Source organism: Nocardioides carbamazepini (genome assembly GCF_024614185.1).
In the GTDB taxonomy this organism is placed as follows: domain Bacteria; phylum Actinomycetota; class Actinomycetes; order Propionibacteriales; family Nocardioidaceae; genus Nocardioides; species Nocardioides carbamazepini.
Window position 1 is genome coordinate 416,533 of record NZ_JAHTLF010000013.1, and the last position, 57,671, is coordinate 474,203.

General features: G+C 71.5%; 51 protein-coding genes. 18 read left to right on the top strand and 33 right to left on the bottom strand.

From position 1 onward, the window contains the following. Positions 1-30 precede the first annotated feature (30 nt). Genes KVF89_RS08905 through ligA form a run of 3 tightly spaced genes read right to left on the bottom strand, consistent with a single transcriptional unit; the run spans position 31 to position 3,012 of the window. Positions 31-441, bottom strand: a complete 411-nt coding sequence (locus tag KVF89_RS08905) for a VOC family protein (protein WP_257424982.1) — start codon at positions 439-441, stop codon at positions 31-33. 9 nt (positions 442-450) lie between these two features. Continuing rightward, positions 451-894: a helix-turn-helix domain-containing protein gene (locus KVF89_RS08910; RefSeq protein WP_257424983.1), complete on the bottom strand. Its 444-nt coding sequence runs from the start codon at positions 892-894 to the stop codon at positions 451-453. Between the two features lie 6 nt (positions 895-900). Further along, on the bottom strand, positions 901-3,012 hold the full coding sequence (ligA, locus tag KVF89_RS08915; RefSeq protein WP_257424984.1) for an NAD-dependent DNA ligase LigA: 2,112 nt from the start codon (positions 3,010-3,012) through the stop codon (positions 901-903). 216 nt (positions 3,013-3,228) lie between these two features. On the opposite strand from ligA, the gene KVF89_RS08920 reads away from it, so the two are divergent. The 4 genes from KVF89_RS08920 (at position 3,229) to KVF89_RS08935 (ending at position 7,836) form a co-directional block, all read left to right on the top strand. Beyond that, positions 3,229-3,834, top strand: a complete 606-nt coding sequence (locus KVF89_RS08920; RefSeq protein ID WP_257424985.1) for a TetR/AcrR family transcriptional regulator — start codon at positions 3,229-3,231, stop codon at positions 3,832-3,834. Positions 3,835-3,874: 40 nt separating this feature from the next. Beyond that, a complete protein-coding gene (locus KVF89_RS08925) occupies positions 3,875-5,527 on the top strand; it encodes an MFS transporter (RefSeq protein WP_257424989.1) in 1,653 nt (550 codons plus the stop codon). A gap of 114 nt (positions 5,528-5,641) precedes the next feature. Beyond that, positions 5,642-6,244: a TetR/AcrR family transcriptional regulator gene (locus tag KVF89_RS08930; protein ID WP_257424996.1), complete on the top strand. Its 603-nt coding sequence runs from the start codon at positions 5,642-5,644 to the stop codon at positions 6,242-6,244. Between the two features lie 35 nt (positions 6,245-6,279). Continuing rightward, positions 6,280-7,836 carry an MFS transporter gene (locus tag KVF89_RS08935; RefSeq protein WP_257424997.1) on the top strand — a complete coding sequence of 519 codons (1,557 nt, stop codon included), beginning with the start codon at positions 6,280-6,282 and terminating at the stop codon, positions 7,834-7,836. A gap of 30 nt (positions 7,837-7,866) precedes the next feature. Here KVF89_RS08935 and KVF89_RS08940 read toward each other — a convergent pair whose 3' ends face one another. From KVF89_RS08940 to KVF89_RS08955, 4 genes are read right to left on the bottom strand one after another with little or no spacing between them, the layout of a single operon-like run. Next, the gene (locus KVF89_RS08940; protein ID WP_257424998.1) at positions 7,867-8,961 is read right to left on the bottom strand and encodes a hypothetical protein; all 1,095 of its coding nucleotides are present in this window, start codon (positions 8,959-8,961) and stop codon (positions 7,867-7,869) included. A gap of 5 nt (positions 8,962-8,966) precedes the next feature. Continuing rightward, positions 8,967-9,974, bottom strand: a complete 1,008-nt coding sequence (locus tag KVF89_RS08945) for a uroporphyrinogen decarboxylase/cobalamine-independent methonine synthase family protein (RefSeq protein WP_257424999.1) — start codon at positions 9,972-9,974, stop codon at positions 8,967-8,969. Then, positions 9,971-11,086, bottom strand: coding sequence for a tRNA 2-thiouridine(34) synthase MnmA (mnmA, locus tag KVF89_RS08950; protein ID WP_257425000.1), 1,116 nt, complete (start codon positions 11,084-11,086; stop codon positions 9,971-9,973). Before mnmA ends, KVF89_RS08945 begins: the two co-directional genes overlap by 4 nt. A 21-nt stretch (positions 11,087-11,107) precedes the next feature. Beyond that, positions 11,108-12,283 (bottom strand): cysteine desulfurase family protein, encoded by a 1,176-nt coding sequence (locus tag KVF89_RS08955; RefSeq protein WP_257425001.1) that lies wholly within the window; start codon positions 12,281-12,283, stop codon positions 11,108-11,110. Positions 12,284-12,430: 147 nt separating this feature from the next. On the opposite strand from KVF89_RS08955, the gene KVF89_RS08960 reads away from it, so the two are divergent. Next, positions 12,431-13,549, top strand: coding sequence for an FAD-dependent monooxygenase (locus tag KVF89_RS08960; protein ID WP_257425002.1), 1,119 nt, complete (start codon positions 12,431-12,433; stop codon positions 13,547-13,549). 4 nt (positions 13,550-13,553) lie between these two features. Here KVF89_RS08960 and proB read toward each other — a convergent pair whose 3' ends face one another. From proB to KVF89_RS08990, 6 genes are all read right to left on the bottom strand, one after another. Continuing rightward, complete coding sequence (gene proB, locus KVF89_RS08965) at positions 13,554-14,669, bottom strand: glutamate 5-kinase (RefSeq protein WP_257425003.1); 1,116 nt, start codon at positions 14,667-14,669, stop codon at positions 13,554-13,556. Then, positions 14,662-16,224 (bottom strand): GTPase ObgE, encoded by a 1,563-nt coding sequence (obgE, locus tag KVF89_RS08970; protein WP_257425004.1) that lies wholly within the window; start codon positions 16,222-16,224, stop codon positions 14,662-14,664. Before obgE ends, proB begins: the two co-directional genes overlap by 8 nt. Before the next feature lie 82 nt (positions 16,225-16,306). Next, a complete protein-coding gene (rpmA, locus tag KVF89_RS08975; RefSeq protein ID WP_257425006.1) occupies positions 16,307-16,561 on the bottom strand; it encodes a 50S ribosomal protein L27 in 255 nt (84 codons plus the stop codon). A 38-nt stretch (positions 16,562-16,599) separates the two neighbouring features. Next, positions 16,600-16,902, bottom strand: coding sequence for a 50S ribosomal protein L21 (gene rplU / locus KVF89_RS08980; RefSeq protein WP_203045220.1), 303 nt, complete (start codon positions 16,900-16,902; stop codon positions 16,600-16,602). Between the two features lie 185 nt (positions 16,903-17,087). Continuing rightward, positions 17,088-19,979 carry an Rne/Rng family ribonuclease gene (locus tag KVF89_RS08985; protein ID WP_257425008.1) on the bottom strand — a complete coding sequence of 964 codons (2,892 nt, stop codon included), beginning with the start codon at positions 19,977-19,979 and terminating at the stop codon, positions 17,088-17,090. Between the two features lie 339 nt (positions 19,980-20,318). Further along, positions 20,319-21,038, bottom strand: coding sequence for a TIGR03936 family radical SAM-associated protein (locus KVF89_RS08990; protein WP_257425009.1), 720 nt, complete (start codon positions 21,036-21,038; stop codon positions 20,319-20,321). Positions 21,039-21,217: 179 nt separating this feature from the next. Here KVF89_RS08990 and manA point away from each other — a divergent pair, with 179 nt between their 5' ends. Beyond that, positions 21,218-22,396 (top strand): mannose-6-phosphate isomerase, class I, encoded by a 1,179-nt coding sequence (gene manA / locus KVF89_RS08995; RefSeq protein ID WP_257425010.1) that lies wholly within the window; start codon positions 21,218-21,220, stop codon positions 22,394-22,396. A 23-nt stretch (positions 22,397-22,419) separates the two neighbouring features. On the opposite strand, the gene KVF89_RS09000 is transcribed toward manA, so the two are convergent. Further along, complete coding sequence (locus KVF89_RS09000; protein ID WP_257425011.1) at positions 22,420-23,529, bottom strand: class I SAM-dependent methyltransferase; 1,110 nt, start codon at positions 23,527-23,529, stop codon at positions 22,420-22,422. Between the two features lie 110 nt (positions 23,530-23,639). On the opposite strand from KVF89_RS09000, the gene KVF89_RS09005 reads away from it, so the two are divergent. The 7 genes from KVF89_RS09005 (at position 23,640) to KVF89_RS09035 (ending at position 32,691) form a co-directional block, all read left to right on the top strand. Beyond that, positions 23,640-24,656 (top strand): glycosyltransferase, encoded by a 1,017-nt coding sequence (locus KVF89_RS09005; RefSeq protein WP_257425012.1) that lies wholly within the window; start codon positions 23,640-23,642, stop codon positions 24,654-24,656. A gap of 56 nt (positions 24,657-24,712) precedes the next feature. Continuing rightward, positions 24,713-26,611 carry a DUF7657 domain-containing protein gene (locus tag KVF89_RS09010; protein ID WP_257425013.1) on the top strand — a complete coding sequence of 633 codons (1,899 nt, stop codon included), beginning with the start codon at positions 24,713-24,715 and terminating at the stop codon, positions 26,609-26,611. Positions 26,612-26,696: 85 nt separating this feature from the next. After that, complete coding sequence (locus KVF89_RS09015) at positions 26,697-27,914, top strand: nucleotide sugar dehydrogenase (RefSeq protein WP_257425015.1); 1,218 nt, start codon at positions 26,697-26,699, stop codon at positions 27,912-27,914. After that, positions 27,911-28,669, top strand: a complete 759-nt coding sequence (locus tag KVF89_RS09020) for a glycosyltransferase family 2 protein (protein WP_257425016.1) — start codon at positions 27,911-27,913, stop codon at positions 28,667-28,669. Before KVF89_RS09015 ends, KVF89_RS09020 begins: the two co-directional genes overlap by 4 nt. 28 nt (positions 28,670-28,697) lie before the next feature. Continuing rightward, positions 28,698-29,729, top strand: coding sequence for an NAD-dependent epimerase/dehydratase family protein (locus KVF89_RS09025; RefSeq protein ID WP_257425019.1), 1,032 nt, complete (start codon positions 28,698-28,700; stop codon positions 29,727-29,729). Continuing rightward, entirely contained in the window at positions 29,729-31,021 is a 1,293-nt protein-coding gene (locus KVF89_RS09030; RefSeq protein ID WP_257425020.1) for a hypothetical protein, read from the top strand. Before KVF89_RS09025 ends, KVF89_RS09030 begins: the two co-directional genes overlap by 1 nt. Beyond that, on the top strand, positions 31,018-32,691 hold the full coding sequence (locus KVF89_RS09035) for a hypothetical protein (RefSeq protein WP_257425021.1): 1,674 nt from the start codon (positions 31,018-31,020) through the stop codon (positions 32,689-32,691). Before KVF89_RS09030 ends, KVF89_RS09035 begins: the two co-directional genes overlap by 4 nt. A gap of 10 nt (positions 32,692-32,701) precedes the next feature. On the opposite strand, the gene KVF89_RS09040 is transcribed toward KVF89_RS09035, so the two are convergent. From KVF89_RS09040 to KVF89_RS09060, 5 genes are all read right to left on the bottom strand, one after another. Continuing rightward, positions 32,702-34,306, bottom strand: coding sequence for a glycosyltransferase (locus KVF89_RS09040; RefSeq protein ID WP_257425022.1), 1,605 nt, complete (start codon positions 34,304-34,306; stop codon positions 32,702-32,704). Then, positions 34,303-35,319, bottom strand: a complete 1,017-nt coding sequence (locus tag KVF89_RS09045; protein ID WP_257425023.1) for a class I SAM-dependent methyltransferase — start codon at positions 35,317-35,319, stop codon at positions 34,303-34,305. The genes KVF89_RS09040 and KVF89_RS09045 overlap by 4 nt, the downstream gene beginning before the upstream one ends. A gap of 41 nt (positions 35,320-35,360) precedes the next feature. Beyond that, positions 35,361-37,004, bottom strand: a complete 1,644-nt coding sequence (locus KVF89_RS09050) for a glycosyltransferase family 2 protein (protein WP_257425024.1) — start codon at positions 37,002-37,004, stop codon at positions 35,361-35,363. Then, a complete protein-coding gene (locus tag KVF89_RS09055) occupies positions 37,001-37,282 on the bottom strand; it encodes a hypothetical protein (RefSeq protein ID WP_257425025.1) in 282 nt (93 codons plus the stop codon). The genes KVF89_RS09050 and KVF89_RS09055 overlap by 4 nt, the downstream gene beginning before the upstream one ends. Before the next feature lie 135 nt (positions 37,283-37,417). Next, on the bottom strand, positions 37,418-38,428 hold the full coding sequence (locus tag KVF89_RS09060) for a hypothetical protein (RefSeq protein ID WP_257425027.1): 1,011 nt from the start codon (positions 38,426-38,428) through the stop codon (positions 37,418-37,420). 105 nt (positions 38,429-38,533) lie between these two features. On the opposite strand from KVF89_RS09060, the gene KVF89_RS09065 reads away from it, so the two are divergent. From KVF89_RS09065 to KVF89_RS09075, 3 genes are read left to right on the top strand one after another with little or no spacing between them, the layout of a single operon-like run. After that, positions 38,534-39,232, top strand: coding sequence for a DUF4190 domain-containing protein (locus tag KVF89_RS09065; protein ID WP_257425029.1), 699 nt, complete (start codon positions 38,534-38,536; stop codon positions 39,230-39,232). A gap of 16 nt (positions 39,233-39,248) precedes the next feature. After that, positions 39,249-39,908, top strand: coding sequence for a hypothetical protein (locus tag KVF89_RS09070; protein ID WP_257425030.1), 660 nt, complete (start codon positions 39,249-39,251; stop codon positions 39,906-39,908). Continuing rightward, a complete protein-coding gene (locus KVF89_RS09075; RefSeq protein WP_257425031.1) occupies positions 39,905-40,411 on the top strand; it encodes a hypothetical protein in 507 nt (168 codons plus the stop codon). Before KVF89_RS09070 ends, KVF89_RS09075 begins: the two co-directional genes overlap by 4 nt. Before the next feature lie 67 nt (positions 40,412-40,478). Here the strand turns inward: KVF89_RS09075 and KVF89_RS09080 are convergent, their stop codons facing one another. Together KVF89_RS09080 and KVF89_RS09085 are read right to left on the bottom strand one after the other, a co-directional pair. Next, the gene (locus KVF89_RS09080) at positions 40,479-40,922 is read right to left on the bottom strand and encodes an SRPBCC family protein (protein WP_257425032.1); all 444 of its coding nucleotides are present in this window, start codon (positions 40,920-40,922) and stop codon (positions 40,479-40,481) included. A gap of 1 nt (position 40,923) precedes the next feature. Continuing rightward, complete coding sequence (locus tag KVF89_RS09085) at positions 40,924-42,876, bottom strand: TIGR03960 family B12-binding radical SAM protein (protein ID WP_257425035.1); 1,953 nt, start codon at positions 42,874-42,876, stop codon at positions 40,924-40,926. Between the two features lie 73 nt (positions 42,877-42,949). On the opposite strand from KVF89_RS09085, the gene KVF89_RS09090 reads away from it, so the two are divergent. Beyond that, the gene (locus KVF89_RS09090) at positions 42,950-44,068 is read left to right on the top strand and encodes a calcium:cation antiporter (RefSeq protein WP_257425038.1); all 1,119 of its coding nucleotides are present in this window, start codon (positions 42,950-42,952) and stop codon (positions 44,066-44,068) included. Beyond that, positions 44,065-44,931, top strand: coding sequence for a DUF8832 domain-containing protein (locus KVF89_RS09095; protein ID WP_257425039.1), 867 nt, complete (start codon positions 44,065-44,067; stop codon positions 44,929-44,931). The genes KVF89_RS09090 and KVF89_RS09095 overlap by 4 nt, the downstream gene beginning before the upstream one ends. Positions 44,932-44,959: 28 nt before the next feature. On the opposite strand, the gene KVF89_RS09100 is transcribed toward KVF89_RS09095, so the two are convergent. The 12 genes from KVF89_RS09100 to hpf form a co-directional block, all read right to left on the bottom strand. Next, on the bottom strand, positions 44,960-46,618 hold the full coding sequence (locus KVF89_RS09100; RefSeq protein WP_257425040.1) for a copper resistance CopC/CopD family protein: 1,659 nt from the start codon (positions 46,616-46,618) through the stop codon (positions 44,960-44,962). 7 nt (positions 46,619-46,625) lie between these two features. Beyond that, positions 46,626-47,378, bottom strand: a complete 753-nt coding sequence (locus tag KVF89_RS09105) for a YcnI family copper-binding membrane protein (protein WP_257425041.1) — start codon at positions 47,376-47,378, stop codon at positions 46,626-46,628. 79 nt (positions 47,379-47,457) lie between these two features. Beyond that, the gene (locus KVF89_RS09110; protein ID WP_257425042.1) at positions 47,458-48,000 is read right to left on the bottom strand and encodes a hypothetical protein; all 543 of its coding nucleotides are present in this window, start codon (positions 47,998-48,000) and stop codon (positions 47,458-47,460) included. Between the two features lie 41 nt (positions 48,001-48,041). Continuing rightward, the gene (gene rodA / locus KVF89_RS09115) at positions 48,042-49,259 is read right to left on the bottom strand and encodes a rod shape-determining protein RodA (RefSeq protein WP_257425043.1); all 1,218 of its coding nucleotides are present in this window, start codon (positions 49,257-49,259) and stop codon (positions 48,042-48,044) included. Continuing rightward, positions 49,259-51,409, bottom strand: coding sequence for a penicillin-binding protein 2 (gene mrdA, locus KVF89_RS09120; protein ID WP_257425045.1), 2,151 nt, complete (start codon positions 51,407-51,409; stop codon positions 49,259-49,261). The genes rodA and mrdA overlap by 1 nt, the downstream gene beginning before the upstream one ends. Beyond that, the gene (mreD, locus tag KVF89_RS09125) at positions 51,409-52,020 is read right to left on the bottom strand and encodes a rod shape-determining protein MreD (protein WP_257425047.1); all 612 of its coding nucleotides are present in this window, start codon (positions 52,018-52,020) and stop codon (positions 51,409-51,411) included. The genes mrdA and mreD overlap by 1 nt, the downstream gene beginning before the upstream one ends. After that, positions 52,017-52,952 carry a rod shape-determining protein MreC gene (mreC, locus tag KVF89_RS09130; protein WP_257425048.1) on the bottom strand — a complete coding sequence of 312 codons (936 nt, stop codon included), beginning with the start codon at positions 52,950-52,952 and terminating at the stop codon, positions 52,017-52,019. The genes mreD and mreC overlap by 4 nt, the downstream gene beginning before the upstream one ends. Positions 52,953-52,956: 4 nt before the next feature. Then, positions 52,957-53,988, bottom strand: coding sequence for a rod shape-determining protein (locus KVF89_RS09135; RefSeq protein ID WP_273475455.1), 1,032 nt, complete (start codon positions 53,986-53,988; stop codon positions 52,957-52,959). Between the two features lie 253 nt (positions 53,989-54,241). Beyond that, positions 54,242-54,649: a nucleoside-diphosphate kinase gene (gene ndk, locus KVF89_RS09140; RefSeq protein ID WP_257425050.1), complete on the bottom strand. Its 408-nt coding sequence runs from the start codon at positions 54,647-54,649 to the stop codon at positions 54,242-54,244. 56 nt (positions 54,650-54,705) lie between these two features. Then, on the bottom strand, positions 54,706-55,914 hold the full coding sequence (locus tag KVF89_RS09145) for a winged helix-turn-helix domain-containing protein (protein ID WP_257425052.1): 1,209 nt from the start codon (positions 55,912-55,914) through the stop codon (positions 54,706-54,708). Between the two features lie 46 nt (positions 55,915-55,960). Next, a complete protein-coding gene (locus KVF89_RS09150; protein WP_257425054.1) occupies positions 55,961-56,620 on the bottom strand; it encodes a response regulator in 660 nt (219 codons plus the stop codon). 95 nt (positions 56,621-56,715) lie between these two features. Next, positions 56,716-57,342, bottom strand: a complete 627-nt coding sequence (hpf, locus tag KVF89_RS09155; protein ID WP_257425055.1) for a ribosome hibernation-promoting factor, HPF/YfiA family — start codon at positions 57,340-57,342, stop codon at positions 56,716-56,718. Between the last annotated feature and the right edge of the window lie 329 nt (positions 57,343-57,671).

Sequence of the window (57,671 nt, forward strand, 5' to 3'; positions counted from 1 at the left end):
TGTGCCCCGGCCGGGCAGGGTCCGGCGGCCTCAGCCGGACATCTGGCCGATCCGGAGCTTGTTGCCGAACGGGTCACGGATACCGAAGTCGGTGCCGTAGTCCTTGACGCTGATCTCGTCGGTGACGTCGACGCCTCGGGAGACCAGGGCGTCGTAGGCCGCCTGGGCGTCGTCCGTCGCGAGGGCGACCCAGCCACCGGCGGCGCCCCGGGTCAGCAGGTCGCGGACCTGCGCGGCGGTCTCCTCGTCCATCGAGGGCGGGCCGGGCCGTTCCAGCAGGATCTCTCGGTCCGGGTCACCCGGCACGCCGACGGTCAGCCAGCGCATGAATCCGAGGTCGGCATCGGTGCGCACCTCCATGCCGAGCACGCCGACGTAGAAGTCGAGCGCCTCGTCCTGGTCGAGCACGAAGAGGGAGGAGAGCCTGGTGTGAGTGAGCATGCGCCCACGCTAGGCCGGGCGGGAGCGCGGCGTTGTGCCGAAACTGCTCGGCCTCTCCCACGCCTTGGCGAAGCAGGTCGGGACGACGCCCGGCGGCGCCGGCACCGCCGCCCGGTAGGCGGACGGTGGGACGCCGACGACGCGTCGGAACGTCCGGGTGAACGTGGCCAGGTTGGTCCAGCCGACCGCGACGCAGATCTCCTGGACCGGCTCGTCGGAGGTCCGCAGCAGCGCCATCGCCCGCTCGATCCGCCGACGCTGGAGGTATCGGTAGGGCGTCTCGCCGAAGGCCGCCCGGAACGTGCGGATGAAGTGGGCCGGGGAGCAGTGCGCGACCCGGGCGAGCGCGTCGACGTCGAGCGGCTCGGCGTAGGAGCGGTCCATCAGGTCCCGGGCACGCAGCAGCAGCCGGTTGCTGCGCTCACGCTCCGCCTGGGCGGCACGGGTGGTCACGGTCGGTCACTCCCCCTCCGTGGTGTCCTCCACGACGGGCGGACCGTTCTCCAGCAGCACCTTGAACCCGTCCTCGTCGAGCACCGGCACCCCGAGCTGCTCGGCCTTCTCGGCCTTGGAGCCGGCGCTCTCGCCCACGACGACGAAGTCGGTCTTCTTGGAGACCGATCCGGCGGCCTTGCCGCCGCGGGACAGGATCGCCTCCTTGGCCGAGTCGCGGGAGAAGTCCTGCAGGGAGCCGGTGACGACCACGGTGAGGCCTTCGAGGGTGCGGGCGACGGACTCGTCGCGCTGATCGGCCATGGAGACGCCGGCGGCGGTCCACTTCTCCACGATCGCCACGTGCCAGTCGATCTCGAACCACTCGATGACCGCCCTCGCGATGGTCGGCCCGACGCCCTCCGCGGCGGCGAGCTGCTCCTCGGTCGCCGCCCGGATGGCGGCCATCGAGCCGAACTCCTGCGCGAGTGCGCGCGAGGCGCTGGGCCCGGTGTGCCGGATCGAGAGCGCCACGATCACCCGCCACAGTGCGACGTCCTTGCGCGCGTCGAGGTTGGCGAGCAGCTTCTCTCCGTTGGCGCTGAGCTGCGGACCGTCCTCGTCCTTCTTCGGCGCGCGGGTGAACAGCTCGGTGGCCCGCAGCTTGTCGGCGTCGAGGTCGAACACGTCGCCCTCGTTGGCGATCACGCCCGCGTCGAGCAGCGCCACCGCGGCCTCGTAGCCCAGGCCCTCGATGTCGAAGGCGTTGCGGCTCGCGACGAAGAAGACCCGCTCGCGCACCTGTCCCGGGCACTTCTCGTGGTTGGGGCAGCGCCGGTCCTTGTCGCCCTCCTTCTGCTCGACCAGCTCGGTCGCGCACGCCGGGCAGGTGGTCGGCGCCACCCAGGGCGCGAGCCCGTCGGGCCGCAGCGGCAGCACCGGGCCGACGATCTCGGGGATCACGTCGCCGGCCTTGCGCAGGACGACGGTGTCCCCCGGCCGCACGTCCTTGCGCTCGACCTCGTGGAAGTTGTGCAGCGTGGCGTTCTCCACCGTGGAGCCGGCCACCTTGGTCGGCTCCATGACGCCGTACGGCGTGACGCGGCCGGTGCGGCCGACGTTGACCGCGATGTCCAGCAGCTTGGTGTTGACCTCCTCGGGCGGGTACTTGAAGGCGATCGCCCACCGCGGAGCCCGGCTCGTGGAGCCCAGTCGGCGTTGCAGCGAGACGTCGTCGACCTTCACCACGACGCCGTCGATCTCGTAGGGCACGATCGAGTGCCGGTTGTCGCCGGCGTGCTCGATATAGCCCTGGACGTCGGCGAGGCCGGACAGCACCCGCACCTGCTCGGACACGGGCAGCCCCCAGGCGGCCAGCGCCTCGTAGGCCTGGGACTGAGCGCGTGGCTCGAAGCCCTCACGGGCCCCGACACCGTGGCAGACCATGCCGAGCGCGCGGGTGGCGGTGACCCGCGGGTCCTTCTGTCGCAGCGATCCGGCGGCGGCGTTGCGGGGGTTGGCGAAGGCCGGCCTGCCGGCCTCGGTCATCGTCACGTTGAGCGCCTCGAAGGCCTCGGCCGGGAGGAACACCTCGCCGCGCACCTCGACCAGCGCCGGCACCGGGAACTCGTCGGTGCCGGTCAGCCGGTGCGGCACCGAGGCGATCGTCTTCACGTTGGGCGTCACGTCCTCGCCGGTGCGCCCGTCACCCCGGGTCAGCGCCCGGACCAGCCGGCCCTGCTCGTAGAGCAGGTTGATGGCCAGGCCGTCGACCTTGAGCTCGCACAGCAGAGGCGCGTCGGTGATGCCGTCGCGGCCGAGCCGGGCGTACCACGCCTCCAGCTCCTCGAAGGAGAAGGCGTTGTCCAGGCTCTCCATCCGCTGCAGGTGGTCGACGGCGGTGAACTCCGTCGCCACCGCCCCGCCGACCTTCTGCGTGGGCGAGTCCGGCGTGCGCAGCTCGGGGTACTGCTCCTCGAGCTCCTCCAGGCGCCGCATCCGCGTGTCGAAGTCGGCGTCGGACAGAGTGGGCTGGTCGAGCACGTAGTAGCGCCAGCGGGCCTCCTCCACCTCGTCGACGAGCGTGGCGTGCTCGTCGCGGGCCGAGGGCGGTACGACGGGCAGGTCGGCCTGGGTCATGGGGGACATCTTGCCGCGTTCCGCCGACGGTCCGCCGACGGCGTGCCCGCGATGTCCTCGGCATGCCCGTGATCAGCCGACGGACCGCCGAGGACTGTCGGCGGTCTCCGGCAGAGTCGGGAATGCAGGAGAGCGGGGTCACGTTGACAGAACGAAACCGTTCCGTACTATCTATGGAAACGAAACCGTTCCGTACCATCTGTTCCGGAGGCCACCGTGTCACCCCGCAAGCCGAGCTCCCCCGAGACGCCGACCCGTCCCCGGGTCGAGGGAGACCGCGAGCAGGAGATCCTCGACGCCACGCTCGAGGTCCTCGTGGACGTGGGCTACGACCGGCTCACGATGGACGCCGTGGCCACCCGGGCCAAGGCGTCCAAGGCCACGCTCTACCGCAAGTGGGAGAGCAAGGCCACGCTGGTGATCGACGCGCTCCGCTCGCAGAAGGCACCGCAGGTGGTGGTGGCCGACACCGGCGGCCTCCGCGACGACCTGATCGCCACCTTCTGCCAGCACGGCAGCCTGTCCGACCAGCACCAGAACGCGCTCCTCGGCAGCGTGGTCACCGCCATCGGCCGCGATCCCGAGTTCGCGGCCGCCTTCCGCGAGCAGTTCATCGCCCCCAAGGTCGCGGCGTCCCGCACGATCTACGAGCGTGCCCGGGACCGCGGTGAGATCCGGGACGACATCGACCTGGACATCCTCACCGCGGCGCTGGCCGGCATCGTGCTGCACCGCGGCTTCCTCCTCGGCGAACCGCCGACCCCCGACCTGATCACCCGGGTCATCGACCAGGTGATCCTCCCCGCCGCGACCCGCGGCTGACGAAGCACCGCCCGCTCACCATCCACACGAAGGAACCGTCATGACCGACGTCGAATCGCTCGACCCTGCGGCGAAGACCTCGCCCGCCGGGATCGAGGAGCCGCCCAAGAAGCACCTCGGGCTCGCGCTCGTGCTGATCCTCACGGCCCAGCTGATGGTGGTGCTCGACGCCACGATCGCCAACATCGCGCTGCCCTACATCGGCGCGGACCTGTCCATCTCCCAGGCCAACCTGACCTGGATCGTGACCGGCTACGCCCTCGCCTTCGGCGGCCTCCTGCTGCTCGGCGGCCGGCTCGGCGACCTCTACGGCCGCCGCCGGCTGTTCATGCTCGGCCTGGCGGTCTTCGCGGTCGCCTCGCTCCTCGGCGGCCTGGCGACCAGCGAGGGCCTCCTGCTCGCCTCCCGCGCACTGCAGGGACTGGGCGCCGCCATGGCCGCTCCCGCGGCCCTGGCGCTGATCACCACCACCTTCCCGGCCGGCCCGCAGCGCAACCGCGCGATGGCCGCCTACGCGACGATGTCCGGCGTCGGCGCCGCCATCGGCCTGATCCTCGGCGGCTGGCTGACCGGCTTCGACTCGATCGTCGGCATCGACGTCGAGGGCTGGCGGCTGACCTTCCTGATCAACGTCCCGATCGGGCTGATCGCCGCCTTCCTGGCGCCCCGCGTCCTGGCGGAGTCCGAGACCCACGTGGGCGAGCTCGACGTGCCCGGCGCCATCACCGGCACGCTCGGCCTGCTCGGCATCGTCTTCGGCCTCTCCCGGGCCGGCGAGGAGGCCTACGGCTGGGACCACGCCCAGACGATCGTCGCGCTGGCCGGCGGCGTCATCCTGCTGGTCGCCTTCGCCGTGATCGAGTCGCGGGTCGCGCACCCGCTGCTGCCCATCCGGATCTTCGCCAACCGCACGCGGGCCACCAGCTTCGCGGCGATGATGATCGCGCCGGCCGCCATGTTCGCGATGTTCTACTTCCTGAGCCTGTTCATCCAGCAGATCATGGGCTTCGGACCGCTCGAGGCGGGCTTCGCGTTCCTGCCGTTCTCGTTCGGCATCGTGATCGGCGCGGGCCTGGCGTCCAACCTCGTCGCGCGCGTCGACGCGCGCTACCTGGCCGGCGTCGGCACCCTGCTGGCCGCCGGGGCGCTCTTCATGTTCTCGCGGATCCCGATCGACGAGTCGCCGCAGGCGGTCCTCACGGCGCTGGCCGACGGTGGGGCGGACATCAACTACTGGACGCACGTCTTCCCGTACATCCTGCTGATGTCGATCGGCATGGGCCTGGTCTTCGTGCCGATGACGCTCACGGCCGTGCACCACGTCCGCGCCGAGGACTCAGGCATCGGCTCGGGTGTCCTCAACACGATGCAGCAGGTCGGCGGCGCACTCGGACTCGCGACGCTGAGCACCGTGGCGCTGCACTTCTCCAACAACCAGGCCACTGCGGTCGCGGGGCCGATGGCGGACGCGATCACCGCCGGCGGCGGCGACCCGAGCGCGGCGGTCTCCGGGACGGGCCAGACCTTCCTGGACGCCGCGATCTTCGGGTCCAGCTTCCCCGAGGGCGCCACCCACGCGTTCCTCGTCGCGTCGATCCTGATGCTGGCGGCCTCCGCGGTGATCTGGGCGTTCCTCAACGTCAAGCACACCGAGCTGGCCACCGATGCACCCGAGGGTGTCCACGTGGGCTGACCCCCACCCGCACCAGGCACGGGGCCCGCCGGAGGAGATCCTCCGGCGGGCCCCGAATGCCGTCCGGGGTCCGGTGACTTGCCTACGACGAAACGGAACCGTACCGTTCCATGCATGGTCTCTCGTCTCGGCCGCCGCCCCGTCCCGGCCCGCCCCCGGGTCGAGGGAGACCGGGAGCAGGAGATCCTCGACGCCGCCCTGGCGGTTCTCGTCGACGTCGGCTACGACCGGCTCACCATGGATGCCGTGGCCACCCGGGCGAAGGCGTCCAAGGCCACGCTCTACCGCAAGTGGGACGGCAAGGCGCCGCTCGTGATCGACGCCCTCATGGCACAGAAGACCCCGCCGGAGGTCCCCGCGGACACCGGCAGCCTGAGGGGCGACCTGCTCGCGATGTTCTGCGGGCACGGTGGCCTGACCGACGAGCACCAGACCGCGATCCTCGGCAGCGTCGTCACCGCCATCAGCCGGGACCCCGAGTTCGCGGCAGCCTTCCGGGAGCGGTTCATCGCGCCGAAGGTCGCGGTGGCCCGGGAGGTCTACCAGCGGGCCCACGAGCGGGGCGAGCTGCGTGACGACATCGACCTGGACATCCTCACCGCGGCGCTGCCCGGCATCGTGCTGCACCGCAGCTTCCTCCTCGGCGACCCGCCGACCCCCGACCTGATCACCCGCGTCGTCGACCAGGTCATCCTCCCGGCCGCCACCCGCGGCTGACCTTCCACCACTCCTCCGCACACCAAGGAACCCTTGTGGCCGAAACGACCGCCTCCGACCTGCCCGAGAGGCAGCAGGCCGCCCCCGCCGTGAAGCATGCCGGCTGGGCTCTCCTCCTCATCTGCGTGGCGCAACTGATGGTGGTGCTCGACAGCACCATCGCCAACATCGCCCTCCCCTACATCGGCACCGACCTCGCGATCGACCCGTCGAACCTGTCGTGGGTCGTCACCGGGTACGCACTGGCCTTCGGTGGCCTGCTGCTGCTCGGCGGCCGGCTCGGCGACCTCTACGGCCGCCGCCGCGTGTTCATGGCCGGTGTCACCCTCTTCGCGGTCGCCTCGGCGCTCGGCGGCATCGCCCAGAACGAGGCCATGCTGCTCGGCTCGCGAGGCCTGCAGGGTGTCGGCGCCGCGCTCGCCTCGCCGACCGCCCTGGCGCTGATCACCACGACCTTCCCGGCCGGCCCACAGCGCAACCGCGCGTTCTCCGTGTTCGCCGCGATGTCCGGCATCGGTGCCGCGATCGGCCTGGTGCTCGGTGGCTGGCTGACCGATCTCGACCCCGGCTGGGGCTGGCGCCTGACCTTCCTGATCAACGTCCCGATCGGCCTCGCCGCGGCGTACTTCGCGCCGAGGCTGCTGCCCGACACCGACAACCACGCCGGCACGCTCGACCTCCCCGGCGCCGTCCTCGGCACCGGCGGCCTGCTGGCCCTCGTCTACGGCATCACCCGCACCAGCAACGTCGACCCCGACACGGTCACGGCCGTCAACCCGCACGGCGCCAGCTACGGCTGGGGTGACCCGCTCGCCGTGACCGCGATGGTCGTCGGCGTGGTCGCCCTCATCGCGTTCGTCCTCATCGAGACCCGGATCAAGCATCCGCTCATGCCGCTGTCGATCTTCGCCAGCCGCACCCGAGCCGTCGCGTTCGTGTCCATGATGGTCACCCCCGCGGCCATGTTCGCGATGTTCTTCTTCCTCTCGCTCTACGTGCAGAACATCATGGGCTACTCGCCGCTCAAGACCGGCTTCGCGTTCCTGCCGTTCGCGGTCGGCATGGTGTTCGGCGCCACGCTCTCCTCGAAGCTCGCCTCCAAGGTCGACCCGCGCTTCCTCGCCGGCACCGGAACCATCCTCGCCGGATTCGCGCTGTTCATGTTCTCGCGCCTGGAGTTCGGCCAGGAGAGCTACTGGACCGACATCGCGCCGTACGTCGTCCTGATGTCGCTCGGCATGGGCCTGACCTTCGTGCCGATGACGCTCACCGCCGTGCACGGCGTGCGCACCCAGGACGCCGGCATCGGCTCCGGCGTGCTCAACACCATGCAGCAGGTCGGCGGCGCACTCGGCCTCGCGACCCTCTCCGCCGTCGCCTCGCACTACACCACCGAGAAGCTCGGCAGCCTGATGGCGGCCGACCCGAGCGACCCGCTCAACACCGGTGCGGCATTCGCCGACGGCGCGACCCACGCGTTCCTCGTGGGAGCGTTCATGATCTGGGGGACGTCGCTGGTCATCTGGCTGCTGCTCAACGTCAAGCACACCGAGCTCGCGGGCGACGTACCCGAGGGCGTCCACGTCGGCTGATCCCGGGGCGGCGGGCCGCGCGCCGAGGCCTCAGCCCTCGAACCACGACAGGTCGACGCCCTCGGCGAACTCCCGCGTCGTGACCAGGTTGTCCGCGCCGTAGCCGTCGGCGAGCGCCTCGTAGTCGGCGCCCGGCGACCCGAGGCGGCTGTTGCGCGGCAGCGCCGCGATCCGCGGCGAGCGCACGGTGGCGAGCATGACCGCGTCGTCGGTACGACGGATCGCGATCGCCGTACCCGGCTGCCACCCGCGGACGACACCACGCTTCGTCTCGCAGTGCCACTCCGCGCCGCACGCCGGCACGGACGGGCTGTCCCGGGGAACCAGCACCACGGTGACCGTGCGGTCCGGCGAGGTCAGCTCGGCACCCACAGCGCCCTCGCCGTACGCCTTCGTGTCGGCCGGCCGCCCACCGCCCGTCGGGTCGGTGACCCCGTCCTGCACCATCCACTGCGCGACCGCCGCGGGCGTGGTCGGGACCGGGTCGCCTCGGGTGTCGTCCTGGGGCCACTTCGGCAGGTCGGCGTCGACCATCTCCCGCGTCGTCGTCGCCGAGAGCCGGTCGTCGGTCAGCAGCCGCACCAGGTCGCCCTCGACGCTCAACGGCAGGTCCTGCTGCTCGCGGGGGTCGCCCTCGATCAGCTCGCCGGCGTAGGTCACGCTGCGCTGCTCACCGTCGGCGGTCTCGAACACGAGCGTGAGGATGCCGGGGTCCTCCTCGGGCTCCTCCTCCTGCCAGGACAGGAAGAAGGTGCCGCCCTCGTCCGCCCACTCGGCGCAGTCGTCGTGCTCGCCGCAGCCGGCGAGGTCGCGCGTACCGGCCCCCTCGACCGTGACGTACAGGTAGTGGGAGTCGCCCTCCTCCCCCGGCGGCCGGAACCGGATCTCCACGCCGAGCGGGTCCGCCACGTCGTAGTGCCCGTTGACGTCGAACGACGTCACCCGCAGGTCGAGGACGTCGACCGCGACGGCCGCGATCGCCTTCTTGGTGGCAGGCGCGACCGCGGCCTCCGGGCCGTCCTCCGGTCCGGAGATCCAGCGCCCGAGACCGGCGATGGCCGCGACCACTCCGAACACGACGACCGACGCGGCCAGGCCCTTGAGCAGGAAGACCGAGGGCTTCATGCCGCTCAGCCTGCCACGGACCTCGCGACGTCCCGGCTGAGCTCGAGTGCGCGTCGGGCGGCGGCAAGAGTGCCTCCGGCCAGCCCGCAGGGCGGGGAGATCACCAGCCCGTCGCCGACCTGGTCGGGATCGAGACCCAGCAGGTCGAGCCAGCGCAGCACCCGCTCCACCAGCGCCTTGTCCCCGGGCAGCGGGCCGGTCGTGGGCACGACGCCGAGCACGACGGTCCCACCGGCCTCCAGCGCCTCGCCCGCGGCGTCGTGACCGTCGGCGTCGAGCAGGTCGAGGTCGAGCATCACGCCGCGGGCACCGGCTCCACGCACGAGCCCGACCGGCACCTGGGGCGCGCAGCAGTGCACCCACGGGACCGCCCCGGCCGCGGACACCGCGTCGAGCACCCAGCCCAGCGCCTCGCTCACCTCCGGCGGGTGCACGGCGCGGTGCCTCCCGAACCCCGAGGCCGTCGGTACGCCGCCCACCAGGATCGTCGGCAGGGCCGGCTCGTCGAGCTGGAGGACCAGCTCGGTGACCGACGGCAGCCGGCGGCGGAGGTCGGCGAGGTGCTCGGTCACCGCGACGGCGAGCGCCTGGGCCAGCTCGCGGCGGGCACCGTGATCGGCGAGGAGCTTGTCGCCGCGCGGCCGCTCGACGGTGGCCGCGAGGGTCCACGGACCGGTGACCTGGACCTTGAACGGGCCGGTGTGCCCGACCGCCTGCTCCTCGAGCGCGTCGAGGTCCTGGGCGAGCAGGCTCCGGGCGCGACGCTGGTCGAGCGCGGGCGCGCCGGACGTGCCGGTGAGCCGCCAGCCCTCGGGCTGCAGGTCGGCGTCGAGCTCGGTGACCAGGCCGAGCGTGCGGCCGGTCATCCCGGCGCCCGCGCCGCGCCCCGGTACCTCGGGGACGAACGCCAGTCCGTGCGCGCTGGGGGCGAGCTCGCCGAGCACGACCGCGAGCGCCTCGTCGTAGTCGCGCTGGGTGGTGCCGGGGAACGACCCGACGCCGGTGCCCCTCACGCGGACACCCGCCGGGTCGAGGTGATCGTGGCCGAGCCGACGACCCGCGTGCCGTCGTACACGACGACGGCCTGGCCGGGGGCGATCCCGTCGGCGTGCTCGAGCAGGTCGACGCGCAGGTCGTCGGCGCCGACCTGGACGACGGCACGGTGCTCCGCGCCGTGGGCCCGCAGCTGGACGGTGACGTCGGCACCGTCGAGGACGGTGCCGGGCGCGAGCGGTCGCCCGCACCAGCGGACCCGGTCGCCCTCGACCCGGTCGACGGCGAGCCGCTCACGGGGGCCGACGGTGACGGTGCCGGAGACGGGCTCGATGTCGAGGACGTAGCGGGGCCGGCCGTCGGGAGCGGGGTGGCCGAGCCGCAGACCCTTGCGCTGACCGATCGTGAACCCGTAGGTGCCCTCGTGGTGTCCCAGCACCTCACCGGTGGCGTCGTCGCGGATCTCCCCGCCCTGGTTGGGGGCGCGGTCGCCGAGCTTCTCCCGGAGCCAGCCGGTGTTGTCGCCGTCGGCGACGAAGCAGATGTCGTGGCTGTCCGGCTTGTCGGCGACCAGCAGGCCCCGCGCCGCGGCCTCGGCCCGGACCTGCGGCTTCGGCGTGTCGCCGAGCGGGAACAGCGAGTGCCGCAGCTGCTGCTCGTCGAGCACGCCGAGGACGTACGACTGGTCCTTGGCCGCGTCGACGGCCCGGTGCAGCTCCACCTCGCCCCCGGCCGACGCGCGCACGGTCGCGTAGTGACCCGTCGCCACCGCGTCGAACCCCAGCGCCAGCGCCTTGTCGAGGACGGCGGCGAACTTGATCTTCTCGTTGCAGCGCAGGCACGGGTTCGGTGTCTGCCCGGCCGCGTAGGTGTCCATGAAGTCCTCGACCACGTCGGTGTGGAAGCGGTCGGACAGATCCCACACGTAGAACGGGATGCCGATCACGTCGGCCGCGCGACGGGCGTCGTTGGCATCCTCGATCGTGCAGCAGCCGCGGGCGCCGGTGCGGTAGGACTGGGGGTTGCGCGCCAGCGCGAGGTGGATGCCGGTGACCTCATGGCCGGCCTCGGCGGCGCGGGCGGCGGCCACGGCGGAGTCCACTCCCCCGGACATGGCGGCGACGACCCTCATGCGCGCGGGCCCTCCTCCGGGTCAGGCACGGGCCGCGCGGGCGCGCTCGACGCACGGGCCGATCGCCTCGGCCACCGCCGCGACGTCGGCGGCGGTGCTGGTGTGGCCGAGGCTGAACCGCAGTGAGCTGCGTGCCTCGTCGCTCGTGCGACCCATCGCGAGCAGGACGTGCGACGGCTGCGGCACCCCCGCCGAGCAGGCCGAGCCGGTCGAGCACTCGATGCCGCGGGCGTCGAGCAGCATGAGCAGCGAGTCGCCCTCGCAGCCGGGGAAGCTCAGGTGGGCGTTGCCGGGCAGCCGGTCGACGGGGTCGCCGTTGAGGACCGCGTCCGGTACGGCCCGGCACACGGCGGCCACGAGGTCGTCACGGAGCGCCGCCAGCCGAGCGGCATGCTCGCTCTGCTGCTTGACCGCGAGCTCCACGGCGCCGGCGAAACCGGCGATGGCCGGTACGTCGAGGGTGCCGCTGCGCACGTCACGCTCCTGACCGCCGCCGTGCACGAGGGCGGCCAGCTCCACCTCGCGCCGGACCACCAGCGCCCCGACGCCCAGCGGACCGCCGACCTTGTGCCCCGACAGCGACAGCGCGTCCACGCCGGCGGTGGCGAAGTCGACCGGCGTCGCGCCGACCGCCTGGACGGCGTCGGTGTGGACGGGGATGGCGTGCGACTGCGCGACCGCCACCACCTGGTCGACGGGCTGGAGGGAGCCGACCTCGTTGTTGGCCCACATCACGGTGACCAGCGCGACCGACACCGGGTCGCGCTCCACCGCCGCCCGCAGCGCCTCGACGTCGAGGCGGCCCTGCCGGTCGACCGGCAGCAGCTCGACCTGGGCGCCCTCGTGCTCCTCGAGCCAGGCCAGCGCGTCGAGCACCGCGTGATGCTCGACGGCCGTCGCCAGGATCCGGGTCCGCCGGGGATCGGCGTCGCGGCGCGACCAGTACAGCCCCTTGACCGCCAGGTTGTCGGCCTCGGTGCCGCCGGAGGTGAAGACCACCTCGCCCGGACGGCAGCCCAGGGCCTGCGCCACGGTCTCCCGCGACTCCTCCACCACCCGCCGCGCCCGACGGCCCGAGGCATGCAGCGAGCTGGCGTTGCCGACCTCGCGCAGGTGGGCGGTCATCGCCTCCACCGCGACGTCGGTCATCGGCGTCGTCGCGGCGTGGTCGAGGTAGACCGTCCGAATGTCATCCATGGCGTCTCCAAGATTACGACCCGGTCGTGCGACGCGCCCATCCGGCACGTCCGGCGAGCGCTGTAACTACCTGTTCTTGCCCGTACCTGATCCGTAGACCGGTACGGCAGAGGCAAGGACGGGTAGTTACAGCGCTACCGTGGCCGCGTGAGCGACGGTCCCGAGCTGGTGATCGCGGGGGCCGGGATCTCCGGTCTGGCGCTCGCGGCGGGACTCGCGCACGCCGGCACCCCGCTCCGCGTCCGGCTGCTGGACGAGCGGCCCGGGCTGGGGAGCTCGGGTGGCGCGATCACCCTCTGGCCGGCCGCGCTGGCCGCCCTGGACCGGATCGGCGTAGGCACGGAGGTCCGGGCGGCGGGACACCCCGTCGGCGCGGGCACGATCCGCAGCCGCACCGGCCGAACGCTCCGGTCCCTGGACCCGGCCCGGACCGCGGCCGCGCTCGGCGAGTCGCCGCTCGCGGTGCGCCGTGGCCCCCTCATCGAGCTCCTGCACGCTCGGATCGCGCCGGGCCGCGTGGCGTTCGATTCCGCCGTCCACTCCTACGAGCGCATCGACGGCGGGGTGCGGGTACGCACCTCGCACGGCACCCTCGACGCACGGGCGCTCGTCGGTGCCGACGGGTACCGCTCCCAGGTCGCGCGGACCCTCCATCCCGGCCTGGGCGAGCGGTACGCCGGCTATCCGGCCTGGCGCGGCCTGACCCGGGTGCCGGGCCTCGAGGCCGTCCAGCTGTGGGGCGCGCGGCAGGAGTTCGGCGTAGTGCCCCTCGGCGACGGACTCGCCTACTGGTTCGCGACCGTCCGGGAGCCCGCGGAGGGCGCGGCCGTCGATGAGCTGGCCCACCTGGCCGAGGCGTTCCGGGGCTGGCCGGAGCCGGTCGCGCGGGTGCTCGCCGGCACCGATCCGCAGGCGGTCGGCCGCAACGACGTGATGGACCGTCAGCCGCTCCGGCGCTGGCACGACGGACCGGTCGTCGTGATCGGCGACGCCGCGCACCCGATGCGCCCCCACCTGGGCCAGGGCGGCTGCCAGGCACTCGTGGACGCCGCACTCCTCGCGTCGCTGCTCGCCGACGGCTCTCTGGAGGACGCGTTCGCGGCGTTCGAGGCCCGGCGTCGTCGTACGACGAGACGCGTGGTGGTGGCCTCCCGGGCCGCCGCGCGGGCGGTCGAGGCACCCGCCGCGGTGCACCGTCTGTCGGCACTGGTGCCGGACGCGGTCCTGCTGCGCGCCCTCGGGGCGATCAGCGGTCGCCGGGACTAGAGGATCAGAGGACCACGAGGTCGTCGCGGTGGACGACCTCGCGCTCGTAGGCCGCGCCCAGCTCGCGCTTGAGCTCCTTGGAGGAGCGGCCCAGCAACGTCGGGATCTCGGCGGCGTCGAAGTTGACCAGGCCGCGGGCCACGACGGTGCCGTCGGGATCGAGCAGGTCGACGGGGTCGCCGGCGCTGAAGTCGCCCTGGACCCCGGTCACGCCCGCTGCCAGGAGCGAGGCGCGGCGCTCGACGACGGCGCGCACCGCGCCGGCATCGAGGACGAGACCGCCCTTGGGCTCGGTGGCGTGGCGCAGCCACAGCAGCCGCGTGGGGCGGCGCTTGCCGGTGGGATGGAACAGGGTGCCGACCTGCTCGCCCGCGAGCGCCTCGCCCGCCCGGTCGGCGGAGGTGAGGACGACGGGGATGCCCGAGCCGGTCGCGATCGCCGCGGCGTCGACCTTGGTCGCCATCCCGCCGGTGCCGAGGCCGGCCGTACCGACCGAGCCGACGACCACCTGGTCGAGGTCGGCGGAGCCGCGCACGTCGCCGATCAGGCGCGCACCGGGACGCGACGGCGGACCGTCGTACAGGCCGTCGACGTCGGAGAGCAGGACCAGCAGATCGGCGTGGACCAGATGCGCGACGAGCGCCGCGAGCCGGTCGTTGTCTCCGAAGCGGATCTCGGTCGTCGCCACCGTGTCGTTCTCGTTGACGATAGGGATCACACCGAGCTCGAGCAGTTGGGCGAAGGTCTGATGGGCGTTGCGATAGTGCGAGCGCCGGGTCACGTCATCGAGCGTCAGCAGCACCTGCCCCGCGATCAGGTCGTGGCGGGCCAGCTCCTCGGTGTAGCGGTGCACGAGCAGCCCCTGGCCGACGCTCGCGGCGGCCTGCTGTGCGGCGAGACCGCGCGGTCGCCTCCGCAGGCCGAGCGGCGCCAGGCCGGCCGCGATCGCGCCGGAGGAGACCAGCACCACCTCGGCACCGCGCGCCCGCGCCGCGGCGAGTACGTCGACCAGCGCGCTCATCCGCGCCGGGTCGATGCCACCGGAGGCGGTGGTCAGCGACGACGAGCCGACCTTGACCACGATCCGGCGGGCCGCGGTCACCAGGTCGCGCTCACTCACCGGGGTCGTCCTCGAGCCACGCGTCGTCGTCGGCCGGGATCGGCCGGGCGTCCGGGTCCGCCTCCGAGCCGATCTCGTAGGAGCTCGGACCGTAGACCTCGGGCTGGTCGATGCGGCGCGCGACGTCGGCGCGGGTCTCGCCCTCGGCGCGGTCGTCCAGGTTCTCGTGGATCTCGCGGCGACGAGCGGCGGCGGGGCGCTGCTCGTGGAAGCGGTCGTCCTCGCCCCGACGGGAGAGGTTCTCCGCCCCCGCGTCGATGCCGGGCTTGAAGTCGAAGACCACCGAGTCGTCGGTGGGCCCGATCAGGACGGCATCGCCCTCCTCCGCGCCCTGCGCGAGGAGCTTCGCCTCGACACCGAGGCGGTTGAGCCGGTCGGCGAGGTAGCCGACGGCCTCGTCGTTGCTGAAGTCGGTCTGCCGAACCCAGCGCTCCGGCTTCACGCCGCGCACCCGCCAGCCGGCGCCGGTGCGCGTGACCGTGAAGCCGTCGTCGTTCACCGCCTTGGGCCGTACGACGATCCGGGCCGGGATCTCCGACGCCTTCTCCTGCCGGGCCGCCACGACGATCTCGGCCATGGCGTAGACCAGCTCACGGGTGCCCTCACCGGAGACGGCGGAGAGCTCGAAGACGCGCAGGCCGCGCTCGCGGAGCTCCTCGACGACCAGCTCGGCGATGCCGCGACCGTCGGGCACATCGACCTTGTTGAGCGCCACCAGGCGCGGCCGATCGTCCAGGCCGCCGTACCTGCGCAGCTCGTCCTCGATCACGTCGAGGTCGTCGACCGGGTTGCGGCCGGGCTCCAGCGTCGCTGTGTCGAGGACGTGCACGATGGCGGCGCAGCGCTCGATGTGGCGCAGGAAGTCGTGTCCCAGGCCTCGGCCCTCCGCGGCCCCCTCGATCAGGCCCGGCACGTCCGCGACCGTGAACACGGTCTCACCGGCCGTGACCACACCGAGGTTCGGGACGAGGGTGGTGAACGGGTAGTCCGCGATCTTGGGCCGGGCCCGCGAGATGGCGGCGATGAGGCTGGACTTGCCGGCGCTGGGATACCCGACCAGACCGACGTCGGCGACCACCTTGAGCTCGAGCACGACCTCGAGCTCGTCGCCGGGCTCGCCGAGCAGTGCGAAGCCGGGCGCCTTGCGCGACTTCGAGGCCAGGGACGCGTTGCCGAGCCCGCCGCGACCGCCCTGCGCCACGACCAGCTCGGCGCCGGCCGTGACCAGGTCGGCGACGACCTCGCCGTTGCGGTACTTGACCACGGTCCCCGCCGGCACCGGCAGCACCAGGTCGGCTCCGTGGGCGCCGTTGCGCCGGTCGCCGGCACCGTGACCGCCGTGCTCGGCCTTGCGGCGCGGGCTGTGGTGGTAGTCGAGCAGGGTGGTGACGTCGGGGTCGACACGCAAGATGACCGAGCCGCCGGGACCGCCGTTGCCACCGTCGGGGCCGCCGAGCGGCTTGAACTTCTCGCGGTGGACCGACGCGACGCCGTTGCCACCGCGACCTGCGGACACGAAGAGGACCACGCGGTCGACGAAAGTGGGCACGGCCATGGATTCAGTCTTTCAGGAGAAATGGACGAAGGGCGTCCCGAACGGGACGCCCTTCGATGCCGAGGCAGGAGTGAGCGTCAGCTCACTCGCCCGGGACGATGTTGACGACCTTGCGGCCGCGCTTGCGGCCGAACTCCACCGCACCGGCGACCAGCGCGAAGAGCGTGTCGTCGCTGCCACGGCCGACACCGGAGCCCGGGTGGAAGTGGGTGCCGCGCTGGCGAACGATGATCTCGCCGGCGTTGACGAGCTGGCCGCCGAAGCGCTTCACGCCGAGGCGCTGGGCGTTGGAGTCGCGGCCGTTCTTGGTGGACGCCGCGCCCTTCTTGTGTGCCATGTTTCAGTCCTTCGGAATGTGTCGAGCCCGGTGGGAGCTCAGAGCTTGATGTCGGTGACCTTGACCTGGGTGTACTTCTGGCGGTGACCCTGGCGCTTCTTGTAGCCGGTCTTGTTCTTGTACTTCTGGATGACGATCTTCGGGCCCTTGGTGGCACCCAGGACCTCGACCGTCACGGCCGCCTTGTCGAGGCCAGTAGCGGTCACCTTGTCGCCGTCGACGGCGAGCACGACCGGCAGGGTCAGGGTGTCGCCGACCGGCGTGGAGACCTTGTCGATCTCGATGACGTCGCCGACAGCGACCTTCTCCTGCTTCGCGCCTGCGCGCACGATCGCGTACACCACCGGGCTCCTTCTGGTTCAACGTCTGGGTCTACGGCACACTGCGGATCCCACGTCGCGAGCTACGTCGCGCGATGCCGGGTGCCAGCAGAACGGAACGCCTCGGCGGCGCACCGACGAACAATGTTACGGGCCGTGCCGGATTCCGCCAAAACCACGGCTCCCGGCACGGCCCGGGCGGGTGACTAGCGCTTGCGCGAGCCGCCCTTGCGCTTGATCGGGACGTGCTCGACGTGCGGCTCCTCCGCCGTCTCGCCTGCGGCCTCCGGAGCCGTCGACTCCGAGGCCGGGGCGACGCCGTCCGTGGGAGCCTCGGCCGGCGGACCGGCAGGGCGGGTGGCCGCGCGGCGACGGGTCCGGGTCACCACGGTCGTGGTGGCCACGGGTGCCGGCTCCGGCTCCGGCTCCGGCTCCGGCTCGGGCTCGGGCTCGGGCTCCGGCTCCGGCTCCGGCTCCGCAACGATCTCGGGCTCCGGTGCCACGGGGGCCTCCAGCTCCGAGGCGGGCTCGACCTCGACGGCCTCGACCGCCTCGACGGCCGCCTCCTCGACGGGCTCGTCGTCCTCGGCGTGCTCGCGCTCGTCACCGGCGGGCTTGGCCATCGCGGCGATGTCCTTCGGGGACGGCACCGCCTTCGGCGACTCGGCAGCGCTCTCGGCCTCAGTCTGGTTGCCGCCCTTGCCCTTGCGGCGGCGGCTGCCGCGGCGGGACTCCTCGGGCTCGCCTCCCCCGCGCTTGGCCTCGACCGGGAGGTCGTGGACGACGATGCCGCGGCCCTGGCAGTGGGTGCAGGTCTCGCTGAACGCCTCGAGCAGGCCGGTGCCGATCCGCTTGCGGGTCATCTGGACCAGGCCGAGCGAGGTGACCTCGGCGACCTGGTGGCGGGTGCGGTCCCGGCCGAGACACTCGACCAGGCGGCGCAGGACGAGGTCGCGGTTCGACTCGAGCACCATGTCGATGAAGTCGACGACGATGATGCCGCCGATGTCGCGCAGCCGGAGCTGGCGGACGATCTCCTCGGCGGCCTCGAGGTTGTTCTTGGTGACCGTCTCCTCAAGGTTGCCACCCGAGCCGGTGAACTTGCCGGTGTTGACGTCGACGACGGTCATCGCCTCGGTGCGGTCGATGATCAACGAGCCGCCGGAGGGCAGCCAGACCTTGCGGTCGAGCCCCTTGGCGATCTGCTCGTCGATCCGGTAGGTCGCGAACAGGTCGGGGACGCTGTTGCCCGACTCGTGGCGCTCGAGACGCTCCGCCAGGTCGGGGGCGACCTGGTCGACGTACTCCTTGACCATGGCCCACGCGTCGTCCCCCTGGACGACCAGCTTGGCGAAGTCCTCGGTGAACAGGTCGCGGACCACCTTGAGGGTGAGGTCCGGCTCGCCGTAGAGGAGCTGGGGGGCGTTGCCCTTGCCGACCCTGGCCTCGATGTCCTCCCAGCGGGCCTTGAGCCGCTCGACGTCGCGGGTCAGCTCGTCCTCCGAGGCGCCCTCCGCGGCGGTGCGGACGATCACGCCCGCGGTGTCGGGGACGATCTCCTTGAGGAGGGTCTTGAGGCGGGAGCGCTCGGTGTCGGGCAGCTTGCGGGAGATGCCGGACGTGGTGCCGTCCGGGACGTAGACGAGGAACCGGCCGGCGAGGCTGACCTGGCTGGTGAGCCGGGCGCCCTTGTGGCCGATCGGGTCCTTGGTGACCTGGACGAGGACGGTCTGGCCGGACTGCAGGACCGACTCGATCTTGCGGGCCTCGCCGTCCTTGTGGCCCAGCGCGCTCCAGTTGACCTCGCCGGCGTACAGGACCGCGTTGCGTCCCTTGCCGATGTCGATGAACGCGGCCTCCATCGAGGGCAGCACGTTCTGGACACGCCCGAGGTAGACGTTGCCGATGAGCGAGGTCTGCGACTCGCGCGCGACGTAGTGCTCGACGAGGACCTTGTCCTCGATCACCGCGATCTGGGTGAGGTCCTTGCGCTGGCGGACCGCCATGACGCGCTCGACCGACTCGCGGCGGGCCAGGAACTCGGCCTCACTCACGATCGGAGCACGTCGACGGCCGGCCTCGCGGCCCTCGCGACGGCGCTGCTTCTTGGCCTCGAGACGGGTCGAGCCGGAGATGGACGTGATCTCGTCGTCGGACGACGAACGCGGCTTGCGGACCCGGGTGACGGTGTTCTCCGGGTCGTCGCCCTCCGCGTCCCCGCCCTCACCAGTCCGGCGGCGCCGCCGGCGGCGGCGCGACGAGGGGGAGCCGCCGGACCCGGTGGCGCCCTCGCCGTCCTCGGCGTCCTCGCCCTCGGCAGTCGTGGTCTCGACCTCCGTGACGTCGGCACGCTCCCCAGCGGTGTCGTCCGCGGACTCGGCACCCTCAGCGTCCTCGCCATCGGCACCGGCCGCCGGCTTGCGGCGGCGACGGCCACCGCGTCGGCGGCGACGGCGGGCGTTGCCGGAACCGGAGCCGGCCTCCTCGCCGTCACCGTCCTCGTCGCCGTCCTCGGCGTCGTCGGCGTTGTCCGCGTCGTCGTTCCCTGGGGTGTCCTCAGGGGTGTCCGCTGCCGCCGGCGCCTCGGCGGTGGGCTCCTCCGCGGTGGGCTCCTCCGCGGTGGGCTCCTCGGCGGCCTCGTCCTCCTCGTCCTCGTCCTCGTCGGCGACCGGCTCGGCCTCCGGCTCCTCGACGGGCACGACGGGCGCCTGGAAGAGCACGGCGGTCGCGGGAGGGGCGGCAGCGGTCTCGGGAGCGGCCTCCACGGCCTCTGCGGCGAGCCCGGTGGTGAGCTCGAGCTGCTCGGAGGTCGGCGCGGCCTCGGCCTTCGCCCTGGTCCTCGCGGTGGTCTTCTTCGCGGCCGTCTTCTTGGCCGTGGTCTTCTTCGCGGCCGTCTTCTTGGCCGTGGTCTTCTTCGCGGCCGTCTTCTTGGCCGTGGTCTTCTTCGCGGCCGTCTTCTTGGCCGTGGTCTTCTTCGCGGCGGCCTTCTTGGCCGTGGTCTTCCCGGCCTTCTCCGCGGGCGCGGATGCCTCGGCCGGAGTGTCCGCCGGGGTCTGGGCCGGCTTCTCGGTCGAGCTGTCGGTGGGCGCGTCGGTCATTGCGCTACTCCTCCACCCGAGCCCGCTCTCACGTACCCGGGGTGTCGTCGGCGCACGCGTGAAGCGGCGCCACAAGCCTTCGTGGGACGACACCCTCCGCGGTCTTGCGTCGCCGGAGGCGGGCCCCTCGCCTGCCGCGGTCGCCGTGCGCGTCGCGTCGGGCGGTGGTCCGTCTCCACCGTGCCGGGCGGTCAGTCACCTGCCGACCGGCGAGAACGTCGTCGATCTCACCGCACGCTGTCCTGTGGAACGCGCGCGGAGGTAGATCTGTGGCGAGTATCGCACACGGTCGTCACCCGGTCGTCATCCCTGAGCCGTCAGCGGGTCGCCGACAGGCGTTCAGCGAGGCGCGAGCGGATCACCGATCACGCCGGTCCCCCGGTCGAGGACGCCCTGCGCGACCCGGGTCAGCAGCCCGGTCGCGGACACCTCGAGGCCGCTGGCCTCGCGCAGCCCGGTGAGCACGTCGTCGGGGCGCACGGCCGGCACGGTGTGCTCCAGGAGCAGGTCCAGGTCGCCGTCCGCGGTCACGGCGAGTCGCACGACCGCCGCCCGGCAGTCGAAGGCCCGCATGCCCTTCTTCGTCATCCGCTCGACCGTGACCGAGTCGGTCGCCAGGAAGCGCGCGACCGCCTCCTCCGCCCGCCCGTCGGACGTGTCGCCGAGATCGATCACCCAGTGGCTGGCCGTCAGCAGGTCGGACAGGGACCCGGCCGTGGTCAGGGCGGCATCGACGGCGGTCACGACGTCGAGCCCGTCGGGAAGTACGGCGTCCAGCGCCTCACCCACCGCGGCCGGCTCCCGGACCTCCGCCAGCCCGAGCTCGACGTACTCCGACTCGCTGGCCGCTCCGGTCGGCGAGGCGCCGGCGTAGGAGATCCGCGGATGAGGATGGAACCCGGAGGAGTAGGCCATCGGGATGCCCGCCCGGACGACCGCGCGCTCGATGGCGCGGCTGACGTCGCGGTGGCTGGTGAAGCGCAGCCGGCCGCGCTTGGCGTACCGGATCCGGATCCGCTGGACCGGCGGTGCCTGCTGTTCGGGCTGCTGACGACTCACTCGGGGAGGTTACCGAGTCCACCCGGCATGCCGGGCAGCCGGCACCCGGAGCACCCCACCCCGCCCGGTCTTCGGCCTGGCACTCCCGCCTGGCACTCCCGGAATGGCGACGCCGGTGACGCCCGGTGCCCTAATCTCGCCTCGTCCGACGCAACCGACCGGAACCCTCGGAGGCTCCCTTGCTCACGCTCGATTGCCCGACCCAGTCCTACGACTGGGGATCTGCTGAGGCCATCCCCGGGTTCCAGCGTCGGCAGCCGAACGGCGACCCGGTGGCTGAGGTGTGGGTCGGCACCCACCCCCTCGGCACGGCCCAGTTCGTCGACGAGCAGGGTGAGCGGCGCCCCCTGACCGACACCGCCGGCCAGCTGGACTTCATGCTCAAGGTCCTCGCCGCGAGCCGACCGCTCTCGATCCAGGCCCATCCCAACGCCGCTCAGGCACGAGCCGGGTTCGAGGCCGAGGAAGCGCGCGGCATCCCGATGGGCTCCCCCACGCGGGTGTTCAAGGACCCGTACCCGAAGCCCGAGATGGTCTACGCCCTCTCCACGTTCGACACGCTCGTCGGCTTCCGGCCGACGGCCGAGATCCTGCGGGTCCTGATGCCGCTGGGTCACCCCACCGCGAAGGCGCTGACGAAGCAGCTGCGGGAGAACCCGGGTTTCGCCGGCATCGTCCGTCTGGTCGAGGGCCTGCTGGCCGCGCCGCCGGCGGCCGACGCGGTCACGGAGATCGTGGAGCAGTGCCGCGCGGCGCTGGCCGAGGGCATCGACATCAAGCGGGCCTATGCGACGGCCGTCGAGATCGAGGCCCACCACCCCGGCGACGTCGGGGTGATCGTGTCGCTGCTGCTCAACCGACTGACGCTGCAGCCCGGCGAGGCGGCGTACCTGGGCACCGGCATCATCCATGCCCACCTCAGTGGCATGTGCCTGGAGGTGATGGTGTCCTCCGACAACGTGCTGCGCGCCGGCCTGACCTCGAAGCACGTCGACCCCGCGGGCCTGGTCTCCTGCCTGGAGGAGGGAATGTCCCGGGTCGCCCGGGTCACCCCCCAGCTCTTCGGTACGTCGACCGACGTGTTCAGCCCCACCCGCGAGTTCGCGCTCTCGGTGACCCAGAGCTCCCAGGCCGACCCGGCCGGGGCGGTCCTCCCCCACCGCGGGCCACGCCTGCTGGTGTGCACCGGCGGTGAGGTGGCGGTCCTCAACGCCCGCGACGAGATGCTCCACCTGCGCCGAGGCGATGCGGCCTACGCGGGCGACAGCGACGGCGAGCTACGCATCATCGGCACCGGTGAGGTCGCCCAGGCCTACGTTCCGTCGGGCGCGGCGGGTCGCCTCGACGACCTGCTCTGACTCGGCCCGCCGTCACGCGGCCATCACGCTGAGCCCGTAGGCCGCACCGCCCGAACCCGGCGGAGCACGCCGCGACGGATCCGGGTCGTCACGGGGACGTCGACATGCTGGAGCCGCCGGGCCAGCTCCTTGTTCCTCTTGCGCAGCCGCCGCATCCGCGCCTGCAACTCTTGGACCTGGGCGCGGAGCTCGTGCTCGGCGTCCAGCCAGTCCGGCAGGTCGGATGCGAGTTCCGGCTCACCGTCGAGGGCCGGGCCGCCGGCCTGACCGCGGCGCGCGCGGCGCAGGACCGCGTGGAACTCAACGCTCCGGGGCACCTCGTCCACTCTCTCGACGTACCACTCGGTCAGCCCGAGCTCCCGCCACTCCTTGACCTGCTCGAGAAAGGACTGCGGCGTGAACGTCCAGACGTGACAATCGACGTACTCGCCCGAGCGAGCACGCTCAAGGTTCGCCATCGTCGTCGGAAGGTCGTGCATCCGGGCTTCACGCCCCGGGGGGCGCTCGCCGCGCCAGAGCGCGCCGACTTGGACGTTGACGGCGGTCCGGAAGAAGTCGTAGACCGCCCGGCTGCCGGGGCGGGTCGCCTCCTGCTCGTGCGCCTCCAGTGCCTGCCCGGTGGTCGTGGGCGGCCGGTGCCGGTCGAAGCAGTAGCGCCGGTCCGGCACGGCGAGGAGGAGGCGCGCGTCGTCGCGGGTGACCTCAGCGATCTGCTGCAGCCAGCCGATCACGTCGGGGACGTGCTCGATCACGTGCGAGGCGATCACCCAGTCGAACGGCGCACCCGCCGCGGTCGCCTCGGGCAGCGTCCGGAACCGGCCGCCTGCATAGAGTGGGAAATCGATCTCGGGGATGAGATCGAGGATGACGTTGACGTCCGCGTCGTAGTGCTCACGGGTGCCGACCGTGTCGAAGACGTCGACATAGCTCACGTCATGCAGCTCCGCGTCGGCGATCCCTGCATCCAGCGGCCCTATCTCCAGCCCGTGCCCGCGCGAGAAGTCGTGGTAAGTGAGGAAGTGGGCGCGGCGGTCGGCCATCGCGGCGCGCTGCGCCTCAGCCCCCATCTCGCGCTTCGTCTCGCGCTTCGTCTCGCGCTTCGTCTCCCGCCGCGGCCGGCTCTCGATAGACATGCCGCGAGGATAGGTCAGGCGGGCAGGCACGTGACGGGGCGTACGGCCACCGGTCGGGCCGTCGCTCGCCGACGTCGGGATGAGGCCGCGCGCCTGTACACTCCGGGCCCATGCCAGAGTTCGTCGGCGGGGAGCGCCTCGACACCGATATCCAGGCCGTCGACATCCCCACCCGCGACCTCCGGATCGCGGCCATCGTCCCGTGTCACAACGAGGCGATCGCCATCGAGCAGGTCGTCATGGACCTGCGCACGGCCGTCCCGGGCATCGGCGTCTACGTCTACGACAACAACAGCACGGACGGCACCGACGAGATTGCGCGCGCCGCGGGCGCGATCGTCCGCTACGAGCACGCCAAGGGCAAAGGCAACGTCGTCCGCCGGGCATTCGCCGACGTCGAGGCCGACGTGTACCTGATGATCGACGGCGACGGGACCTACGACGCCAGCGCCGCCCCTGATCTCATCGCGACGTTGATGGGCGGCCCCTACGACCATGTGCTCGGCGTCCGCCAGCAGATCAGCGAAAGTGCCTACCGTCCTGGTCACGAGACGGGGAACCGCCTCTTCAACCTCGTCGTCGGGAGAATATTCGCCGTCGAGGTCAGCGACATGCTCAGCGGCTACCGCGTCTTCAGCCGGCGGTTCGTCAAGTCGTTCCCTGCCGTGTCCCGGGAGTTCGAGACGGAGACGGAGCTGACCATCCACGCCGCGACGCTGCGGGTCCCGCAGACCGAAGTGGCCGTCGGCTTCACCGATCGTCCCGAGGGCGGCGAGAGCAAGCTGCGGACCTACCACGACGGCTTCAAGATCCTGCGCCTGATCCTCCACCTCACGCGATACGAGCGTCCCGTGCTGTTCCACAGCCTGATCGCCGGCGCGCTGGCTCTCCTGGGCATCGGGCTGGGCATCCCCATCGTCCTCGAGTTCCTGCGCACCCAGACCGTGCCCCGGTTCCCGACCGCGATCCTCGCCTCGGCGATCGAGATCCTCGCCTTCATGACGTTCTTCCTCGGTCAGACCCTCGGTGCGCTCAAACGCACCAAGGACGAGAACATGCGTCTGGTCTACCTGTCGATGCCACCTCCGAACGCCGTCGGGGCTGCCTCGACGCCGAACGCGCGGTGACCTCGCCCCAGGACCGGAGGCGTCGACTCCAGGCGCTCCTACCGGTCCTGGTCCCTGTGGCCGCGTTCGTCCTGCTCTGCCTCCTGGGGACCACCACCTCGAGCCTCGGCGCCTTCCGGGTCGACGCCGAGCGGCCAGCCGACGGCACCATCGGCCAGCCGCAGTCCGTTCGCGCCGACGAGTTCATGACCGAGACGACGATCAACCTCGGGTGGATCACCGCCGGTGGGCGGGGCATCGACAACCCGCTGAGCGTCGAGCCGAACTTCTTGACCCAACTGCCCAGCGGGCCGGTCTCGGCCATCGTCTTCTTCGACGGTACCGTCGCGATGCTCGGTCCCTGGCTCCCCGACGACATGCTCTTCGCCGGGCGCTGGTGGCTCCCCGCACTCCTGCTCGCTCTAGGACTTCCCGCGTGGTTCCGGCAGCTGACCGGCTCGCGACGCTGGGGCGTCCTCGCCACGGTCCTGATCTTCTTCTCCCCGGCGAACGCCTGGTGGTCGGGCCGGCCGATCAACACCCTCGGGTTCATGTTCGCGGGAGCGGCTCTGCTGCTCGGCGGGTGGCGCGATCTCGAGCACGGCCGTCGCGCGCGGGGATTCGGCCAGCTGGTACTGGCGGCGATCCTCATCGCCCGGTTCCCGTCGTACTATCAGCCGTTCGCGATCGTGCTCGGCTTCCCGGTGCTGATCGCCACGGTGGTCTTCATGCTCCGGCAAGGTGGCCCCCTGCGGACCAAGCTCGTGGCGATCGGTGTCACGGGGGTTCTGTCCGGCGCCCTGACGGCACTGACGATGCTGGAGAACCTCACCGCCCTGCGCAGCACCCTCGGCACCGTCTATCCGGGTCAGCGGGTCTCAACCGGTGAGGCGCAGACCTTCGGCAAGGTCTTCGGTGCACCAGTGCTCGGCTTCCTCGAGAAGGTCCAGGGGACTGCCGTCGACACCAACGCGACAGAGGCGAGCTCCTCCTTCGTGGTCCTCTTCCTCGTCGCGGTCCTGGTCTGGCTCGGGACCCGACGCCGCCGACCGGGCGCGTCGGTCGAGCCGTCCACACCCAGCGAGGCGCCCGGCGTCCGCGCCGCCTGGCTGGTCTGGATGGTCGCCACGCTCGTGTGGCTGTCGTGGTGCAGCATCGACTTCGGCTCCGTCGGCGAGCACCTCCCCCTGCTCAACCTGGTGCCCGCGATCCGCGCGGCCAATGTCAGTGGATTCCTGGCAATCGTCGCCTTCTGTCTCCTCATGTCGCAGGTGCGCGAGGGCGGCCGGTGGCTGGCGCTCTCCGCGGGGGGTGGGGCGGGCGTGGTGACCGCACTCGCCGGCTGGTCGTGGCATGACAACGGTCTCCCCGACCTGAGGCCGTGGATGATCTGGATCAGCGCGGTGGTGACCGCCCTCGTCATCTTCGTGGTCGTACGGTGGCCCCGGCACCCGGCGGCGATGTCCGCCCTCGGTCTCGCCGCCGTCCTCGTGGGTGTCTTCGTCAACCCGATCCAGATCGGGCTCGGCGACCTTCGCGGCAGCCGCGCGGCGACGGTGATGATCGACGCCGGACGAGACGCGCGCGCCGACGACGAGCTCTGGGCGAGCGACACGCCCAGCTTCGACGCGCTCATGTTCGCCACGGCCACGCCGGCGTTGTCTGCCCGCCAGCAGCTCGGGCCGAACGACGCGGCCTGGCGGGTGCTCGACCCCGGCGGGGCGCACGAGGACACGTGGAACCGCGGCGGCACCTATGTCCGCTTCGTCTGGACGGACGCCCCGAGCATCTCCTGGCAGAACCCGACCATCGACCAGATCATCATGAGCGGCTCTCCGTGCGCGGTGGCCGACCTGGAGCCGCGGCTGCGTCATGTCGCGTCGTCCATCCCGCTCGATGCGGCGTGTCTCGAGCTCGACCGGGAGGTCCAGTGGGACGGTCTCCGTTACTGGCTCTACACCGTCGATGACCAGTGAAGGCACCGGCGCGCATACCGCTGTTGCCGGTGTGACGCGATAACATCCCGGCGCGCCACGCCACAACCACGGAGGATCGAGACAGATGAGCACCCAGCACGAGCACGCCGACAGAAGCAGGTACGACGTCGTCGTCGTCGGCGGGTGTGGGCACGTGGGCCTGCCACTGGCGATCGGCTTCGCCGACCGTGGTCTGGATGTCGGGATCTTCGACGTCAACGCGGAGGCTGTCAAGATCGTCGAGAGCGGCGCCCTCCCCTTCCAGGAGAACGGCGCCGAGGAGGTGCTGCAGCGCATTCTGGAGGCCGGTCGCCTCACGGTGACCACCGACGCGAGCATCATCTCCGAGGCGGATGCCGTCGTCGTGGTGATCGGTACGCCGGTCGACGAGCACCTCAACCCCAACCCGCATGCCGTGACCAAGGCGCTGGCGGAGACGACCCACCACTTCCGCGACGGCCAACTGCTCGTGCTCCGCAGCACCGTCTATCCGGGCGTGACGCAAGGTGTGGAGCGCATGTTCGCGCAGCACGGCGTCCAGCTCGACGTCGCGTTCTGCCCCGAGCGAATCGCTGAGGGCAAGGCCATGGAGGAACTCTTCACGCTCCCCCAGATCGTGTCCGGCCGCACCCAGGAGATCCGCGACCGCGCCGCGCTGCTGTTCGGCCACCTGACCGACAGCATCGTGGAACTCGAGCCGGAGGAGGCCGAGCTCGCCAAGCTCTTCACCAACACCTGGCGCTACATCAAGTTCGCAGCGGCCAATCAGTTCTACATGATGGCCAACGACCATGGTCTGGACTTCGACCGGATCCGCAAGGCCCTGGCACGCGACTACCCGCGCGCGGCCGACATGCCGGGTGCCGGCCTCGCCGCTGGCCCCTGCCTGTTCAAGGACACCATGCAGCTGGCCGCCTTCACCGACAACTCATTCGTCCTCGGGCACTCGGCGATGCTTGTCAACGAGGGCCTGCCGCTCTACCTGGTGTCCCACCTGGAGAAGAAGCACGACCTCTCCGAGCTGACGGTGGGCATCCTCGGTATGGCGTTCAAGGGCGAGAGCGACGACATCCGGTCCAGCCTGTCCTACAAGCTCAAGCGGATCCTCGAGTTCCGAGCGAAGGGCGTGCTGACCACCGACCCGTACGTCACCGTCGACGACAGCCTGGTCCCGCTCGAGCGGGTTCTCGCGGAGTGCGACGTCCTGATCCTCGCCGCGCCCCACAAGACGTACGCCGACCTGGTCACCGACAAGCCGGTCGTCGACGTCTGGAACTTCCTCGGCAACGGGAGCACCGTGTGAGCCTCGCTGTCTCGGTCGTCATCCCCGCCTACAACGAGGGCGAGGGCATCCTGCCGGTCCTCGAGCGCATCGTCGACTCGGTCGAATCGGACTTCGAGGTGCTCGTGGTCGTCGACTTCGACGAGGACACCACCGTTCCCGTGGTCGAGGCCTTCGCGCAGGCCCACCCCCAGGTCCGCACGGTCGTCAGCACCTACGGCCGAGGACCGGCGCACGCCATCCGGTTCGGCATCGACCAGGTGACGAACCCCGTCGTCGTGGTCACGATGGCCGACGGCAGCGACGACCCGCGCCAGATCGACACACTGGCACGCCTGGTCCACCGCGGTGTCGTGGTGGCGGCCGCCTCCCGCTACAGCCCCGGTGGGCAGCAGGTCGGCGGCCCGCTCCTCAAGGGCACCCTGTCTCGGCTGGCCGGCATGTCCCTGGGCATGCTCGGCCGAGTCGGGACCCGGGACGCCACCAACAGCTTCAAGGCCTACTCGACCGAGTTCGTCCAGGAGGTCGGGATCCACAGCCGCAGCGGCTTCGAGATCGGGCTCGAGCTCACCGCCAAAGCTCGTCGGCTGCGCCGCCCTGTCGCCGAGATCCCCACCATCTGGTTGGACCGCGACCTCGGGGAGTCCAACTTCCAGATGCAGGCCTGGATCCCCAAGTACCTGCGTTGGTATCGCTTCGCGTTCGGTCCGCAGCTGTCGCCGGCCGAGCTGGAAGTCAACGCCCGGCGCATCGCCGCGCTCAACGAGAAGCCCTAGCAAGTCCCAAAAGAGATCGGAAACACCCATGTCTGGCAACGAGAAGGTCCTCGTCTCCGGTTCCGCCGGCTTCATCGGCGGCTATGTCGTCGAGGAACTGCTCAACCGCGGCTACACCGTGGTCGGCATCGACAACTACTCGAAGTACGGCAAGGTCGAGAAGTCCTACGACAACCACCCGAACTACCACTTCTATGAGGACGACGCCCGCAACGTCGATGTGATGACGAAGCTGCTCGCCGACTGCGATCACTTCATCGCTGGTGCCGCGCTCATCGGCGGCATCTCGTACTTCCACGCTTACGCCTACGACCTGTTGGCGCAGAACGAGCGGATCATGGCCGCGAGCTGCGACGCCGCCATCGAGGCGTTCAAGCACGGCAAGCTCAAGAAGGTCACCTACATGTCGAGCTCGATGGTCTTCGAGTCGACCGAGCACTGGCCGTCCAAGGAGGGCGACGAACGCAAGATCCCGCCGCCGCTGTCGTCGTACGGCTTCCAGAAGCTGGCGGTGGAGTACTTCGCGAAGGCGGCCTGGGACCAGTACGGCCTGCCCTACACGATCGTGCGCCCGTTCAACTGTGTCGGCATCGGCGAGGGCCGCGCCCTCGGTGACGTCGAGGTCGACTCGGGCAACGTCAAGCTCGCTATGAGCCACGTCGTCCCGGACATCGTGCAGAAGATCGTCAAGGGGCAGGACCCGCTGCACATCCTGGGCGAGGGCAACCAGATCCGCCACTACACCTACGGCGGCGACCTGGCCAAGGGCATCGTCGAGTGCATGAGCCAGGACGCGGCCCACAACAACGACTTCAACATCTCGACGCCTCAGTCGACCAGCGTGCGTGAGCTGGCCGAGGTCATCTGGCGCAAGATCAAGGGCGACGCCCCGCTGACGATCGTGAGCGACCCGGCCTACGAGTACGACGTCCAGAAGCGCGTCCCCGACGTGCAGAAGGCCAAGGACGTGCTGGGCTTCGAGTGCGCCACCAGCCTCGACACGATGCTCGATGAGGTCATCCCGTGGGTGGCGCAGGCCGTCGCCGACGGACGTCTGTAGTGACGTCGACCCCGGACTCCCCCGTGGAGACGGGGTGGTGGGACCGGTGGGAGGACCGGGTCCGCGGGACCCTCTCCAGGGCCGGCCTGGCCCCCTTCACCATCGTGTTCTGCCTGATGGTGTGGGTGCTGCGCCGGCCCGGACAGCTCCTGCACCCCTACATCTGGTGCGAGGAGTCCTTCGTCCTGCGTTCGTGGCTCGATCACGGCTGGTCGGCCGCGTTCGAGCCGCTCCAGGGCTACTTCGCCTTCCCGAGCACCTTCCTGATCACCATCGCCGCGGAGATCTCGCCCGCAGGTATGCCTGTGATCGAGTACGCGTTCGCGACGATCGTCTTCCTCGTCACGGTGGCGGCGCTCGTCATCCCCGACTCACGGTGGGGTGACCTGCGGATCCGTTCGCTGTTCGCGATCCTCCTGGTCCTGGTGCCGAGCGACCCCGAGGTCTTCGGCGTCCTGCTGTACAGCTTCTGGTGGGCGGGCCTGTGGCCGCTCGTCGTGCTGGGCTGGACCCGTCCGCTGTGGGCATTGCGCATCCCCCTCCTGGCCGTGGCCGCCCTCAGCTCGCCCGCCGGCTGCGCGATGGTGCTGATCTTCGCGCTGGCCTGGCTGCGCGAGCGCGGCCGCGTGCTGTTGGTCAGCGCCGCGGTCCTCGGCGTCGGTGCCGTCGTTCAGGTCGTCGCGGTGGCCACGTCGGACCGCGGGAGCTCGCTCGCCGGTGGACTGACACTCGGCAACCTGACCGAGGGCACCATCCGCTCGGGCGGCTTCTACGTCAGCCGGTGGACAGCGAGCGGCATGTACGCCGACCGCGCCTGGAGCCTGTTCGTGGGCCTCCTCTTCGCCGGGTTCGTCGCCTGGGCGACCTACACCCACGTCCGCGCCCGACGAGAGTGGTCGGCGGCCTATCTGGCACTGGCCGCGGTGATCTTGGCGGCGATCTCGCAGGTACCGGCCCCCATGGCGAGCGAGCCGCTGCTCGCCGCGGGCCGCTACTACTTCCACCCCTACACCCTCTTCGCCTGGCTGCTGGTCTACCTGTGGTCGCAGAGTCGTGTGGAGCCGCTGCGCCGCACCGCCATCGTCCTCGTGGCACTGTCCCTGATCACGCTCGGCACCGGTTTCTCCCGTCCCGAGCTCCAGCGGTCGCAAACCCTCGACTGGCGCGCGGAACTCGAGTCCTGCGCCGCGTCGCCGGCGGAGAACGTCGATCTCCGCATCATGTACGACGGCTCGCCGACGGTGTGGGCACTTCAGGTCACCCCCGAGGAATGCCGGAGGATGCTCGGTTGACCGAGGTACTGCTCGTCCTGGCCGGTCAGGTCGCGCTCACCGGACTGCCGATGTGCGCGGGCGCGATGGCGGCGGTTCGCCGCGGACTCGCGGCACCAACGGTGCTGTGCGTCGCACTGCTCGTCAGCGGTCTGCATGGACTGATCGGCTTCTGGGCCTACTACTCCGCGCCTGAGGTTGGCCGCACCTACAGCTGGGCCGTCCTCGGCGGATCGGCGCTCCTGCTGGGCGTCCTCGCCCGCGACGCCGGGGTGAGACGCCGCGCCCTGCGGGTACTCGCCACCCCGCTGCTGCTCTGGGTCCTCGCCGCGGCGTTCCTACTGATGATCGGCTTCGCTCACGGCGGCACCGCCGACCCGATCACCATGGCCGCGACGCGGTTCTCGCACCCGCTGCCGGCCGACAATGCGATTCCGTACTACTTCGCGGACTGGTTCTACGCCCACGGTCACACCGGCACCCCTCCGCTCTTCGCTGACTGGCTGGCAAGCGACCGACCGCCGTTGCAGCTGGGCTACGTGCTTGCGGAGCGGCCGTTCGAGTGGACCGACACCGCGCTCCACTATCAGGTGCTCGGAGTGCTGCTGCAGCAGCTGTGGGTCGTCGGGCTGTGGGCCCTCCTGCTGGCCGCCCGCCTCGACGCCGTGACCCGCTCCCTCGTGACCCTCGCCGTGCTGTTGAGCGATCTCGTGTTCGTGAACGGCTTCTTCGTCTGGCCCAAGCTGCTGCCGGCTGGTCTGGCTCTCGCGGCCGCGGCGCTGGTCCTCACTCCCCTGTGGCAGGAGACCCGGCGGAGCTGGCGCCTCGGCGCCCTGCTCGGCGCGCTGGTCGCGGTCGCCATGCTCGGGCACGGCTCGACGGCTTTCGGCCTGATCGGGATCGCCGTCGTGGCCCTGGTGCGCGGTCTCCCGAGCGTGCGCTTCCTCGCCGGCGGCGTGGCGGCCGGGCTATTGCTGATGGTGCCGTGGTCGCTCTACCAGGCATACGACGAGCCGCCGGCCAACCGGCTGGGCAAATGGATGTTCGCCGGGCAGATCGACATCGACGCACGGGACACCCCCGAGGCGGTCCGCGACAGTTATGCCGAGATCGGACTGGAGGGCGCGCTGGAGAACAAGGCCGAGAACATCGCGACCATCACCGGCTGGAAGGACCTGCCGGACCTCGTCCGGGCTTCTCAGACCCCGGCCGAGTGGGTTCAGGACCGGCGGCATATCGCGTTCTTCGACCTGCTTCCGTCGCTGGGCCTGCTCGCGATCGGCCCCCTCGCCCTCCTCGGTGCCGCGATCCGTCGCCGCGGCGATCCCGCCCGGCGCCGCTTCGCCGGGATCTGCCTGGGCACGTCGGCAGTGAGCATCGTCGTCTGGGGCCTGCTCCTCTTCGGCAACGACGCTTCGCGGACCACGGTCCATGTCGGTTCCTACGTCATGCCGATCCTGCTGCTGGTGGCGTCAGTGGTCGGCCTGCGAGCCGCACTCCCCCGGTTCGCGGTCGGCTGGGTACTCCTCGCGGCCGCGACGACGACCGTTTGTTATCTGCCGTCGTTCCAGCCGCTCCCGGGGACGTCGTACTCACCCACGGCCTTCGCGCTCGCGGGCCTCGCCCTGGCCGGCTTCTGTGCCGCGCTGGCGTGGTCGGCCCGTCGCGAGGTACCTGCCGACTCAGCCTGAGCTCAGGCGCTCAGCGGCGAGAGGGCTTGCGCCGGGCCACTGGCTTCGGCGCCTCGGGAAAGACCCGGGTGTATTCGTCACGTCGGTCGGTCCCCCAGCGGCTTCTGATGAAGCGGATCTCGAACGCCTTGACCTGGGGCTCGCGCGAGATCGACTCGAAGTGGAACAGCAGGCAGTGCGGCGTGTAGAGGATCCGGTAGCCCAGCTTGCGGGCCTTGTAGGAGAGGTCGACGTCGTTGAAGCTGCCCGGCAGCTCCTCCGGGAGCCCGCCGAGCTCGAGGTAGGTCTCGCGGCGAACGCCGACACAGGCGCCGGTCACGCCGTCGACCTCTCGAGTGATCACGAGGTCGCCGAACATGCCCACCGCATCGGCCGGGAACCCCCGGTAGATGTGATGGTAGTTGCCGCGGTTGAAGGAAAGCCCGGCGTGCTGCACCGTGTCGCTGCTGAACATGAGCCGGCCGCCGACGAGCGCGACCCCCGGGTCGTCGAGCGGCGCGAGGAGCTCGTCGAGCCACTCGGCGCTGCGCACCTCGATGTCGTCGTTGAGCAGCACCAACCGCTCACCCGTCGAGGCCAGCACCCCGAGGTTGGTCTTGCGACTGTAGTTGAACTTCTCGTGGAAGGGCACCAGGACCAGTCGGTGGCCCAGGATCTCGGTGAGCTCGTCGAGCACCCGCTGGGGCGTCGGCGGGTCGTAGACGACCACGACCTCCAGATCCTCGTGCGAGGTGTGCGCGAGCATCGAGCGGACGGCCTCGACCACATGGACACGGCGGCGGCCCCACACCATCGAGTCGGAGCCGATGGTCGGGATCACGATGCTCACCCGGATGCTCCGATCCAGGCACCGGCGCACCCGGTAGCGGCCCGGACCGCTGACCTCGACGTCGCCCTGGACGCCTATCCGCTCGAGGTGATCGGCGACCGCCCGACGGCCCGCGTCGTATGCCGTCGGCTTGGCGTCGACGTCGGCGGCGACTGAGCCGGCCACCGCACGCCAGTGGTAGAGCACCTCCGGGATGTGGACGACCGCACGCGCGCGCTCGGTGACACGAAGGAACAGATCGTGGTCCTGGGACCCGTCGAAGCCGTCGCGAAAGCCGCCGACCTCGGTGACCAGGCTGGTCCGCAGCACCGAGAGGTGGTTGAGGTAGTTCTGGGACCGCAGCCGTTCGGGGGCCCAGGCCGGTTTCGAGAAGCGGTCGTAGAAGCGCTCGCCGTCGTACTTGTCCTCATCGGAGTAGAGGAAGTCGACGGTCGGTTCCGCCTTGATCGCCCGGGCCACCCGGGCAAGCGCCCGGGGCACCAGGAGGTCGTCGTGGTCGAGGAGCACCACGAACTCGCCGCGCGCCGCTGCCAGGCCGTCGTTGGAGGCGACGACGATATTGCCGTTGGCCGACCGCTCGATCACCCGGATCCGCGGGTCGCGCTGCGCGAAGCGCCGCAGGACCGTGCGCACCTCCGCGTTGGGCGAGAGGTCGTCGACGCAGACCATCTCCCAGCCGTCGAACGTCTGCGCGAGCACCGACTCGAGAGTGTCGGTCAGGACGTCGATCGGCGGATCGTAGACCGGGGTGACGATGGAGAACAGCGGCCGGGCCGATGCGCTCACGCGCGATCCCCGTCCAGGAGCGCGCGTCCCTTGCGGGCCAGCCGACGCCGGACCGAGGAGCGGTCCTCCGCGTCGCGCAGCTGCCGCCGCAGCTCGCGGTTGCGGTCGCGCAGCCGGTCGATCAGCCGCTCCTGTCGTTGGACGGTGGCCTCGACGCCGATCAGATGGTCGCGCGCGGTCAGGTCGGCGTGGACGGCGAGGATGGCCGCGTCGTCCGCCTGCACGACACGCGGTCGTCCGTCGACCTCGGCCAGGCGGGTCCGCAGCCCGTCGAGCTCCTGGCTCGCCTCGTGGAGCGCCTGGCGCTGTGCGGACAGCTCGAGCAGCAGCGGCGACAGCCGTGCCTCGTACTCGCGGACGATTGCGGTGCGGCTGGGCTCCCCACGCTCGAACATGAGGGACCAGGACGTGAGGAAGGCTCCGTCGAGATCGCTGCCCCGCAGGAAGAACCCACGCTCGGCGAAGGACGACGCCCACGGCGCGATCGGCTGGACGTCGACATGCGCGCCCTTCTCGAAGTCCGCCGGCGTCGAACTGACCAGGATCCGGTCGGCCGCCGCGGTGAGGGCGTCGATCGCCTTCCGCGACTCCGCCACCGGCAACAGCGCGAGCACGGCGCCGCAGACCACGAGGTCGTAGGTTCCGGGGAGCGGCTCGACGGCGTTGGCAGCACGCAGACGGTCCCGGACGTCCGGGTGTGCGGAAGCGATCGCCTGGCTGGAGTTGTCGGAGCCGGTGGCGTCGACACCGACCTCGACCAACGCCTGGACGAGCAGCCCGTGCCCACAGCCCACGTGATGCACCGTCCTCGGCTGCAGCGCCGTGACAATCCGCCGAGCGACGCCGCGGTAGAGCTCACGCCAGTGCTCGGACTCCCACCGTTGGTCCTCGTGACCGTCGAGAGGAGCCACGATGTCGTACGAGCCTCCGCTCACCGCTCCCGCGCCGTCGCCGCCGGCCGGCGGCAGCGTCACGGTGCCGTTGTCGCTGACGGACTCTCGGTCAGTAGTCATCAAGCATGCCCTCTAGTACGCGGCTGGTTGGCGTTGCCACCCTACTCGACGGCGCGCGTGGTTCCCGATCCACGGGAGCGGGCGCCGGTGAGGCGGACGTCCCTGTCCTCGGGCCGCGGCAGGTTGGGATAGACGGGGGTGTAGCGGTCCCGGACCGGGATCCCCCATCGACGGCGCATGAACCGCGTGTCGTCGGGGTTCGGGATCGCCTCGCGGGTCTGCGACTCGAAGTGGAACAGCTCGCAGTGGGCGAGATAGAGGATCCGGTAGCCGGCTGCGCACACCTTGTAGCAGAGGTCGACGTCGTTGTAGTCCTCGCGCAACAGCTCGGTATGGCCGCCGACCTCGAAGTACACCTCGCGCCGGATGCCCATGCAGGCACCGGTCACACCGCTGACCTCGCGGTCGACGACCGCCGTCTTCCCCCAGCCGCCGAGCACGTCCCCGGGTGACCTGCGGAACGGGTGGGCGTAGCGGCCGTGGGAGAACGCCAGGCCGACATGCTGGATCGCCGTGCTGGAGAACAGCAGCCGCGCGCCGGTCAGGCCGACCCCCGGCTGCTCCAGCGGTGCGAGGAGCTCCTCGACCCACTGCTCGCTGCGCACCTCCACGTCGTCGTTGAGGATGAGCAGCCGGTCGCCCGTGGATGCCAGCACACCGAGGTTGACCTTGTGACTGTAGTTGAACGGGTCGTCGTACCGCACCAGGACGAGCCGTTCGCCGGCGATCTCGGCGAGCTCGACGAGGACCGTCTCGGGAGTGTCGGCGTCGTAGACGACGACCACCTCGAGGTTCGGGTGGTCCGTGGCGGCGAGCGCCGACCGGACCGCTCGGGTGACCAGGGTCCGGCGCCGGCCCCAGACGACGGAGTCGGATCCCCGGGTCGGGATCACGATGCTGACCCGGCGCTCGGCCGGGAGGGCGCGCCGGGTGCGGTAGCGGCCCGGGCCGACGATCTCGACCGTGCCCTCGATCCCAGTCCGGTCGAGGTGCTCCTGGACGGCGCGACGGCCGGCGTCGAGCGCGTAGGGCTTGGCGCTGCCGTCGCCGGCAGCAGAGCCCGGCAGCATCCGCCAGTGGTAGAGCACCTTCGGGATGTGCACGATGCGACGAGCACGCTCGGTGACACGCAGCACGAGATCGTGGTCCTGGGAGCCGTCGAAGCCCTCGCGCAGGCCACCCAGCTCGCGAACCAGCGCGGTCCGCAGCACCGAGAGGTGGTTGCAGTAGTTCTGGCTGCGCAACCGCTCGGGCGACCAGTCGGGCTTGTGGAACGCGTCCGCGAACCGGCCGTCGTCTCGAATCCGGTCCTCGTCGGAGTAGAGGTAGTCGACGTCGTCGTGCTCCGCGATGCGCCGGGCGTTGACGGCCAGCGCGTCCGGCGCGAGCAGGTCGTCGTGGTCGAGGAAGACGAGGAAGGTGCCGCTGGCCTCAGCGATCCCGTCGTTGGAGGCGGCGACGATGTGCCCGTTCTCCGTACGCTCCACGACCTTGACGCGCGGGTCGCGCGTGGCCTGGGCGCGCAGCGTCCGCAGCACCTCGGGGTCCGTCGACGCGTCGTCGACCAGCACCAGTTCCCAGTCGTCGTACGTCTGCGCGAGCACCGACTCGATCGCGGCCACGAGCACGGCGGGAGGTGGGTCGTAGACCGGCGTGACGACGGAGAAGAGTGGCGCCGTCGTCATCCCCGCATCCTCGAGAACGGGCGGACCATCACCCGTCCCACCCGCCATGTGCGCGAGGTCCGGATCGCGGCGATCTCCTCGTCACGGGTTCGGACGGTCGCCTGGAGCTCCTTGACCCGCTCCCGCGCCTTCTTCAGCTCGAACTGGAGCCGGGCGACGGTGGCCTCGAGCCCGATCACGTTGTCGACCGCGACCAACTCGGCGTGGCGGGCCAGCAGATCCTCGTCGGCAGCGAACACGCGCTCTCGCCACTGCTCCGGCGACTGCTGGTCGGTCATCTCGTCCTCACCAAAGGGGTCGGCTGGGTGCCGCAGAACAGTACCGCAGGAGACTGTCGCCACCGCGCCGCCGATGGGCAGCGGCGTCCCACGTCACCCAAGCCCCGAAGGGCCCCACCACTCGCGTGGCGGGGCCTACGGCTCGCTGCCGTCGTCGCCGAGGCGACCCTCGACGAAGATCCGCCGCACTTGCTTGTCGAACGTGCTCCTCTCGGTGCGCACCTGGTCGCGGTAGCCCTTCTGCTGCAGGTGGTGCGTCTCGGGATCAGCGAGGATCGCACGGACGAGCTCGGCGGCACGCTCGACCAGGTCGTCGGTAGGGGCCAGACGGTACTCGGCGAGCAGCGGGGTGTCGGCGTAGTAGGCACCAGCGCCACGGCGGGCGACGACGACGGTGGCGCCGGCGAGGGTGGCCTCCCGCGGCAGCCGGTCCTTGCCGGGGTGGAAGCCGAGATCGAGATAGATCGCCGACCGGGCGAGAGTCGCCGCCAACTCACGACGGGTCATGCCGGTGAGCGGGACGAACGTGACATCGGGCAGCAGGCCGGCGAGCACCTCCGTGACCAGATCCGCCTTGACCGGGTTGTAGGCCACGGTCCGGCCTCGCGCGACGGGCGTGGTCAGCTCGAGGGCATCGAACGGCGCCGGGTCGGTGTGGTCGGACAGCATCGATCCGCAGGTGCCGAGCCGGGTGAAGAGATAGGCCCACGCGTAGTGCGACTGGGTGAGGTTCACCACCCGTCGTCCCAGCGCGATGTCGAGCGGAGGTGCCTCGGCCGGCGGGGCGTTCCGGGCGGCCGAGCGCCACGGGTCGCGGTATCTCCAGTCAGCGGAGAAGACCGGGGAATTGTCGATACTCAGCCACCAGCAGTACGGCGTCGCCCGCTCGACTTCCGCCAGCGTGGTGAACCACACCTCGGGGACCACGACCGCCGCGCCGGCAGTGTCCTCGAGTTCGGTCTCGGGGGCGTCGTAGTGGGCGTACTCCGCCACCCGCTCGGTGTCCTCGGTGCCCGGGATCGGCACCAGGAAGGCGTCCTCGCCCTGGCGGCGGAGGCTGTCGACCAGTTGGTGCAGCGCCTCCGGACCGCCGGTGCGCGTGCCGCGCGGGTAGTAGACGTAGATGCGATCGTGCCGTGCACCCACCAGAGGTTCCTCCTTAGCCCGGCTTCAACCGCGATCTTCCCGGTGATCGTGCCGTAGACCAAGAATGCACGGTCCTCCACGTTCGTGCGGGCTAGGGTGTCGCCGGTGAGCGATCCCTACGGCCAGAATCCCCCCGGCCAGAACCCCTCGGGCCAGAACCCCTACGGTCAGCCGCCCGCACCGCCGCCGTACGCCGGAGGAGCCGGTGGCGGCTACGGAGCGCCCGGGTCCTTCCCCGGCGGCTCGGACCCGCTGCCGCCGAAGACCGACGGCATCTCGATCGCCGCGCTCGTCACCAGCCTGCTGTGCTGCCTGGCGCCGATCGGCATCATCCTCGGGTTCGTTGGTCTCTCCCGCACCAAGGGCGGCCAGCGCAAGGGTCGGGGCCTCGCGATCGCGGGCATCGTCGTCGGCCTGCTGATGTCGATCACCTCGGCCGTCGTGGGAGCCGCGATCTTCATCTTCGCCGAGTCCGTCGTCACGCCGGGCAACGCCGAGGTCGGGCAGTGCATCGACGTCGACGAGGACGACAGCGTGGTGCTCCTGCGCAAGAAGGACTGCACCGAGGAGCACGACGCCGAGATCGTCGGCATCGCCGAGGTCACCTCCGAGAACCTCAGCGACATCGAGAACGGCCTGGTCTCGTACTGCTCCACCGCGATCGACCCCGACGACCTCGCGAAGCTCGCGCCGTATGCCTCCGACATCGCCGCCGTCATCGAGGACCCGGACGACGTCAGCGTCGGCGACCACCTGGTGTGCTACGTCGAGCCCGACGACGAGCTGACCGAGCCGATCCTCTGACGGGTCGGCCGGCACGATGACGAACCCGTACGACAGCGGCTACCCGTCGTACCAGCCCGGCCCGGGCGCGCAGGAGGGCCCGTACGTCGCCGCGCGGCCCTACGACGGGCTCTCGATCGCCGCGCTGGTCTGCTCCCTGAGCTGCTGCGCGGCGCCGGTCGGGATCGGGCTGGGGATCGCCGGCATCATCCGCACCGGCGGCGGACGGCGGTCGGGACGGTGGGCGGCCGTCACCGGCCTCGTGGTCGGCATCGCCGTCCTGCTGGCCGGGATCGGCTTCCTCGTGCTCGCCGGGGTCATGGGCAGTCGCACAGTGTGGGAGGACGAGGCGTCCGCCGGTCAGTGCATCGACTTCGACTTCCTCGACGACCCGATCAAGGCGTCCTGCGGCGACCCGCACGCCGGCGAGGTGATCTGGGCGGGCCGGTTCGACGACGACCTGGTGGCGCTGTACGACGACCTGTCGTGGCTCGAGTTCTGCGGGGAGCTCCCGGGGCTGGAGCAGACCTACCTCGACGCCCTCAGGAGCGGCGACTTCGTCCCGCGTGTCCAGGTCGACGCGTTCGACGAGGGAGAGCCGGAGCGCGGCGACGCGTTCTTCTGCTACGTCGAGCGGGGCGACGGCGAGAAGATCACCGGACAGCTGCGCGACGCGGGCGGGACGACTGGCGCATGAGCGAGGAGCCCGAGCCGGACCGGCCGCCGGATCGGGTCTACGCCCCGCTGCCGCCGACCTCCTACCGCCGGCTGTCGGCTCCGCCGCCACCTCCGCCGGATGCCACGGATGTCACGCTGTCCGGCGTCGCGTTGGGGCTCTCCCTGGCCCTACTCGTCCCTCTGGCGCCGGTGGTGGGAACGTGCCTGGCTCTGGTCGCGCTGCTACGGCGGCGGTTCCGGTCGACCGGGATGATCTCGACGGCGCTCCTCCTCGGTGTCCTGGCCTCGACCATCCAGGTGGTGGCACTGGTGAGCGCCATCGAAGAGCTGGTCAACGAGTCGAAGCCGCCCGGTACACGTGACGGATCGTTGGACGTCCACGACCTCGCGGTCGGCGACTGCTTCGACTCCCCCGACCTGCGCGATCTGTCGGGGGCGGCTCGGCCGGCTCCCGCGAGGTCGAGGTGCGTCCTTGCGACCAGGAACACGACCTGGAGGTGTTCGGCTCCTCGGCGACCGTGACCTGACCTGCGTCGTCGGCCATCCCCGTCGGCAGGTCACCGGGACGCTGGCGAACCGGGGCAGCTGATCAGCGGAGCTCCTGCGTCAGCGCCTCGCGCTCGATCGCCGCCAGCCAGGTCACCAGGTTGGCCCGGCAGGTGCCCTCCACCTGCCGACGGAAGAGCCCGCCGTCCGGGAGCGTGACAGTCCACCGCAGCAGCACCCCGTCGCCGTACGGCAGGAACTCACCCCGCTGCACGCCCGCGGGCCGGCGGCCTCGCCAGCATTCGGTGGTGATCTCCTCCCCCGTCCGCGCCGCGGCGACGCGGGACCGCACCCGATATCGGAAGGGCCCCATGCGGATCGCGTCGACCGCCTCCGAGCCTGGCGTGCCGGGCTCGCCCGTGGCCGAGATCAGGCGGCACTGCGGCGAGAGCCGCTGATGGTGGGCCGGGTCCGTCGCGAGCGTCCAGACGACAGCGGGCGGAGCGGCGATGGACCGCTCCTCGGTCACGACGATGGGAGTTCCCACCTCAGACCACGCTGAGAGGCAGCAGCTTCTGCCCCGTCGGGCCGATCTGGATCTCGGTGCCCATCTCCGGGCACACCCCGCAGTCGTAGCAGGGCGTCCAGCGGCAGTCCTCGACCTCGACGTCCGACGAGCCGTCGGCCACGGCGAGGGCGTCCTCCCAGTCGGCCCACAGCCAGTCCTTGTCGAGACCGGAGTCGAGGTGGTCCCAGGGCAGCACCTCGTCGTACGCACGCTCGCGCGTGGTGTACCAGTCGAGGTCGACGCCGGTCCCCTCGAGCGCGACCGCGGCGGAGGCGGCCCAGCGCTCGAAGGAGAAGTGCTCGGACCAGCCGTCGAAGCGGCCGCCGTCGCGCCAGACCTGCTCGATGATCCGGCCCACCCGACGGTCACCGCGAGACAGCAGTCCCTCGATGATGCCGGGCTGGCCGTCGTGGTAGCGGAAGCCGATGGCCTTGCCGTACCGACGGTCCGAGCGGACGACGTCGCGCAGCTCCCGCAGACGACGGTCGGTGGTCTCCACGTCGAGCTGCGACGCCCACTGGAACGGCGTGTGCGGCTTGGGTACGAAGCCGCCGATCGACACGGTGCAGCGGATGTCGTTGCGGCCGGACACCTCGCGTCCGGTCGCGATGACCCGCTTGGCGAGCTCGGCGATCTGCAGGACGTCCTCGTCCTGCTCGGTCGGCAGGCCGACCATGAAGTAGAGCTTCACCTGCCGCCAGCCGTGGGAGTACGCCGTCGCGACGGTGCGGATCAGGTCCTCCTCGGTGACCATCTTGTTGATCACCTTGCGCATCCGCTCGCTGCCGCCCTCGGGCGCGAACGTCAGGCCGGAGCGACGACCGTTGCGGGAGAACTCGTTGGCGAGCGTGATGTTGAAGGCATCGACGCGGGTCGAGGGCAGCGAGAGCGAGACGTTCGAGCCCTCGTAGCGGTCGGCGAGGCCGGTGGCGACGTCGCCGATCTCGGTGTGGTCGGCGGAGCTCAGCGAGAGCAGGCCGACCTCCTCGAAGCCGGTCTTCTTGATGCCGTTGTCGACCATCGCGCCGATCGTCTCGATCGAGCGCTCGCGCACCGGGCGGGTGATCATCCCGGCCTGGCAGAACCGACAGCCACGGGTGCAGCCGCGGAAGATCTCGACGCTGAACCGCTCGTGCACGGTCTCGGCGAGCGGCACCAGCGGGTTGCGCGGGTAGGGCCACTGGTCGAGGTCCATCAGCGTGTGCTTGCGGATCCGGTCGGGAGCCTCCGGATGGTTGGGCACGACGGCCGCGATCTCACCGGACGCGTCGTCGTAGGACACGTCGTAGAAGCGCGGCACGTAGACCGTGCCGGAGACGGCGAGCCGCCGCAGCAGCTCAGTGCGACCGCCCGGGCCCCCCTCGCCCTTCCACTCGCGCACGACCTCGGAGATCTTGAGGACGACCTCCTCGCCGTCGCCGAGGACGGCGGCGTCGACGAAGTCGGCGATCGGCTCCGGGTTGAACGCGGCGTGCCCACCGGCGATCACCACGGGGTGCGACTCGTCGCGGTCGACGGCGTGCAGCGGGATGCCGGCCAGGTCGAGCGCGGTGAGCAGGTTGGTGTAGCCGAGCTCGGTGGAGAAGCTCACGCCGAACAGGTCGAACGCGCCCACGGGGCGGTGGCTGTCGACCGTGAACTGCGGGATCTGCTGCTCGCGCAGCACCTTCTCCATGTCCGGCCACACCGCGTAGGTGCGCTCGGCGAGGATCCACTCCCGCTCGTTGAGCACCTCGTAGAGGATCTGGACGCCCTGGTTGGGCAGGCCGACCTCGTAGGCGTCGGGGTACATGAGCACCCAGCGGACCTCGGCGCCCGCCCAGTCCTTCGCGACCATGTTGAGCTCGCCGCCGACGTACTGGATCGGCTTGGAGACCGAGAGCAGGTGGGGCTCCAGCCGGGGGAAGACGGACTCGACGGTCTCGACGGACATGACCTCGATTCTACGGTCCACGCCACGCACGGCCGTCATCGTCGTCAGGTCCCCTTTTGTAGGATTCAGCATCATGAGCGCCTCCACCTCAGGACGACTCGGGTGGACGGTCATCACGCCGCCCGTGGCCGCGATCGTGTTGGCGTTCAGCTGGGGGACGCACCCCGGCCCGCTGGCCGCCAGTCTGATCGGCGTCGCGCTCGTGGGCGCGGTGCTCGCGGCCGTCCACCACGCGGAGGTCGTCGCCCACAAGGTCGGCGAGCCGTTCGGCTCCCTGCTGCTGGCCGTCGCGGTGACGGTCATCGAGGTCGGCCTGATCGTGATGCTCATGGTCTCCGGCAGCGGCGAGACGTCGACCCTGGCTCGCGACACCGTCTTCGCGGCCGTGATGATCACGGTCAACGGCATCGTCGGTCTCGCCCTCGTCGTGGGCGCCCTGCGGCACCATCTCGCCATCTTCAACCCGGAGGGCACCGGCTCCGCGCTGGCCACGGTGATCGCGCTCGCCGGCCTGACCCTGGTCGTACCGACCTTCACGACCAGCGAGTCCGGGCCCGTGCTGACCGGCGGTCAGCTCACGTTCGCCGCCCTCGCCTCGCTCGTCCTCTACGGGTCCTTCGTCTTCACCCAGACCGTGCGGCACCGCGACTTCTTCCTCCCCGGCACGACCTCCATCCCGGGAGGATGGACGACGGACGACGACGCCGACGGCGACACCCACGCGGATCCGCCGACCACCCGCGAGACCTGGACCAGCGTCGCCCTGCTGGTGCTCGCCCTGGTGACCGTGGTCGGCCTGGCCAAGGTCGAGTCCTACTCGATCGAGGACGCCGTCGACTGGCTCGGCTTCCCCCACGCCGTGGTCGGCGTCGTGATCGCCATGCTCGTCCTGGCGCCCGAGACGATCGCCGCCGTCCGCGCCGCCCTCCTCCAACGGGTCCAGATCAGCCTCAACCTCGCCTACGGCTCGGCCATGGCCTCGATCGGCCTGACCATCCCGGCCATCGCGATCGCCTCCATCTGGCTCGAGGGCGAGCTCGCGCTCGGACTCGAGCCGATGCAGCTCGTGCTGCTCATCCTCTCGACCCTGGTGGGGATCCTCACCGTCGTCCCCGGACGCGCCAAGCCGCTCAACGGCATCGTCCACCTGGTCCTGCTCGCGGCCTTCCTGCTGCTGACGGTCTCGCCGTGAGCCGTCGTACGACGGGCGCGCTCGCGGCCGCCGTCACGCTCGCGGTGGGGCTCACCGGCTGCTCGTCCGGCGAGCCGGCCGACCCCGACCGGATCGTCCTCACTCCCGCGAAGGACGGCGGCAGCGGCGTCCAGCCGGTCGGCAACCCGGTCGGCGACGGCACCAGCACCGACGTCGAGGGCTATCGGATGACCGACGTGCGCCTGCCCGGCGCCGAGGGCACGGGCGACGTCTCGTTCCGGATCCTGGCCCCGTCCGGCGATCCGCTGATGACCTACACCGAGGAGCAGACCAAGCTGCTCCACCTCTACGTCGTGCGCGACGACCTCTCCCAGTTCCGGCACCTGCACCCGATCCTGGCCGACGACGGCACCTGGACCGCCCGGGTCGACCTCGGCGCACCGGGCCGGTGGCGGGTGGTCGCCGAGTTCATCCCGGAGGGCTCGACGACGCCGCTCGTCGTCGGCACGACGCTGCGCGTCGCGGGCGCGTGGACCCCGGTCGCGGTCCCCCGCGGCGACGAGGCGGAGACCGGCGAGGACGGGGTCCTCGAGGCCCGCCTGCTCGCGGCCGGCGAGACCGGCCCCAACGGCCGACTCCGGCTGCGACTCACCGACGCCGACGGCGAGCCGGTCGCGCTCGGCAGCTATCTCGGGGCCAGTGCCCACCTGACCGGATTCGCCGCCGACTCCCGCGGCTTCGTGCACGTGCACCCGTACGGCGCGCCCGAGGTCACCGGCGACGGCACCGTCCTGACCTTCCACACGGTCTTCACCCAGCCCGGCGACTACCGGCTGTTCCTGCAGGTGCGGGTCGACGGTCTGCTGCACCAGGTGGCCGTGACCGCACCCGTGACCGGCTGACCCGCTCCCCCTGGCGCGGGCGGTCCGGCTACGTCACGTCGAGGTCCACGGTGGTCACCGGGCTGGTGAACGCGTCGACGCGGATGCTGACCTGCAGCCTCCAGGCGCCGGCGTGCGGGAACACCACGTCGGCGGTGTAGGTGCCCGAGCCGGTCGGGACCACCGGGACCTCGCCGAGGTCGACGCGCTCGGAGCGCAGCGCGACCGCCGGGGCGTCGTACAGGTCGAGGGGGTCCCCTGCGAGGTCCTGCACCTGCACGATCAGCCGGCGCTGCAGTCCCGGCCCCGGGTCGAGGACCGCCAGCACCTTGAGGTCGTCGCCGGCGAGGCCGGTGACGACGCCGGTGTCGGCGGTCTGCGCCTGGCCGGGAGCCTCGCCGCCCGGCGGCTTCTGGGTGAGGAAGCCGGTGATCCCGAGGACGGCGACGAGGAGGGTCGCCTCGGCGAGGACGGTGCGCCGCACCAGACCGGTCGCCCGCCGGCGCTGGTCGTGCCCGCCGTCGCCCCCGACCCGCGGCACCAGACGGAACCGGTTGTACGCGGCGATCGCGACGACCACCAGGACCACCGCCACCTTGACGAGCAGGAGCCGGCCGTAGGTCTCCTCCACCAGACGCGCCCACGAGCCGACGATCCGCCAGCCGAGCAGCACACCGGTGAGGGCGAGCGTGGCGAGCAGCCCGGCCGCCAGGGCCGAGAACCGGGAGAGGAGCCGGGCGGCGTCCTTGGGCCGCCCGGCGATCGACGGCAGCGTCAGGACCAGGCCCGCGAGACCACCGAGCCAGACGGCGCCCGCGCTCAGGTGCAGCGCATCGGTGAGGACGAGGAGCAGGCTCGGCTCGTAGGCGCGGGTGTGCCCGACGAGCGCGGGCGACCAGACCGCCAGCGCGGTCACGAGGTCGACGACCAGCGAGGAGCGCCCCTGACCGGCGGCCCACGCGGCGACGCCGAGCCCGGCCGCCTGGAGTGCCAGGATCTGCAGGTCGTCCTGCACCAGTCCGGGGTCGAAGGACCCCGGATCGAGGACGCCGTCGAGGCCGGATCCCAGCTGGTAGGCACCCGCCAGGGGGACGGCGGCCGCGGCCGCCAGGACCGCTACGAGCGCGCTGCCGCGGAGCACGCGGACCAGGCGTCGTCGTACGTCGTCCGGGAGACGGACGCCGCGCGCCGTCCAGCCGAGGAAGATCGCGAGTCCGCCGGCGAGCAGCAGCGCGGCGTAGTCGAGGCCGTGCACGATGCCCTGCACCGTCGGCACCGCGCCCGGCTCGGCGGGGCCGGTCTGCGGCGGCACCACCTTGGCGCTCGGTGCCCCGACGTGGAAGGTCAGCGATCCCGCGATCGGATGCCCGTCGGCGGAGACCGCTCGCCAGGTGACGACATAGGTCCCGTCGTCGAGGTCGCCGGGCAGCCGGCCGGTCACCTCCGCGCCCTTCGCGGACGCCTCGACGTCGACCCGCCGGCCCTCGGCGTCGAAGGCCAGCAGGCCGTCCGGCACGAGCTGGACCGGCTCGTCGAAGGTGAAGGTCACCGACGAGGGCGCCGCGGGCAGCACGGCGCCTTCGGCCGGGTCGGTGGAGACGAGGGTGGCGTGTGCCGACGCGGGTCCCGCCGTCCCGATCACCGTGAGGACGGCGACCAGGACGGCCAGCAGGACGGCGGAGAGGTACGCCGGCACACGCCCGGTCACGTCGGGCTCAGTCCTTCCTGGCGGAGCGGGCGAGCGCCAGTCCGCCGAGGGCGAGCCCGCCGACGCCGGCGACGAGGCCGCCGATGGCAAGACCGTTGCCGCCGCCGTCGTCGTCCGACGTCGCGTCGGCCTTCGGGTCGGCGTCCTCGGCCGCTGTGTCCTCGTCGGACGCGGCGTCGTCGGTCCCGGCGCCGCCGTGACCCTCACCGGTGGCCTCGGTGATCGTCAGGACGGGAGCGGGACTGGCCAGCTCCTCCGGGTCCTGCCCCTCGGCGGCGGTCTCGGTCCAGCCGGTCTCGCCCTTCGCGCAGGTCTGGACGACCGGGAACGCGAGGGTGTCCCCCATCGCGTCGGGCAGCTGGACCGAGAGCGCGACGGTGTCGCGGAAGCCGTCCGGCAACGGGGTCTTGGCCGTGTAGACGACCTGGGCGGTGCGCTCGGTGACCTCGTTGCCGTGGGCGTCGGTGACCGGCTCGGCCAGCGTCTCGCTGACCTTCTCGACGGTCCAGCCGGGATTGATCGTCGGGGTGACCTCCGGGATCGACTCCGGCATCTGGATGGCCAGCTTCGTGGTCGGCGATCCCTCGCAGCCGTGGCCCACGCTGAACGTGAGCACGGCATAGGCGCCGGCGGAGGTGGTGTCCGGCGTGACGGTGACGTGCGCGCCGGCCGCGCCGGCGGTCAGGGCGACGATGCCCAGCGAGGTGCCCAGCGCGGCGGTCGCGCCGAGGGTGGACAGGGTGAAGCGTCGGATCTGCATGGATGTCTCTTTCGTGACTCGGGTGGTCGGCTGCGGGCAGCGACGAGCGGCCCGGCCTCCGTGCCGGAGTCGGCCGGGGTCAGGCAGTCGTCGCGCGCAGCCTCGGAGGACCGCGTGTCGGCGCGAGCGCCCGCGCGTGCTGGGCCGTCCGCAGGCGGCGGGGCGTCGCCGCCCGGATCCGCCGCAGCACGGGCACGGGTACGACGCCGGGGTCGGTCCAGCGCAGCAGCACCTCGACCGCCCGCCGCCGCAGCATCCACATCGTCCCCGTGACGGCGGCCGCCACCAGGTGGGCGACCAGCATCGCGGGGGTGAGGCCAAGCAGGGCCGACATCGGGTGCCCGTGTCCGTGGGCCTCCGGGGCCAGCGCGACCAGCCACGCGTGCCCCAGCAGCTGCGCCGCGACGAGCCCGGGCAGGACCAGCCGGATGCTCGCCCGGCCGCGCAGCACGAGTCCGCCGGCGGCGTACACGAGGGCGGCGAAGACGGCCAGCCACCAGACCGACGGCACCGCTCCCCCGGCGGCCAGGTGCGCCAGGACGAGTGCGGTGACGCTCTCCAGACTGCCGAGCGTCGCGAGCAGCGCCACGTGGCGGCGCGGGGCTCGGCGGACGGTCAGCACGGGCCCATCCTGCCGGATGCGTGGTGGCAGGCGTGCGGCGATCAGCCCCGGACCAGCACCCGCTGTTGCGGGGCCAGCCGCGACGCGGGGGACGACAGGGTCCGCAGGTGGATGTTCTGGAGCAGTCCGACGGCGAGCATGCCGGCGAACATCGACGAGCCGCCGTAGGACACGAACGGCAGCGGGACCCCGGTGACCGGCATGATGCCGAGGCACATGCCGATGTTCTGGAAGGCCTGGAAGCCGAGCCAGCAGGCGATGCCGGCGGCGGCGATCCGGCCGAAGACGTCGTCGGTGCGGGTGGCGATCCGCAGCGCTCGCCACAGCACCACACCCAGGAGGAGGACGATGACGGCCGCCCCGACGAGGCCGAGCTCCTCGCCCGCGACGGTGAACACGAAGTCGGTGTGCTGCTCGGGGACGAAGCCGGACTGGGTCTGCGAGCCCTGGAAGAGCCCCTGCCCGAAGAGCCCACCGTTGCCGACGGCGATCCGGGCCTGCTCGACGTTGTAGCCCGCGCCCTTCGGGTCGAGGGCGGGGTTGGTGAAGGCGAGGAACCGGTCGACCTGGTAGTCCTTCAGCATCCCGCTCGACACCGCCACCACGGCCGCCGCGACACCGCCGCCGGCCAGCAGGGCCAACCAGCGCCGGTGGGCGCCGGAGGCGGCGATCACCCCGAAGACGGTGGCGGTGAGCACGAGCATGGTGCCGAGGTCGGGCTGGGCGAGGATCAGCACGGCCGGCACGCCGGCGACGAGCAGCATGAGGAGCACGTCGCCGGGGCCGACCCGGTCGCGCCAGCGGCCCTCGCTGCGCTCGGCCACGACCAGCGCCATCCCGACGACGACGGCGAGCTTGGCCAGCTCCGAGGGCTGGATGGACAGCCCGCCGAACATCAGCCAGGAACGCGAGCCGTTGATCGTCGAGCCCATGACGAGCACGAGGACGAGCCCGCCGACGGCGAGGAGGTAGCCGGCCGGCGCCAGGATGCGGACCCACCGGTGGTCGGTGACGACGACGAGCGCCATCAGGCCGAGACCGATCACCACGTTGACGGCCTGCTTGACGAGGAACGCCCGGGTGTCGCCGCCGGTGAGATGGTCGCGCTCGAGCGTGGCCGACCAGATCAGCAGGCAGCCGAGCAGCGAGAGGAGGAGCACGGCACCGAGCAGGACCAGGTCGAGATCGCCCCACTGGAGGCGGCCGACCCGGCGTGAGGCCGTCGTGCGTCGGGTGCTGCCCTGGATCCGGTTGCTCATCACTCGCCCTTCTTCGAGCCCTTGGCCCGCGCCGGCGGGAGGATCGAGCCGTCGTCGCCGAAGGTCGGGAGCTGGGCGGGCGGTCGCCCTCCCGGGATGGCGGCGTTCGCCAGGTCCACCTGGTCACCGTCGACGCCGTAGAGCGCCTCCCAGATCGCGCGGATGCCGTCGCCGGTGGACCCGGACCCGGTGCCGCCCTGGCTCATCATCATCACGACGACGTAGTCCTCGGTGTACGACGCGACCCAGCCCGTCGACTGCTTGCCGTAGACCTCGGCCGAGCCGGTCTTGGCGCGGATCTCGACCTTGTCGAGCGGGAAGCCCGCGAGCTTCCAGTTCATCGTGCCGCGGCTCGCGACGCCCTGGAGTGCCTCGTCGACGTACCTCAGCACGGAGGCGGGGATCTTGAGCTTGCGGTCCTTCTTCGGCTCGATCTCCCGGATCACCTTGCCCTCGGGCGACACGACCGCCTTGCCGACCCGGGGCTCCCAGAGCGTCCCGCCGTTGGCGATCGCGGCGTACCCGCGGGCCAGCTGCAGCGGCGTGACGATGGTGTCGCCCTGCCCGATGGCGAAGTTGGCGGCGTCGGGGAGCCGGTACTTCCAGCCCTCGACGCAGAACTCACGGGAGAACTTGTAGACGAAGTCGGAGGTCTCGTCGTCCTGCGGCTTCTTCGCGATCCCGCAGTAGTAGTCCTTCATCGACTCGTAGTAGTCGCGCTTCCACTTCCGGTCCGCGACCCGGCCCGAGGCCTCGCCCGGCAGGTCGACGCCGGTGCGCTCGCCGAAGCCGAACCTCTCGGCCTGCTCGACGAGCGGGTCCCGGGCGTCGACGTCGTCGGGGTCGGAGCCGTACTTCTGCCAGAAGCTCATGCCGACCTGGAAGAAGAAGGTGTTGCAGGAGACCTCGAGCGCCTTGGCGAAGCCGATCGAGCCGTACGCCGCCGACTCGTGGTTGTGGAAGGCCCGGTTGCCGATCTGCACCGCGGAGGGGCAGCTGAGGACCGTGGACGGCGCGTACCCGTGGGTCAGCGCACCGACGGTCATGAACGGCTTCCACGTCGAGCCCGGCGCGAACTGCCCCTGGAAGGAGCGCGCGAGCAGCGGCGTCCCGGCGGCCTCGGAGTACAGCCGCTGGAGCTGCTTGTCGGTGATGCCGCCGACCCACACCGACGGGTCGTACGTCGGCTGGCTGGCCATCGCGACGATCCGCCCGGTCTTCGCCTCCATCACGATGGCGGCGCCGGAGTCGGCCTCGAAGTTGCGCTTGGTGACCGGGTCGCGCGTGCTGCGCTGCTTGGCGATCATCGCCGCGAGCTGCTCCTCGACGACGCTCTGCACCTTCGCGTCGATCGAGGTGACCAGGGTGTCGCCGGGCTGCGCCTCGAGGCCGGAGACGTCCTCGCGGACCCGGCCCTGGGAGTCGACCGCGACCTGGTCGTAGCCGGGCTGGCCGCGCAGCCACTCGTCGTACTCCTTCTCGACGCCGGCGCGGCCGACGACGGAGGCACCGTTGACGGAGCTGTCGCCGGCGTCCTCGGCGGACTCCAGCTCGTCCTTGGTGATCGGGCTGAGGTAGCCGAGCACGTGGGCGGCGTTGATGCCGTACGGCGCGGGGTACTGCCGCAGGCTCTGCCGGTCGACGACCACGCCGGGGAAGTCCTCCGGCTGCTCGAGGATCCGCAGCGCCGCGCCCTCCTTGACGTCCTGCGCGACCGGGACCGGCTGGTAGGGCGAGCCGTTCCAGCACTGACCGGCGACCGCCCCGTCGTCGCCGCACAGCAGGAGCTTGGTCTCGATCGTCGCGACGTCCACGCCGATCGCGTCGCTGGTGCGGCTGAGCAGCTCGGCACGGTCGGCGGGCGCCATCTTGCCGAGCAGGGTGCGGTCGAGCGACACCACCCAGGTGAGCCGGTTGGTGACGAGGGGACGGCCCATCGCGTCGACGATCAGCCCGCGCTGCGGCTGGACGACGATCTCACGCACCGACTGCGAGGCGGCCTTGCCCTGGTAGCTCTCCCCCGAGACGACCTGCAGGTAGTAGAGGCGTACGCCGAGGGTGGCGAGGAGGGAGAAGACGAGCGTCTGGATGACGATCAGGCGCAGCCGGCTGCGGTGCGAGGCGGCGGCGGGGGTGGATGCGGGGGCCATCAGGCGCGGACCCGGATCCGCTGGGAGGCCCTCGGCAGCCCGTCGCCCGCGGTGCGGCGCACGAGCCACAGCGTCGCCGGTACGACGACCAGGGCGGCCGCGACGTCGAGCAGGAGCGCGACCAGCGCCACGGGCAGCAGGTCGCCGACCGCGGCCACGGAGTCGCCGAGCAGGACGCCGGACAGCGCGAACACCGAGGTGCCGACGAAGGAGCCGCCGGCGGCCGCCGCGAGGGCGAGCGGCAGCGGCGGGCGGCGGGCGCCGAACTGCGCGAACCGGCTGCCGGCGGCCGCTCCGCCCGGGTCACCGGCGTTGTCGTGGACCAGGCGTCCCACGACGTATCCGACGACCATCAGGGCGAGCGCCCAGCGACCGGCGAGATGGTCGGCGGGCGGCGCGATGTCGAGCAGCAGCCCGGCCCAGAAGCCGGTCAGCGTCGCGAACCTGGTGTCGGTGGCGACGGCGGTCGCGACGACCACGAGCAGCACCAGGTCGGGGACGACGCCGAGCCCGCCGAAGTCCCAGGCGAAGTGCGGGAGCACGGTGACCTGCAGCAGCAGCGCGGCGAACACCGCGACGAGGGTGGCCACGAGACGGCCGCGGCGGTTCATCGCGGACTCTCCTCGATCACGCCGCCCTTGGTGCCGTAGGGCACCGCTACGCCGACCATGTCGAGCGCGGTGAAGTCGACGCCCGGCTCGATCACGGTGCGGTAGGACGTGTCCCGCAGGGACTCGTAGACCTTGCCGACGGTGCCGATCGGGACGCCGGCGACGTACGGCGAGCCGCCCTCGCTGCCCCAGGTCACGATCTGCTGGCCCACCTTCGGGACCACGCGGCGATCGGCGAGCTCCATCTCGAGACGGTCGTCGGTACCGAGGCTGCCGTGCCCGCGGACGAAGCCGAGCTCCATGTTCTCGCCGATCCGTCCGCCCACCGAGGACGTGTCGTCGACGATGAGCAGCACGGTCGCGGTGTGGGCGGTCACCGAGGTGATCCGGCCGACCAGGCCCTCGGCGGCGACGACCGTCATGTCGGGCCGCAGGCCGGCGTCGGATCCGGCGTCGAGCGTCACGGTGCTGGAGAACGACTGGGCCGGACCGATCGCGATCACCCGGGCGGGCACCAGCGCGTAGCCGAGGTCGCCGGCCATGGCGCGCAGGCCCTCCAGCTGGGCCAGCCGCTGGTCGTCGTACCCGGCCTTGCCGAGCCGGCCGCGCAGCTCGGCGTTCTCGGCCTCGAGCCGGGTGAGGTCGTCGCGCAGCGCGCCGTTGGAGCGCAGGGCGCCGGGGAGGTCCACCAGCGGACGCACGACGGTCGAGACGCCGGCCTGGACCGGGCCCACGACCTCGCCGACCACGCGGCGCACCGGGTCGACCGGCGAGCTGTCGCCGCCGGCCTTGTCGACGACCATGAGCGCGGCGCAGGCGAGCACGAGGGCGAGCACCAGGGAGCGGGGAGGCCGCCCGGAGTCGCGCTCGGGGTCGCGTGAGGTGCCGGTGCGCCGCACCGGCGACTTCGGGGGTCGGGTGTCGATCGCCATCAGGTCAGAACCGTCGCTGGTTGGTGACGAGCACCTGCTGGAGGGCCTCGAACTCCTCGACGCAGCGGCCCGCACCCATCGCGACCGAGATCAGCGGGTCCTCCGCGACGTGGACGGGCATGCCGGTCTCGTGCCGGATCCGCTCGTCGAGCCCGCGCAGCAGCGCTCCCCCGCCGGTGAGCACGATGCCGCGGTCCATGATGTCGCCGGAGAGCTCCGGCGGCGTCTGGTCCAGGGTCACCCGGACGGCGTCGACGATGGCGTGCAGGGGCTCCTCCAGCGCGTGCCGGATGTCGGCACCGGTGACCTCGACCGTGCGCGGGAGGCCGGTGACCATGTCACGGCCGCGGACCTCGCCGTGCGGCTCACCGGGGCGCGGGAACGCCGAGCCGAGGGTGATCTTGACGTCCTCGGCGGTGCGCTCGCCGAGCATCACGCCGTGCTCCTTCTTCATCCACGCGATGATCGCGGCGTCGAGGTCGTCACCGGCCGTGCGGATCGAGAGGGACGTGACGATGCCGCCGAGGGAGATGACGGCGACCTCGGTCGTGCCGCCGCCGACGTCGACGATCATGTTGCCCGTCGCCTCGTGCACCGGCAGTCCGGCGCCGATCGCGGCGGCCATCGGCTCCTCGACGACGTACACACGGCGGGCTCCGGCCTGGTAGCCGGCCTCCTTGACCGCGCGCTGCTCGACCGGAGTGATCGAGCTCGGCACGCAGATGACCATGCGGGGCTTGGCGAAGGACCGCCTATTGTGCACGCGCGCGATGAAGTGGCGCAGCATCTGCTCGGTCGCCTCGAAGTCGGCGATCACGCCGTCGCGCAGCGGGCGGAGCGCGGTGATGTTGTCCGGCGTGCGGCCCAGCATCTGCTTGGCCTGGTGACCGACCGCGATCACCTCGCCGGTGCTGTCGTTGAGCGCGACGACGCTCGGCTCGTCGAGCAGGACGCCGCGGCGACGGACGTAGACGAGCGTGTTCGCGGTGCCGAGGTCCACGGCCATGTCGCGGCCGATGATGGAGTTCGCCCTCACGCAACCTCCGCAAGACGTCACCGGACCGCCCCGCTGGGCAGGTCCGCTCGCGCGCGTCCGGGGAAGCCGGTCCGCTCCCCGCATGGTGGCGAGGAGTGTGCCGGGGAGGTCGACGAGCGCACGATCCGCCGGTCTCCGCTTGCGAGCGTAAGGAACGAGTCGGGTCCGGTCGGGTAGGCACGCCGGTACGGCGCGGCGCGTCTCAGGAGTCACACCCGTCACAGGGGACGGGGCTCCTCCCGCAGCGCGTGCGTCAGAGGTGGGGGAACCAGAGCGCGATCTCGCGCTCCGCCGACTCGGGCGAGTCCGAGCCGTGGACCAGGTTCTCCCGGTTGGAGAGGGAGAGGTCGCCGCGGATCGTGCCGGGCGCGGCCTTCCGGCCGTCGGTCGCCCCGTTGAGCGCGCGGACCACCTCGATCGCCTCGTCACCCTCGAGGACGAGCGCCACGAGCGGGCCGCTGGTCACGAACGCCCGCAGCGGCGGGTAGAAGTCGCGCTCGACGTGCTCGGCATAGTGGGCGTCGGCCATCGCCGCGTCGATGTGGCGCTGCTCCAGGGCCACGATGCCCAGGCCCTTGGCCTCGAACCGGGCCAGCACGTTGCCGACCAGGCCGCGCCGGACCGCGTCGGGCTTGAGCAGGACGAGAGTGCGTTGGGTCACGGCGGTGACCTTAGTACGTCGAGGCGGTGGGCCGGCCGTGGGACCCGGCCAGGGGGTCAGGCAGCCTGGTCGACCTCGGCCGCGAGTGCCGCGGCCAGGTCACCCCTCGGGGCGACGACGACCTCGGTCAGGCCGAGCCAGCCGGCCAGCCGCGCCAGCTCCACGGCCAGCTCGACCGCGGTCTCCGCCGGCGCGTGCGGCTCCGCCCAGGCCGACTGCACGAGCAGCCGGCCGGTCGGCCGGTCGGCCTTGAGGTCGACCCGCCCGACGATCCGCTCGCCCAGCAGGAACGGCAGCACGTAGTAGCCGTGCACCCGCTGCTCGGCCGGCGTGTAGATCTCGATCCGGTAGAAGAAGTCGAACAGCGCCTCCCCCCGGTCGCGCTCCCACACCACCGGGTCGAAGGGGCTCAGCAGGGCGCGGGCGCCGACCCGGCGTGGGAGACGCGCGTCGCGGTGGAGGTACGCCGGGCGCCGCCACCCCTGCACCGCGACCGGCTCCAGCTCGCCGGCCGCCACGAGCTCGTCGATCGCGATCCGCGCCTCGCCGACCCGGATCCGGTAGTAGTCGGCCAGGCAGTTCGCCGACGCGACGCCGTGCGACCGGGCCGCCCGTCGGACGAGCTCGACGTGGGCCTGCCCGGCCGGCATCGCCGGGGCGTCGAGCACCGACGCGGGCAGGACCCGCTCCGGCAGGTCGTAGCGGATCTCGAACTGGCTGGTGCGACCGGCGATGGCCAGGTCACCGGTCATGTAGAGGTAGTCGAGCATCCGCCGGGTGCGCGACCAGTTCCAGCCCCAGTGGTCCTTCGCGCGCGGCAGCCCGTCGTCGAGCTCACGCGCGGTGCTGGCCCCACGCTCGGCGATCTCGGCGAGCAGCGCCACCTCGAGCGCGTCGCCCTCCTCGACCGCGAACCACTTGCCGCGCCGGGCGCGGTAGTCGTCCATCCGATGGCGCATCGCCGGCCACAGCTCGACGGGCATGAACGCCTGCACGTGGGCCCAGTACTCCACCACCCGCCGGTTGCGGCCGCTGGCCGCGCGACGGAGCAGGTCGACATCGTAGGCCCCCATCCGCGAGTAGAGCGGCATGAAGTGCGCCCGCTGCAGCACGTTGACGCTGTCGACCTGCAGCACCCCGGTGCGGGCCAGGGTGCGGTCGAAGGTCCGCAGGCTCGGGGCCGCGTGGGCCGGGTCGAGGAAGCCCTGGGCCGCCAACGCGATCCGGCGGGCCTGCGGGAGCGACAGCGACTGCGTGGTGGGCACGGGCCCACCCTAGGAGCCGCCGCCGACAGCCCTGCCGGGCCGGCAGCTACTCCAGCTCGACCAGCTTGGCGCGCACGGCGTACATGACCGCCTCCATCCGCGAGTGCAGCTGCAGCTTCTCGAGGATGTTGCGGACGTGGTTCTTGACGGTGTTCTCGCTGATGGCCAGCTGCGCGGCGACGTCGCGGTTGCTCAGGCCGCGGGCGACGAACCGAAGCACCTCGAGCTCACGTTCGGTGAGCTTGAGGGCCTGGCCCGTCGAGCGGTCGGGCTTGGACATCGTCTTGAACTCGTCGATGAGCTTGGCGGCCATGGACGGGCTGATCAGCGACTGGCCGTCGGCGACGACGCGGACGCCCTGGGCCACCTCCTCGATGGACGAGTCCTTGAGGAGGTAGCCCGAGGCGCCGCTCTTGACCGCTTCGTAGAGGTCGGTCTCGTCGTCCGACATGGTCAACATGATGATCTTCGTCATCGGGACCGCTTCCTTGATGGCGACGCAGGCCTCGATGCCGGACTGCTTCGGCATCCGGACGTCCAGCAGCACCACGTCGGGGACGCTGCTGACGGCGACGGCGACACCGTCCACGCCGTTGCTCGCCTCGCCGACGACCTCGATGCCGTCCTCGATGGCCAGGAGCATCGTCAGCCCACGCCGGAACAGCTCCTGGTCGTCGACCACCACCACACGCACCGGCTCGCTCACGGGCTGTCCCGGTGCTGCGGTTTCCGCCGAAGTCCGAGTCGCCACAGCGGCATCATGGCACGACCTCCCGAGAGCATGTCGGTCCTGACCACGCCTCAGCCGTCGTTGCTCCCGAGGTCGAGCGAGATGACCCCGTAGTCGTAGCCGCGGCGCCGGTAGACCACGGCCGGCCGCTCGCTCTCCTTGTCGACGAACAGGTAGAAGTCGTGACCGACCAGCTCCATCTCGTAGAGCGCCTGGTCGAGGGTCATCGGGGCGGCCGGGTGCGTCTTCTCCCGCACCACCAGCGGACCGTCACCGGTGACCGTGATCGGGCCGACCTGACGCTCGATGGCGACGTCCTCCTCCGCCTCCTCGACCACGGTGGCCGGGACGTCGGAGAGGGCCCGGCCGACCGAGACCGGCGTACGACGGCCGCGGTGCACCCGCCGCCGGTCGGCCGCCTTGCGCATCTGGGCGGCCATCTTGTCGAGGGCGAGGTCGAGCGCGCCCATCTTGTCGTCGGCGGCGGCCTCGGCCCGGATCACCGGTCCCTTGGAGAAGGCCGTGAGCTCGACATGGACGGCCTGGTCGTGCTGGCGCGGGTTGGGTTCGCTGTCCACCTCCACATGAACCCGGATGATCCGGTGATCGTGCTTCTCCAGCTTGGCGAGCTTCTCCGCGGCATGCTCCCGGAACCGGTCCGAGATCTCGCAGTGCCGTCCGGTGACCACAACATCCATCAGTTACCTCCAAGGGAATTTCGGCGTGATGGGTTCTCCTGCCACGCAGGCAGGAAGTGCGAGTGCTGGCACGTCTCTCGACCAGCAAGGGGTGAAGACAGGTCGCTCGCGCCCCCGAAGCCCGCGAAGGCCACGGCGGGAACGCTGGGCGAGGAGGCGCAGGGAGCGAGGAACGAGCGACCGGAGCCGACGAGACCGGCGCTTTCCGCCGTGCCGAAGGCTTGCCGCCAGGCGGGCTCAGCCCCGTGCGAGACACGACCGCGCGCGCGGCAGCGCGGCGCGAGGGACGAGCGACGCGCTCGCGCAATCAAACGCAGTGGAGCCCGCCC

Coding starts and splice junctions, on each gene's coding strand:
- KVF89_RS08905 (WP_257424982.1), bottom strand. CDS start 441: ATGCTCACTCACACCAGGCTCTCCTCCCTCTTCGTGCTCGACCAGGAC.
- ligA (WP_257424984.1), bottom strand. CDS start 3,012: ATGACCCAGGCCGACCTGCCCGTCGTACCGCCCTCGGCCCGCGACGAG.
- KVF89_RS08925 (WP_257424989.1), top strand. CDS start 3,875: ATGACCGACGTCGAATCGCTCGACCCTGCGGCGAAGACCTCGCCCGCC.
- KVF89_RS08930 (WP_257424996.1), top strand. CDS start 5,642: ATGGTCTCTCGTCTCGGCCGCCGCCCCGTCCCGGCCCGCCCCCGGGTC.
- KVF89_RS08940 (WP_257424998.1), bottom strand. CDS start 8,961: ATGAAGCCCTCGGTCTTCCTGCTCAAGGGCCTGGCCGCGTCGGTCGTC.
- mnmA (WP_257425000.1), bottom strand. CDS start 11,086: ATGAGGGTCGTCGCCGCCATGTCCGGGGGAGTGGACTCCGCCGTGGCC.
- KVF89_RS08955 (WP_257425001.1), bottom strand. CDS start 12,283: ATGGATGACATTCGGACGGTCTACCTCGACCACGCCGCGACGACGCCG.
- obgE (WP_257425004.1), bottom strand. CDS start 16,224: ATGGCCGTGCCCACTTTCGTCGACCGCGTGGTCCTCTTCGTGTCCGCA.
- rpmA (WP_257425006.1), bottom strand. CDS start 16,561: ATGGCACACAAGAAGGGCGCGGCGTCCACCAAGAACGGCCGCGACTCC.
- KVF89_RS08985 (WP_257425008.1), bottom strand. CDS start 19,979: ATGACCGACGCGCCCACCGACAGCTCGACCGAGAAGCCGGCCCAGACC.
- KVF89_RS09000 (WP_257425011.1), bottom strand. CDS start 23,529: ATGTCTATCGAGAGCCGGCCGCGGCGGGAGACGAAGCGCGAGACGAAG.
- KVF89_RS09005 (WP_257425012.1), top strand. CDS start 23,640: ATGCCAGAGTTCGTCGGCGGGGAGCGCCTCGACACCGATATCCAGGCC.
- KVF89_RS09015 (WP_257425015.1), top strand. CDS start 26,697: ATGAGCACCCAGCACGAGCACGCCGACAGAAGCAGGTACGACGTCGTC.
- KVF89_RS09025 (WP_257425019.1), top strand. CDS start 28,698: ATGTCTGGCAACGAGAAGGTCCTCGTCTCCGGTTCCGCCGGCTTCATC.
- KVF89_RS09045 (WP_257425023.1), bottom strand. CDS start 35,319: ATGACTACTGACCGAGAGTCCGTCAGCGACAACGGCACCGTGACGCTG.
- KVF89_RS09050 (WP_257425024.1), bottom strand. CDS start 37,004: ATGACGACGGCGCCACTCTTCTCCGTCGTCACGCCGGTCTACGACCCA.
- KVF89_RS09055 (WP_257425025.1), bottom strand. CDS start 37,282: ATGACCGACCAGCAGTCGCCGGAGCAGTGGCGAGAGCGCGTGTTCGCT.
- KVF89_RS09070 (WP_257425030.1), top strand. CDS start 39,249: ATGACGAACCCGTACGACAGCGGCTACCCGTCGTACCAGCCCGGCCCG.
- KVF89_RS09075 (WP_257425031.1), top strand. CDS start 39,905: ATGAGCGAGGAGCCCGAGCCGGACCGGCCGCCGGATCGGGTCTACGCC.
- KVF89_RS09085 (WP_257425035.1), bottom strand. CDS start 42,876: ATGTCCGTCGAGACCGTCGAGTCCGTCTTCCCCCGGCTGGAGCCCCAC.
- KVF89_RS09090 (WP_257425038.1), top strand. CDS start 42,950: ATGAGCGCCTCCACCTCAGGACGACTCGGGTGGACGGTCATCACGCCG.
- KVF89_RS09105 (WP_257425041.1), bottom strand. CDS start 47,378: ATGCAGATCCGACGCTTCACCCTGTCCACCCTCGGCGCGACCGCCGCG.
- rodA (WP_257425043.1), bottom strand. CDS start 49,259: ATGAGCAACCGGATCCAGGGCAGCACCCGACGCACGACGGCCTCACGC.
- mrdA (WP_257425045.1), bottom strand. CDS start 51,409: ATGGCCCCCGCATCCACCCCCGCCGCCGCCTCGCACCGCAGCCGGCTG.
- mreD (WP_257425047.1), bottom strand. CDS start 52,020: ATGAACCGCCGCGGCCGTCTCGTGGCCACCCTCGTCGCGGTGTTCGCC.
- mreC (WP_257425048.1), bottom strand. CDS start 52,952: ATGGCGATCGACACCCGACCCCCGAAGTCGCCGGTGCGGCGCACCGGC.
- hpf (WP_257425055.1), bottom strand. CDS start 57,342: ATGGATGTTGTGGTCACCGGACGGCACTGCGAGATCTCGGACCGGTTC.